This window comes from Thermosynechococcus sp. B3 (genome assembly GCF_030323045.1).
In the GTDB taxonomy this organism is placed as follows: domain Bacteria; phylum Cyanobacteriota; class Cyanobacteriia; order Thermosynechococcales; family Thermosynechococcaceae; genus Thermosynechococcus.
Genome location: NZ_CP097584.1, coordinates 2,377,786 through 2,434,094, shown reverse-complemented (window position 1 = coordinate 2,434,094; position 56,309 = coordinate 2,377,786). Strand labels below are relative to the sequence as shown.

General features: G+C 54.1%; 60 protein-coding genes and 2 tRNA genes (1 of these 62 running past the window's edge). 25 read left to right on the top strand and 37 right to left on the bottom strand.

The features are described from left to right. Both M0646_RS12045 and M0646_RS12040 read right to left on the bottom strand, forming a co-directional pair. Window positions 1–879, bottom strand: the 5' portion of a protein-coding gene (locus M0646_RS12045) for a methyl-accepting chemotaxis protein (protein WP_286649691.1). It extends 273 nt beyond the left edge of the window; 879 of the gene's 1,152 nt are visible here — the first part of the coding sequence; the start codon lies at window positions 877–879; its stop codon lies beyond the left edge, outside the window. 249 nt (window positions 880–1,128) lie between these two features. Continuing rightward, window positions 1,129–2,628, bottom strand: a complete 1,500-nt coding sequence (locus M0646_RS12040; protein WP_286649690.1) for a cryptochrome/photolyase family protein — start codon at window positions 2,626–2,628, stop codon at window positions 1,129–1,131. Window positions 2,629–2,738: 110 nt separating this feature from the next. Between M0646_RS12040 and trpC the strand changes: the two genes are divergently transcribed. Both trpC and M0646_RS12030 read left to right on the top strand, forming a co-directional pair. Beyond that, on the top strand, window positions 2,739–3,662 hold the full coding sequence (gene trpC, locus M0646_RS12035; RefSeq protein WP_286650002.1) for an indole-3-glycerol phosphate synthase TrpC: 924 nt from the start codon (window positions 2,739–2,741) through the stop codon (window positions 3,660–3,662). Window positions 3,663–3,664: 2 nt separating this feature from the next. Next, on the top strand, window positions 3,665–4,378 hold the full coding sequence (locus tag M0646_RS12030; RefSeq protein WP_286649689.1) for an HAD family phosphatase: 714 nt from the start codon (window positions 3,665–3,667) through the stop codon (window positions 4,376–4,378). Here M0646_RS12030 and M0646_RS12025 read toward each other — a convergent pair. The 3 genes from M0646_RS12025 to M0646_RS12015 are packed head-to-tail and all read right to left on the bottom strand — an operon-like array spanning window position 4,375 to window position 7,238. Then, window positions 4,375–5,775 (bottom strand): NAD(P)(+) transhydrogenase (Re/Si-specific) subunit beta, encoded by a 1,401-nt coding sequence (locus M0646_RS12025; RefSeq protein ID WP_286649688.1) that lies wholly within the window; start codon window positions 5,773–5,775, stop codon window positions 4,375–4,377. The genes M0646_RS12030 and M0646_RS12025 overlap by 4 nt on opposite strands. 5 nt (window positions 5,776–5,780) lie before the next feature. Further along, complete coding sequence (locus M0646_RS12020; RefSeq protein WP_190278097.1) at window positions 5,781–6,059, bottom strand: NAD(P) transhydrogenase subunit alpha; 279 nt, start codon at window positions 6,057–6,059, stop codon at window positions 5,781–5,783. A gap of 24 nt (window positions 6,060–6,083) precedes the next feature. Then, entirely contained in the window at window positions 6,084–7,238 is a 1,155-nt protein-coding gene (locus M0646_RS12015; protein WP_286649687.1) for a Re/Si-specific NAD(P)(+) transhydrogenase subunit alpha, read from the bottom strand. 324 nt (window positions 7,239–7,562) lie between these two features. Between M0646_RS12015 and M0646_RS12010 the strand changes: the two genes are divergently transcribed. Both M0646_RS12010 and M0646_RS12005 read left to right on the top strand, forming a co-directional pair. Further along, on the top strand, window positions 7,563–7,994 hold the full coding sequence (locus M0646_RS12010; protein WP_149821161.1) for a universal stress protein: 432 nt from the start codon (window positions 7,563–7,565) through the stop codon (window positions 7,992–7,994). A 3-nt stretch (window positions 7,995–7,997) separates the two neighbouring features. Next, the gene (locus M0646_RS12005; RefSeq protein WP_286625861.1) at window positions 7,998–10,478 is read left to right on the top strand and encodes an HAD-IC family P-type ATPase; all 2,481 of its coding nucleotides are present in this window, start codon (window positions 7,998–8,000) and stop codon (window positions 10,476–10,478) included. Here the strand turns inward: M0646_RS12005 and M0646_RS12000 are convergent. Both M0646_RS12000 and gpmI read right to left on the bottom strand, forming a co-directional pair. Further along, window positions 10,475–12,286 (bottom strand): ABC transporter ATP-binding protein, encoded by a 1,812-nt coding sequence (locus M0646_RS12000; protein ID WP_286649686.1) that lies wholly within the window; start codon window positions 12,284–12,286, stop codon window positions 10,475–10,477. The genes M0646_RS12005 and M0646_RS12000 overlap by 4 nt on opposite strands. Window positions 12,287–12,362: 76 nt before the next feature. Next, window positions 12,363–13,958 carry a 2,3-bisphosphoglycerate-independent phosphoglycerate mutase gene (gpmI, locus tag M0646_RS11995; protein WP_286649685.1) on the bottom strand — a complete coding sequence of 532 codons (1,596 nt, stop codon included), beginning with the start codon at window positions 13,956–13,958 and terminating at the stop codon, window positions 12,363–12,365. 282 nt (window positions 13,959–14,240) lie between these two features. Here gpmI and chlP point away from each other — a divergent pair, with 282 nt between their 5' ends. Beyond that, entirely contained in the window at window positions 14,241–15,449 is a 1,209-nt protein-coding gene (gene chlP, locus M0646_RS11990; protein WP_149821152.1) for a geranylgeranyl reductase, read from the top strand. Between the two features lie 25 nt (window positions 15,450–15,474). On the opposite strand, the gene M0646_RS11985 is transcribed toward chlP, so the two are convergent. From M0646_RS11985 to rpsD, 3 genes are read right to left on the bottom strand one after another with little or no spacing between them, the layout of a single operon-like run. Beyond that, entirely contained in the window at window positions 15,475–15,744 is a 270-nt protein-coding gene (locus tag M0646_RS11985; RefSeq protein WP_149821150.1) for a YciI family protein, read from the bottom strand. A 9-nt stretch (window positions 15,745–15,753) separates the two neighbouring features. Beyond that, on the bottom strand, window positions 15,754–16,848 hold the full coding sequence (gene prfA / locus M0646_RS11980; protein ID WP_149821148.1) for a peptide chain release factor 1: 1,095 nt from the start codon (window positions 16,846–16,848) through the stop codon (window positions 15,754–15,756). Between the two features lie 18 nt (window positions 16,849–16,866). Then, entirely contained in the window at window positions 16,867–17,475 is a 609-nt protein-coding gene (gene rpsD, locus M0646_RS11975; protein WP_181495092.1) for a 30S ribosomal protein S4, read from the bottom strand. Window positions 17,476–17,660: 185 nt separating this feature from the next. On the opposite strand from rpsD, the gene M0646_RS11970 reads away from it, so the two are divergent. The 9 genes from M0646_RS11970 to pgl all read left to right on the top strand — a co-directional run bounded on the left by M0646_RS11970 (window position 17,661) and on the right by pgl (window position 24,246). After that, complete coding sequence (locus tag M0646_RS11970; RefSeq protein WP_149821145.1) at window positions 17,661–17,837, top strand: transposase family protein; 177 nt, start codon at window positions 17,661–17,663, stop codon at window positions 17,835–17,837. Window positions 17,838–18,007: 170 nt separating this feature from the next. Further along, window positions 18,008–18,676, top strand: a complete 669-nt coding sequence (locus M0646_RS11965; RefSeq protein WP_149821143.1) for an amino acid ABC transporter permease — start codon at window positions 18,008–18,010, stop codon at window positions 18,674–18,676. Window positions 18,677–18,705: 29 nt separating this feature from the next. Then, window positions 18,706–19,677, top strand: coding sequence for an L-histidine N(alpha)-methyltransferase (egtD, locus tag M0646_RS11960; protein ID WP_149821141.1), 972 nt, complete (start codon window positions 18,706–18,708; stop codon window positions 19,675–19,677). A 92-nt stretch (window positions 19,678–19,769) separates the two neighbouring features. Then, the gene (locus M0646_RS11955; RefSeq protein ID WP_149821139.1) at window positions 19,770–20,366 is read left to right on the top strand and encodes an ATP-dependent Clp protease proteolytic subunit; all 597 of its coding nucleotides are present in this window, start codon (window positions 19,770–19,772) and stop codon (window positions 20,364–20,366) included. Between the two features lie 46 nt (window positions 20,367–20,412). Continuing rightward, the gene (locus tag M0646_RS11950) at window positions 20,413–20,823 is read left to right on the top strand and encodes a hypothetical protein (protein ID WP_190278096.1); all 411 of its coding nucleotides are present in this window, start codon (window positions 20,413–20,415) and stop codon (window positions 20,821–20,823) included. Window positions 20,824–20,835: 12 nt separating this feature from the next. Next, window positions 20,836–21,309 carry a Tic20 family protein gene (locus tag M0646_RS11945; RefSeq protein ID WP_286625855.1) on the top strand — a complete coding sequence of 158 codons (474 nt, stop codon included), beginning with the start codon at window positions 20,836–20,838 and terminating at the stop codon, window positions 21,307–21,309. 64 nt (window positions 21,310–21,373) lie between these two features. Beyond that, entirely contained in the window at window positions 21,374–21,490 is a 117-nt protein-coding gene (locus M0646_RS11940) for a photosystem II reaction center protein I (RefSeq protein WP_286625854.1), read from the top strand. A 68-nt stretch (window positions 21,491–21,558) separates the two neighbouring features. After that, window positions 21,559–23,508, top strand: a complete 1,950-nt coding sequence (locus M0646_RS11935) for a DUF3769 domain-containing protein (RefSeq protein ID WP_286625853.1) — start codon at window positions 21,559–21,561, stop codon at window positions 23,506–23,508. Between the two features lie 12 nt (window positions 23,509–23,520). Next, a complete protein-coding gene (gene pgl / locus M0646_RS11930) occupies window positions 23,521–24,246 on the top strand; it encodes a 6-phosphogluconolactonase (RefSeq protein ID WP_149821133.1) in 726 nt (241 codons plus the stop codon). Here the strand turns inward: pgl and mutY are convergent. Then, the gene (mutY, locus tag M0646_RS11925) at window positions 24,243–25,349 is read right to left on the bottom strand and encodes an A/G-specific adenine glycosylase (protein ID WP_149821131.1); all 1,107 of its coding nucleotides are present in this window, start codon (window positions 25,347–25,349) and stop codon (window positions 24,243–24,245) included. The genes pgl and mutY overlap by 4 nt on opposite strands. A gap of 3 nt (window positions 25,350–25,352) precedes the next feature. Beyond that, on the bottom strand, window positions 25,353–25,667 hold the full coding sequence (locus M0646_RS11920; protein ID WP_226971964.1) for a DUF760 domain-containing protein: 315 nt from the start codon (window positions 25,665–25,667) through the stop codon (window positions 25,353–25,355). Window positions 25,668–25,864: 197 nt separating this feature from the next. Here M0646_RS11920 and deoC point away from each other — a divergent pair, with 197 nt between their 5' ends. Continuing rightward, the gene (deoC, locus tag M0646_RS11915) at window positions 25,865–26,518 is read left to right on the top strand and encodes a deoxyribose-phosphate aldolase (RefSeq protein ID WP_149821126.1); all 654 of its coding nucleotides are present in this window, start codon (window positions 25,865–25,867) and stop codon (window positions 26,516–26,518) included. Here deoC and M0646_RS11910 read toward each other — a convergent pair whose 3' ends face one another. Further along, entirely contained in the window at window positions 26,519–27,811 is a 1,293-nt protein-coding gene (locus M0646_RS11910) for a TldD/PmbA family protein (RefSeq protein ID WP_286627194.1), read from the bottom strand. 191 nt (window positions 27,812–28,002) lie between these two features. Between M0646_RS11910 and M0646_RS11905 the strand changes: the two genes are divergently transcribed. Together M0646_RS11905 and M0646_RS11900 are read left to right on the top strand one after the other, a co-directional pair. Then, window positions 28,003–28,332: a hypothetical protein gene (locus M0646_RS11905; RefSeq protein ID WP_149821125.1), complete on the top strand. Its 330-nt coding sequence runs from the start codon at window positions 28,003–28,005 to the stop codon at window positions 28,330–28,332. Window positions 28,333–28,346: 14 nt separating this feature from the next. Beyond that, window positions 28,347–28,982, top strand: a complete 636-nt coding sequence (locus M0646_RS11900) for a ribonuclease H-like domain-containing protein (RefSeq protein WP_286625852.1) — start codon at window positions 28,347–28,349, stop codon at window positions 28,980–28,982. On the opposite strand, the gene M0646_RS11895 is transcribed toward M0646_RS11900, so the two are convergent. The 3 genes from M0646_RS11895 to M0646_RS11885 are packed head-to-tail and all read right to left on the bottom strand — an operon-like array spanning window position 28,947 to window position 32,189. Beyond that, window positions 28,947–29,717 carry a PD-(D/E)XK nuclease family protein gene (locus M0646_RS11895; protein ID WP_286625851.1) on the bottom strand — a complete coding sequence of 257 codons (771 nt, stop codon included), beginning with the start codon at window positions 29,715–29,717 and terminating at the stop codon, window positions 28,947–28,949. The two genes, M0646_RS11900 and M0646_RS11895, sit on opposite strands and share 36 nt — an antisense overlap. Before the next feature lie 12 nt (window positions 29,718–29,729). Beyond that, entirely contained in the window at window positions 29,730–31,793 is a 2,064-nt protein-coding gene (locus tag M0646_RS11890) for a zinc metalloprotease HtpX (protein ID WP_286649684.1), read from the bottom strand. 18 nt (window positions 31,794–31,811) lie between these two features. Beyond that, window positions 31,812–32,189 (bottom strand): DUF2237 family protein, encoded by a 378-nt coding sequence (locus tag M0646_RS11885; RefSeq protein WP_206200783.1) that lies wholly within the window; start codon window positions 32,187–32,189, stop codon window positions 31,812–31,814. A 135-nt stretch (window positions 32,190–32,324) separates the two neighbouring features. Between M0646_RS11885 and clpS the strand changes: the two genes are divergently transcribed. From clpS to M0646_RS11870, 3 genes are all read left to right on the top strand, one after another. Further along, a complete protein-coding gene (gene clpS, locus M0646_RS11880; protein WP_149821115.1) occupies window positions 32,325–32,609 on the top strand; it encodes an ATP-dependent Clp protease adapter ClpS in 285 nt (94 codons plus the stop codon). Window positions 32,610–32,718: 109 nt separating this feature from the next. Beyond that, a complete protein-coding gene (locus M0646_RS11875) occupies window positions 32,719–34,434 on the top strand; it encodes a diflavin flavoprotein (protein WP_286649683.1) in 1,716 nt (571 codons plus the stop codon). Between the two features lie 43 nt (window positions 34,435–34,477). After that, window positions 34,478–34,559: transfer RNA gene (locus M0646_RS11870), tRNA-Leu, on the top strand. 91 nt (window positions 34,560–34,650) lie between these two features. Here M0646_RS11870 and M0646_RS11865 read toward each other — a convergent pair. The 6 genes from M0646_RS11865 to M0646_RS11840 form a co-directional block, all read right to left on the bottom strand. Continuing rightward, window positions 34,651–34,724 (bottom strand) — tRNA-Val (locus tag M0646_RS11865). A gap of 29 nt (window positions 34,725–34,753) precedes the next feature. Further along, window positions 34,754–35,242, bottom strand: coding sequence for a Ycf51 family protein (locus M0646_RS11860; protein ID WP_286649682.1), 489 nt, complete (start codon window positions 35,240–35,242; stop codon window positions 34,754–34,756). Continuing rightward, window positions 35,242–35,727 carry a Fe-S cluster assembly sulfur transfer protein SufU gene (sufU, locus tag M0646_RS11855; protein WP_286649681.1) on the bottom strand — a complete coding sequence of 162 codons (486 nt, stop codon included), beginning with the start codon at window positions 35,725–35,727 and terminating at the stop codon, window positions 35,242–35,244. Before sufU ends, M0646_RS11860 begins: the two co-directional genes overlap by 1 nt. A 50-nt stretch (window positions 35,728–35,777) precedes the next feature. After that, window positions 35,778–36,188: an MAPEG family protein gene (locus M0646_RS11850; RefSeq protein WP_286649680.1), complete on the bottom strand. Its 411-nt coding sequence runs from the start codon at window positions 36,186–36,188 to the stop codon at window positions 35,778–35,780. Window positions 36,189–36,191: 3 nt separating this feature from the next. Next, window positions 36,192–37,064, bottom strand: a complete 873-nt coding sequence (locus M0646_RS11845) for a 6-carboxytetrahydropterin synthase (RefSeq protein ID WP_286625846.1) — start codon at window positions 37,062–37,064, stop codon at window positions 36,192–36,194. Between the two features lie 93 nt (window positions 37,065–37,157). After that, a complete protein-coding gene (locus tag M0646_RS11840) occupies window positions 37,158–38,213 on the bottom strand; it encodes a phytoene/squalene synthase family protein (protein ID WP_286649679.1) in 1,056 nt (351 codons plus the stop codon). Window positions 38,214–38,630: 417 nt separating this feature from the next. Between M0646_RS11840 and M0646_RS11835 the strand changes: the two genes are divergently transcribed. Beyond that, window positions 38,631–39,281, top strand: a complete 651-nt coding sequence (locus M0646_RS11835) for a hypothetical protein (RefSeq protein ID WP_149821101.1) — start codon at window positions 38,631–38,633, stop codon at window positions 39,279–39,281. Between the two features lie 28 nt (window positions 39,282–39,309). Further along, window positions 39,310–40,722, top strand: coding sequence for a serine/threonine-protein kinase (locus M0646_RS11830; RefSeq protein ID WP_149821099.1), 1,413 nt, complete (start codon window positions 39,310–39,312; stop codon window positions 40,720–40,722). On the opposite strand, the gene M0646_RS11825 is transcribed toward M0646_RS11830, so the two are convergent. Together M0646_RS11825 and secG are read right to left on the bottom strand one after the other, a co-directional pair. Beyond that, complete coding sequence (locus M0646_RS11825) at window positions 40,688–41,185, bottom strand: GNAT family N-acetyltransferase (RefSeq protein ID WP_149821096.1); 498 nt, start codon at window positions 41,183–41,185, stop codon at window positions 40,688–40,690. The two genes, M0646_RS11830 and M0646_RS11825, sit on opposite strands and share 35 nt — an antisense overlap. Before the next feature lie 11 nt (window positions 41,186–41,196). Beyond that, entirely contained in the window at window positions 41,197–41,430 is a 234-nt protein-coding gene (secG, locus tag M0646_RS11820; protein WP_149821094.1) for a preprotein translocase subunit SecG, read from the bottom strand. 109 nt (window positions 41,431–41,539) lie between these two features. Between secG and M0646_RS11815 the strand changes: the two genes are divergently transcribed. From M0646_RS11815 to radA, 3 genes are read left to right on the top strand one after another with little or no spacing between them, the layout of a single operon-like run. Beyond that, on the top strand, window positions 41,540–41,860 hold the full coding sequence (locus M0646_RS11815) for a phasin family protein (RefSeq protein WP_149821092.1): 321 nt from the start codon (window positions 41,540–41,542) through the stop codon (window positions 41,858–41,860). Next, window positions 41,854–42,342 (top strand): FKBP-type peptidyl-prolyl cis-trans isomerase, encoded by a 489-nt coding sequence (locus tag M0646_RS11810; RefSeq protein ID WP_286649678.1) that lies wholly within the window; start codon window positions 41,854–41,856, stop codon window positions 42,340–42,342. Before M0646_RS11815 ends, M0646_RS11810 begins: the two co-directional genes overlap by 7 nt. A gap of 18 nt (window positions 42,343–42,360) precedes the next feature. Beyond that, complete coding sequence (gene radA / locus M0646_RS11805) at window positions 42,361–43,752, top strand: DNA repair protein RadA (protein ID WP_286649677.1); 1,392 nt, start codon at window positions 42,361–42,363, stop codon at window positions 43,750–43,752. Between the two features lie 3 nt (window positions 43,753–43,755). Here the strand turns inward: radA and cobU are convergent, their stop codons facing one another. The 13 genes from cobU to cutA form a co-directional block, all read right to left on the bottom strand. Then, window positions 43,756–44,322 (bottom strand): bifunctional adenosylcobinamide kinase/adenosylcobinamide-phosphate guanylyltransferase, encoded by a 567-nt coding sequence (cobU, locus tag M0646_RS11800; RefSeq protein WP_149821086.1) that lies wholly within the window; start codon window positions 44,320–44,322, stop codon window positions 43,756–43,758. Window positions 44,323–44,338: 16 nt separating this feature from the next. Next, the gene (locus M0646_RS11795) at window positions 44,339–45,190 is read right to left on the bottom strand and encodes an ABC transporter permease (protein ID WP_190278093.1); all 852 of its coding nucleotides are present in this window, start codon (window positions 45,188–45,190) and stop codon (window positions 44,339–44,341) included. Window positions 45,191–45,194: 4 nt separating this feature from the next. Beyond that, the gene (gene argF / locus M0646_RS11790; RefSeq protein ID WP_286649676.1) at window positions 45,195–46,109 is read right to left on the bottom strand and encodes an ornithine carbamoyltransferase; all 915 of its coding nucleotides are present in this window, start codon (window positions 46,107–46,109) and stop codon (window positions 45,195–45,197) included. Window positions 46,110–46,250: 141 nt separating this feature from the next. Beyond that, window positions 46,251–46,886: a glycerol-3-phosphate 1-O-acyltransferase PlsY gene (plsY, locus tag M0646_RS11785; RefSeq protein WP_286649675.1), complete on the bottom strand. Its 636-nt coding sequence runs from the start codon at window positions 46,884–46,886 to the stop codon at window positions 46,251–46,253. Between the two features lie 10 nt (window positions 46,887–46,896). Next, window positions 46,897–47,865, bottom strand: coding sequence for a DUF3086 domain-containing protein (locus M0646_RS11780; protein WP_149821078.1), 969 nt, complete (start codon window positions 47,863–47,865; stop codon window positions 46,897–46,899). Beyond that, window positions 47,855–48,259: a DUF3119 family protein gene (locus M0646_RS11775; protein WP_149821076.1), complete on the bottom strand. Its 405-nt coding sequence runs from the start codon at window positions 48,257–48,259 to the stop codon at window positions 47,855–47,857. Before M0646_RS11775 ends, M0646_RS11780 begins: the two co-directional genes overlap by 11 nt. 9 nt (window positions 48,260–48,268) lie before the next feature. Further along, window positions 48,269–49,612: a hypothetical protein gene (locus M0646_RS11770; protein WP_286625836.1), complete on the bottom strand. Its 1,344-nt coding sequence runs from the start codon at window positions 49,610–49,612 to the stop codon at window positions 48,269–48,271. Between the two features lie 70 nt (window positions 49,613–49,682). Further along, window positions 49,683–50,399, bottom strand: coding sequence for a biotin--[acetyl-CoA-carboxylase] ligase (locus M0646_RS11765; RefSeq protein WP_286625835.1), 717 nt, complete (start codon window positions 50,397–50,399; stop codon window positions 49,683–49,685). A 9-nt stretch (window positions 50,400–50,408) separates the two neighbouring features. Continuing rightward, window positions 50,409–51,935, bottom strand: coding sequence for an NYN domain-containing protein (locus M0646_RS11760; RefSeq protein ID WP_286625833.1), 1,527 nt, complete (start codon window positions 51,933–51,935; stop codon window positions 50,409–50,411). Between the two features lie 75 nt (window positions 51,936–52,010). Next, complete coding sequence (locus M0646_RS11755; RefSeq protein WP_286625832.1) at window positions 52,011–53,480, bottom strand: glycosyl hydrolase family 57; 1,470 nt, start codon at window positions 53,478–53,480, stop codon at window positions 52,011–52,013. A gap of 3 nt (window positions 53,481–53,483) precedes the next feature. Further along, window positions 53,484–54,665, bottom strand: coding sequence for an FtsX-like permease family protein (locus tag M0646_RS11750; protein WP_286649674.1), 1,182 nt, complete (start codon window positions 54,663–54,665; stop codon window positions 53,484–53,486). A 70-nt stretch (window positions 54,666–54,735) separates the two neighbouring features. After that, window positions 54,736–55,902, bottom strand: a complete 1,167-nt coding sequence (locus tag M0646_RS11745; protein WP_286625830.1) for a DarT ssDNA thymidine ADP-ribosyltransferase family protein — start codon at window positions 55,900–55,902, stop codon at window positions 54,736–54,738. 2 nt (window positions 55,903–55,904) lie between these two features. Continuing rightward, window positions 55,905–56,258 carry a divalent-cation tolerance protein CutA gene (gene cutA / locus M0646_RS11740; protein WP_286649673.1) on the bottom strand — a complete coding sequence of 118 codons (354 nt, stop codon included), beginning with the start codon at window positions 56,256–56,258 and terminating at the stop codon, window positions 55,905–55,907. Window positions 56,259–56,309: the final 51 nt, after the last annotated feature.

Below are 56,309 nucleotides of genomic sequence, written 5' to 3'. Positions count from 1 at the left end.
CTGGCCACTGCGACTGGCAATCAGCCCCGCCTGCACCGCAAGGTGTTTCACCTGACGGGTAATCTCAGCAATTTGATGGGTGGCTTGGTCGATAATTTCCACGTCCTGTTTCAGCCGTTCGCTGAGGCGATAAACCTCCGCTGTGTGACGGCTAATTTGGTTAACCCCGGTGAATGTTTGCTGAAAGGCTTTGCGCCCCCGCTGGGAAAGAACTTGGCTAATGGAGACGAACCGTTGATTGAGTTGGGCAATCCGCTCCGCTTGCTCACGCACAGAGCGCTCCTGCTGCTCTAGGGCTTCGTTCATTTGTTGGGTGCGGGTTAGCTCGCTTTCAAGGCGCTTGGCATAGTCTTGGTTCCGCTCTTTTTCCACCTTTAACTTCTCAAGGAGTTGCTGGGTGTGGAGGTGCTGCTGCTGAATGAAGAGATTTTTCTTGCTCAGCACTTGCGCTTGGGCAATCAGGATCACCCGCATATCCACCAACACCAGTTGCTTGCCCTTACGCACGACCACGGGTTCGTAGACAAAGGCGGGGGGGCGACTCAAGGCCTGTTCCACGGCTTCTTCGACGGGAGTGCGTGCCATCAAGACAAGGGGCGGTACTTGGGGGGCGGCAATTTCTGGCAGCAATTTAATCGGGCGCGGCAAGTAGAGATCGCGACCAAACTGCTTACTCATGCGCTCAAAAAACTTGACCTTGGAGATCATGCCGATGACGCGATTGCCTGCCACCACTAGGACCCCCGGTAGCTCAGGGTAACGTTGAAATTCGTCAGCCACTTCTTCAGAGATGGTTTCAGGGGAAACCTGATAGGAAAAATAGGGTAAGTCAGCCAACGTAGCGGCTGCGGACAGTTGGATATTGACTGTCTCATTCATTTGATTGTCCCCCGGAATGAGTATTGAATTTTTTAGGGTGAAAACTGTACTTTTGCTTTACCTCAGTTAAATTATCTCGACTTGAGAGTAGGAGGAATTTATTTTTTGGTTATCTTTTGGTTAAGTTTTATTCGCACTAGGGTCTAAAAGGTTTGAAATTTCCAAGGAATGTATAGAGTTACCAGCTTTTAAGATTTAAGAAATCCTAGTAATCTGGGATACAGTTTTTATTTTCTTAATCGATGAATTTTATGAATTTTCGGCATACCACTGTTCTACCTGCTGTTGAATTGCGGCTGTTTCTGCGGGACTAAATTTATCGAGATTTTTCAGAATCACGCTCATGCGTCCTTGGCGACTCAAGATTTTGCGGTGTCGGGCTAGAAAGTGCCAATAAAAAAAGTTAAAGGGACAGGCGCGATCGCCCACCCGTTGCTTGGGATCGTAGGCGCACCCTTGGCAATAATTACTCATGCGTTGAATGTAGTTAGCAGACGCCGCATAGGGCTTGGAGGCCAACAGCCCGCCATCGGCAAATAAGCCCATTCCCAAAACATTGGTTTGCATCACCCAATCGTAGGCATCAATAAAGACACTGTGGAACCAGTTTTCCACTTGTTGGGGAGACAAGCCAGTAATCAGGGCAAAGTTGGCGAGGATCATCAGCCGTTGAATGTGGTGGGCATAGCCTGTGCGCTCAATTTGCTGCAGAACATGGCGCAGACAATTCATCGAGGTGCGATCGCTCTGCCAAAGGAACGTCGGTAAGGATTGAGTGTGCTGAAAGAAATTATGCTGGCAGTAGTCAGCACCAAGGTAGTGATAGAGACCATACATATACTCGCGCCAGCCGAGAATTTGGCGAATAAAGCCCTCCACACTGTTGAGGGGCAGCGGCCGTTCCCTATAGGCGACTAAGACAGCATCGATCACTTCTTGGGGGTGCAATAGCCCTAGGTTCAAATAGGGGGACAGCAAACTGTGCCACAGGCTCTCTTCTCCTGCCACCATGGCATCTTGGTAGGGGCCAAACTGGGGCAAGCGGTATTCAATAAAGTTTTCCAAGACCTGCAGCGCTTGGGCGCGGGTGACTCCCCAGTCAAAGGGTTCGATGTGGCCGTAGGTGTCAAAGTTCCCTTGGCGCACTGTCTCAATGACTTCTTGGCTGATCTGATCGGGAGAAAAGCGCAGCGGTGGTGGCGGTTTGAGGCGAGTAGGCGGCGGTTGGCGATTTTCGGCATCGTAGTTCCACTTGCCACCCACGGGGGATTTGCCGTCCATGAGAATTTGAAACCGTTGGCGACCGGCGCGGTAGAAATACTCCAAGACCAGCGTTTTGCGACCTTTCGCCCAGTCCTGAAATTCTGCTTCTGACCAGAGAAAGTGATTGTTGGGCAAGAACTTAATGGTACAGGGGAGATCGAGGGTAGCGATCAGATCCCGAAAGGGGCGATCGCTGGGTTGCATGATCCGCAGTTCGTGGATATGGTGGGCTGCAATCCACTGTCGCAGTGGGGTAGCAAAGTTGGGGGCGATCGCATAGGTCACCGGCCAACCGCCTGCTTCCAGTTCTTGGGCAAAATGCCGCATGGCCGACCAGACCAGCACGAGTTTTTGAGCATGGTAGCGGCGTTGTTTCACCCATTGGCGGGACTCAATGAGGATGACGGGCACAGGGGTTGGACAGCTTTGCAGGGCTGATTGCCCTTGCCACAGTTGATCGCCTAAAACCCAAACGCCAATGGCCATCTGAACTCAGATTGTGAATATTGTGAATAAGGACTAAAGGAGAATGGTTTAGTACAACCAATGTGATTTATCTTAGTGTTCAACTGTTGCAACTCCATACGACACTCATCATGCAAATTCGCCGGCGTCCCCCTAATCCTGCTGTAACCGTTCGCAACCTCCACTACCAAGTACCGGTGGCCGATGAGGCTCCCCGCAATATCCTTGAGAAAATCGTGTGGCACAAGGAACAGGAGGTAGAGCAACTGCGGGAAGTGCTCCCCCTGCCGGACTTGCAACGTCAGGTACTCGATGCACCCCCGGTGCGCTCCTTTTTAGGGGCACTGCAAAAACCCGTCACCCAGCCAGCACTGATTGCTGAGGTCAAGAAGGCCTCTCCCAGTAAGGGCATTATTCGCCCCAACTTTAATCCGGTGGCGATCGCCCAAGCCTATGTTGCCGCTGGCGCGACTTGCCTTTCCGTCCTGACGGACAGGGAGTTTTTCCAAGGCAGTTTTGAGTACCTCGCCCAAATTCGCCAAGTGGTGGACGTGCCACTGCTGTGCAAGGACTTTATCATTTACCCCTACCAAATGTTCTTGGCGCGGTTGCGGGGCGCTGATGCGGTTCTCTTAATCGCTGCCATTCTCTCGGATCGCGATCTGCGTTATTTCCTGCGCATTGCCCATGGCTTGGGGCTAACCGCATTAGTGGAGGTGCACACCGCCGAGGAGATGGAACGGGTACTTGAGCTGGAGGACGTACAGTTGGTGGGCATCAACAATCGCAACTTGACGGACTTTAGTGTTGATCTAGCCACCACTGAACAGCTTTTGGCCACCTATGGGGCGCAACTGCGCGATCGCCACATCCTTGTGGTCAGTGAATCGGGCATTCATCAGCGTGCCGATGTTGAGCGGGTGACACAAGCCGGTGCCCAGGCCATTTTAGTCGGAGAATCCCTCATGCGACCCCCAGTAGAGATGGCGCACTGCAGCGAGGCGGAGCAACTCCAAGCACGGATTCAGCAGTTATTCCCAGAGTTAGCACGCTAGGTATGCCCCTGAAGGCAGTTTTGTTTGATTTCAATGGTGTCATCCTCGACGATGAGGCGATCCATGCTGCCCTCATTGAGGAGATTCTGCTGCAAGAAAATCTGCGACCCCAGCGGGGCGAGTACGACCTATTTTGCCTAGGCCGCAGCGATCGCGCCTGTTTGGATAATCTCCTCAGCCGCCGCGGCCGGGCAGTGACCCCCGCCTATCTGGATAAACTGGTGGCACAAAAGGCAGTCGCCTACCGCGCACGCTTGGCCAATATGGAGCCTTTTCCCTTCTTTGCGGGGGCGATCGCCCTGCTGGAGAAACTCCATGCTGCGCAGTTGAAAATTGCCATTGTCACCGGTGCCCTGCAATCCGATGTGGACTTGGCTCTTGAGCGGGGAAACTTGACTGGCATCGTGGACTGCATTATCAGTGCCGAAAGTGTGGAACGCGGCAAACCCTATCCCGACCCCTATCTCCGTGCCATTGCAGCCTTGCAAGCCCTAGGGGGCGATCTCACAGCCGCTGATTGTCTGGCGATCGAGGACACCTTGGTGGGGGTGCAATCCGCCCGCGAGGCCGGTGTCAAAGTCTTGGGGGTCGCGCACACCTATCCCTTCCACATGCTCCAGCGTCGCTGCCATTGGGTGCTCGATCGCCTTGATCAGTTTGACCTTGAGGAAATTGCCCCGGTGTTTGATCGCAGCGTGGCCGCCACCCCCTCCTAGAGGTGTTTCACCTCAGCAATGAGTTGATTGAGCACTTCCTTGGCATTGCCAAACAGCATTAGAGTTCTGTCCTTGTAGAACAACTCATTGTCAATACCGGCAAAGCCCGGATTGAGGCTGCGCTTGATCACAATCGTGTGTCGTGCCCGATCCACATCGAGAATGGGCATCCCATAGACGGGGCTACCGGGGTTGGTGCGAGCGGCTGGATTCACGACATCATTGGCACCAATGACCAGTGCCACATCCACATGCTCAAACTCTGGATTAATGTCCTCCATGTCCTTGAGTTGGGGGTAGGGGACATTGGCTTCGGCAAGCAGCACATTCATGTGACCGGGCATGCGACCTGCCACCGGGTGGATCGCGTATTTGACATCGACACCCAGCCGCTCCAGTTGATCCGCTAGTTCTTTGACACTGTGCTGTGCTTGAGCCACCGCCATTCCATAACCGGGGACAATGACCACCGACTTGGCATAACCTAGAATCATCGCACTTTCTTCGGGGTCAATGGTGCGCACTGACTTCGCGGTGGCATGAACACTACCCTCAGCACTGCCTGTGGTCGAGCTACCAAAGCCCCCAAAGAGCACATTGGCCAAGGAGCGATTCATGGCCTTGCACATGATTTGCGTCAGGATCAGCCCCGAAGCCCCCACCAAGGCACCAGCAATAATCAGCATACTGTTGCCCACAATAAAACCGGCAGCACTGGCAGCCAAGCCCGAAAGGGAGTTCAAAAGGGAAATCACGACCGGCATATCGGCACCGCCAATGGGCAGAACAAAGAGCACCCCCAAAATGCTGGCGATCGCCACCAAGCCCCAGAAAATCGGCATCTGACTTGGATCCAACCACACCCAGCCACTGGCCACCAAGAAAGCCACCAGCAAGCCGAGGTTAATCGCCTGCTGCATCGGGAAAATGATCGGGGTTCCCGAAATCAATCCCTGAAGTTTACCAAAAGCAACAAGGCTACCAGTAAGGGTGACGCCACCAATCAGCACCCCCAAAATAATCGTGATCAGCGTACTGGGGGTCAGCGGTTCACCCACGGCCACAATGCGGCAAAATTCACCAATGCCCACCAAGGCAGAGGCCGCCCCTCCTAAGCCATTGAGTAACCCCACCATCTGGGGCATGGCCGTCATTGCCACTTTGTAGGCAGCGATCGCGCCAATGACACTGCCGAGGCCCATGGCCGCTAGGATGCCCGTATAGCTAATAATCTGGCGATCGAGGAGCGTGACCACAATCGCAATCAACATCCCCAAGGCGGCAAGGCGATTTCCTTGACGGGCCGTGGCCGGAGACCCCAGTTTTTTCAAACCGAGGATAAAGAGCGCCGCAGCGCCCAGATAGCTCAATTCTTCAATGCGTGTTAGCCAATCCATGGTTCCTACCGCTTAAACATCTGCAACATGCGATCCGTGACCAAAAAACCGCCCACCACATTAATCGTGGCGAGCACTGTCGCAATAAATCCCAAGACCACCGTTAAAGTGGTGTGCCCACTCCCCGCCATCAGTAGGGCACCAATTACGGCAATCCCCGAAATGGCATTGGCACCAGACATCAAGGGAGTATGCAGCGTGGGCGGGACTTTGTTAATCACCTCAAAGCCAATGAAACTGGCCAGCACAAAAATCATCAGACCGACAAGAATGGGATCTGTCATAGAACGAATCCTCTAGGGACATCTCTAAACCGTTGTTGCCAAGGTTGGGGCAGGATGCAGCAGTTGCAGTACCCGTGGGTTGCGAACCTGCCCTTCATGGGTGATACAGGCGGCATCCACAATGTCATCCCCAAAGTTCAAAACCAATTCCCCTTGGGGGGTGAGGTACTTCAGGAGCGTTGAAATGTTTTTGGCATACATTTGGCTGGCATGCACCGCCATTGTCGAGGGCAGATTAATCGGGCCAATAATAGTGACCCGCTGATGACAAATAGAGCGCCCCGGTTCTGTGCAGGCACAGTTGCCCCCCTGCTCAGCGGCTAAATCCACAATCACCGAACCCGGTTTCATGCTGGCCACCATCCGTTCTGTCACCAAAAGAGGGGCAGGCTTGCCGGGAATTTGAGCAGTGGTAATGACCACATCGGCACTCTGGACATGGGCAGCGATCGCCTCTTGGGTTTTGTGCTTCGCCGCCTCAGAAACCTCTTTGGCATAGCCGCCGGCGGCAACGGTCTCCTCCTCAAGGTTGACTTCGACAAATTTGGCACCGAGGCTTTGTACTTCCTCCTTGACCGCTGGGCGAATATCAAAGGCTTCAACCACAGCTCCCAAACGCCGCGCGGTGGCGATCGCCTGCAAGCCCGCCACCCCTGCTCCAATCACAAACACCTTAGCGGGGGGAATCGTACCCGCTGCCGTCGTCAACATCGGGAAAAAGCGCGGCAAATGGGAAGCGGCCAATAACACCGCCGCATACCCTGCCACCGCTGCTTGGGAAGACAAAGCATCCATACTCTGGGCACGACTGGTGCGGGGAATGCACTCGAGGGCAAAGGCAGTAATATGCCGCTCTGCCAAGTGTTGCATCTGCCATGGATTGCCCAAGGGATTGAGAAAACTAATTAAGGTGGTGCCGGGTCGAATCCACTCCACCTCGCGATCGCGCAGCGGCGCCACCTTGAGCACCACATCCACATTGCCCCAGACCTCTTCAATGGAGTAACCAATTTCCGCACCCGCTGCACGGTAGTCATCATCGCTGAAGTGAGCCATATCTCCTGCACCGGACTCCACACAAAGGTGATACCCCTGCTGCACCAGCTTGGCAACGACTTCGGGAATCAGGGCAACCCGTTGTTCACCCACTTCGCGTTCCTTAACGACCCCAACTTTCATAGGCACTCTTGGATAGGGTTTGTAGTCTTGACAGAACAATTCCTTGGTGTACTCATCCGGGCATTTTTATAACCGCCCGACACCGTCACAACACATTCACCTGCTGTCCTGTACTGATCCTCACGCTACTGCGATCCCCTCGGAAATGGGCGCAAATGTCAGCGTTTTGTGGGAATTCTCCACAAGTCTTATGATCCCCAGGGAGGGTTGTAACAAATGTTGACACTATGTTTGTTCTTTGTCCCTGCCTTGAGTGACCTTAGGAGCCATCAATCCCAGCACCCTTATGGCAGACTAAGAGATTGCAAGTACAGAGTCACAGGCATGTTCAAAACAATTTTAGTGGCCCTCGATACCAGTGAGCTATCGGCACGGGTGATGGCGGCGGTGGCACAGTTAAATCTTGACCCGGATGCCCAAGTGATTCTCAGTCATGTGATCTCACCGACAGAGGCGGGTTTTGGCGTCAGTGCCGATCGCCCCTCGTTGCATCCGCAAATGGGCACCTACCGTAGTATTGAGCAGCACTTACAACAGTTCCAAAGCCACCTCCCCTGTGACTCGGAAATTGAAATTGTTACCGGTGACCCCGTCGAGGAAATTTTACGCTTGGCCAATATCTATGGGGCAGACCTAATTGTGCTGGGGAGTCGCGGCCTCACGGGGGTTGAGCGGGTTGTGCAAGGCTCAGTAAGTGGCGCCGTTGTGGCGGATGCCCCCTGTTCGGTGTTTGTGGTTAAGTCAGCGGAAACTTAGGGTATGACAGCACCATTGACGGGTCTGACAGCGGCGGAAGTGGCGGAGCGGCAAGCCAGAGGTCGCATTAACCGTCAAGCGAGTGAAAGCAATCGCACCTATGGCGACATTTTGCGGGAAAACCTCTTCACGTTTATCAATGGGGTTTTTGCTTTTATTAGCGTCATTTTGCTCTTTTTAGGTCGTCCGGGGGATGTGGCCGCCATCATCGTGGTGGTGTTTCTCAATGCCATCATTAGCATCCTGCAGGAAATTCGCGCCAAACGGCAGTTGGATGAAATTAGCCTCCTCACCCGTCCCCGTGTCAAGGTGCTGCGCGATCGCCAAGAGGCCATTATTGATCCTGCAGAAGTCGTAGAAGGGGATATTCTCCTTTTGGAGCCGGGGGATCAAATCGTTGCCGATGGCACCGTCGTTGGTGATGGACAGATCCAAGTGGATGAGTCCTTGCTCACAGGGGAGTCGGATCTCATCTCCAAGCAAGCGGGCGATCGCCTGTACTCCGGGAGCTTTTGTGTGCGCGGTGCCGCTGCCTATGTCGCCGAACAGGTGGGGGAAGCCAGTACCGCCCATCAACTGACTGCTGCCGCCAAAACCCACCACCACAAACTCACTCCCCTGCAACGGGAAATTAACCTGATTATCCGCGTCATTCTGGCGCTGGCGGTTTTCCTATGGCTATTGGTGCTGCTCTCGCTATTGGTACGCCTGACCACCCTACAAATGAGTGTGCAAACGGCGGCAGTGGTGGCGGGTCTTGTCCCCGTGGGCTTGTATCTGACAATTACGCTCACCTATGCCTTGGGGGCACTGCGTATCTCCCGTGCCAATGTCTTGGTGCAGCAGGTAAATGCCATTGAATCACTCAGTGGCGTCGATATTCTCTGCCTTGATAAAACGGGCACACTGACGGCCAATGCCCTTGAACTCCATAGCTGGTACGCCCTCACTGATACAGAGGAAAAGACAAAAGCGGCTCTCGCCACGTTTACCGCCAGTGTTAGTGCTCCGAACCGCACCATTGTTGCCCTCACGGAGGCCTTTGACGGCAGGCCCCAGCCCCTACGCCTCGAAATTCCCTTTTCCTCCGCCTACAAGTGGAGTGCCGCAGCGTGGCATGACTCAGAAGCATTTATTTTGGGGGCACCGGATGTCCTCTTCAAGGCTGAAGACCTCTCCCCTGAGGTGACTGAATTACTCCAGCGGGGACGGCAGCAGGGATTGCGGGTGCTTCTCTTTGCCCGTAGTTGCAGTGATCCTCAATGGGATGAGCGGCAGGAGACTCCCCTCTTGCCCCCAGATCTTGAACCCTTAGCAGTGATTTGGGTGGGCGATCGCCTGCGACCCCAATCCCGCGATGTTTTGCAACGCTTTCAACAGGCTGGAATTCAAATCAAAATTATTTCCGGTGACCATGCGGAAACGGTGGTTGCCCTCGGTAAACAAGTCGGCCTCGATGCGGGGGCGATCGCCATCTCCGGCACAGAACTCGCCGCCATGGATGATCCTAGCTTTGATCAAATGGCCGAGAAAGCCACGGTTTTTGGTCGCATTACCCCCGAGCAAAAGGCGAAACTCGTGACTCGACTGCGCGCCCTCGGGCATCAGGTGGCCATGATTGGCGATGGTGTCAATGATGTGCTGTCCCTGAAGCAGGCCAATGTGGGCATCGCCATGGAAAGTGGCAGTGCCATTACCCGAAATGTGGCTGATATTGTATTGCTTGCGGATTCCTTTGCCGCCTTACCAGCAGCCTTTCGTGAGGGACAGCGCATCTACAACGGCATTCAAGATGTCACGAAGCTCTTTCTGGTGCGGGTGTTTAGCTTTAGTTTGCTTTGTCTAGTCACGGTCATGGCAGGGCGCGCCTTTCCGCTGCTGATTAAGCACAATAGCCTGCTAACCCTGTGGGGAGTGGGTCTGCCGACCTTGGCGGTGGCTTTTTGGGCAGTGCCGGGGCCGCGTCCCCATCGATCGCTGATTCGTTCATTGCTGCACTTTGTCATCCCCGCCACCCTAAGCCTCGCACTGTTGGCCATTTTCATGTACTTGGGGGTGTTGGCACGGGAACTGACGCCCCTTGTGGCATTGCTCCAAGGACGCTTTGATCCAACGCTGTTGAATGGCCGCGAGGTGCTCTTAGAACTAGGGCAGAGTGTGGCGATCGCCCGCACGGCCTTGGTGACGACCCTGATGCTGGCCTCCCTTTGTTTAGTCCTGTTTCTCAAACCTCCCCATCCCACATGGGTTGGCGGTGCGCCTTTAGTGGGCAACTGGCGTTATGTTGCTGTGGTTTTAGCCCTGCTGGCTGCCTTCCTGACAATTAGTTTTTCGCCGACCCTACGGGCAGTGGCTGAGTTGGAACCCCTTTCGTGGTCGCTGTGGGCATTGATTGTACTGATTGTTTTGCTATGGGTGATTTTCCTGCGCAGCTTTTGGCGCTATCGACTCTTGGATCGCTTCCTTGGTGTGGATCTCAGTTAGGCACGAGGGGCGCGATCGCGCTGAATCGAGTAGAGATGGGCATACAATCCCCCTTGGGCGAGGAGTGTCTCATGGTCTCCCTGCTCACGGATTGTCCCTTGATCCAAGACCACAATTTGATTGGCATCCCGAACCGTACTGAGGCGGTGGGCAATCACAATCATTGTGCGAGTACCCGTAATGGAGCGCAGGGCCAGTTGAATTTCCCGCTCCGATTCATAGTCGAGACTTGAGGTGGCCTCATCAAAAATCAGGACATCGGGATCTGCTAAGAGGGCACGGGCAATCCCTAGGCGCTGCCGCTGTCCCCCCGAAAGCCGCAAGCCCCGTTCACCGACAATGGTGCGATAGCCCAAGGGCAACTGCTGCACAAATTCATCCACCCGCGCAATAGCACAGGCCTCATAGACGGCGTCGGCACTGACCTCGGGGTTGGCATAGGTGAGGTTATCCCAGAGGGTGCCATTAAAGACATCCACTTCTTGGTGGACAATGGCCAGCCGGCGGCGATAGGCGCGGACATCGAGGGTTTGAATATCTTGGCCATCAATGAGAATTTGCCCCTGATCCGGCTGGAAGTAGCGAAAGAGAAGCTTGATCAGGGTGGATTTCCCGGAACCCGATCGCCCCACCAAGGCCACCGTTTGGCAGGGTTCAATGAGTAAGTTAATATCCCGCAGAATGGGACGCCCCGGCGTGTAGCTAAACCAAACGTGCTGAAAATCCACTTTGCCCGAAAACTTCAGGCTAGGAATCTCCTGTTGCTCCAGATCAATGGCATCGCGACCGGGGGGCAATTCCATAAATTCATGGAAGCGCAAAATGGAGGCATAGCGGCGCGCAAACACCTCCGACACCTGCGAGAGGGGGGTAATTTCGGCATAGGCCATACTGGCAAGGGTGTAAATCGTAATAAAGTGACCAATGGAGACCCGGCCGGCGATCGTGGCCGCTAGGGAAAACCCCAACAAACTGAAAAGACAGAACTGGACTACGGTTCCCTGCCAAGTAATCAGGTGCATATAGCCGCGATGGATGCGGTCAATGACCATCTTGAACTCGCGATCGAGACGCTGCTGTTGACGAGCAAGTTCACGGGCTTCAGTGGCAAAGGCTTTGACGGTTTTGATATTGGTAATGATTTCTGAGGTGCGGCTTTCTGTGCTTTCGATGTGGCTGTCGAGGATTTCTTCTTTTTGAATAATGCGCCGTAGGGTGTGCAGGGTCAGCACCAAGATCACTGTAAAGGAGAGCAACAGTCCAAGGGCGATCGGCCAATCAAGCCACCAGACAATCACGCCAATCCCCAGCACCCGTACCAGTTTGGGAATCAGTTGGCCGGCAATCTCAGGATAGCTCCACGTATGGTTGGAAATCCCTTTGCTAACACGGTTGGCAATGCGACCCGGGTTATTTTCCTCAAAGAATTCTAGGGGCAGCGTCAGGATTTTCTCGACGGCTTTGCGAGTGTGGTCGCGGCGGGCAGCCAAGGCAATCCACCAGTGGAACCATACCCCCAGCCACGGTTGAATTGGGGCACGCACCACAGTGGCCAAAAAGACAATACTGCCGAGAACGGTGAGATTGACGCCAAAGGGATTGTTCCAGCCCGTCCATGTTTGGAGCGTATGGGCGATCGCCACCACTGGCGGATCGAGGGGTTGTTGCGAGAGCAGGTTGAGAATTTGACCAATGGCATAGGGCACGAGCAAATCCACCAGTTCGCAGAGACTAGCTGCGGTAATACTGGCGATCGCCATCCCCCGATAGGCGCGGTAGTAACCCAGAATGGAGCGAAACGTGGCCATAAAAACAGGACAAGCACTGTTCCTATTTTAAGATTTCTTAAAATTTTCTGCCGTCGCTCTTGGGTTGAGAATGCCCTTAGACCTTCACAGAGACTGGGGTGCGATTGAGGCGCGTTTCATAGGGGGCACTGGCAATCAGCGATCGCCCGGTCATCTCAGGGGGTTGAGGCAGCCCCAAAATTTCCAGAATTGTTGGCGCAATATCCGCCAGACACCCATCCTCTCGCAGGCTCACATCTGTAGCATGGCCGGGGATTTTGCGTTTCTCCCCTTCCACCAAGATGAAGGGAACGGGGTTGGTGGTGTGAGCCGTCCAAGGGTTACCGTCCTCGTCAATCATGTACTCAGCGTTGCCATGATCAGCGGTAATCAGCAGCGTGCCCCCCACCTTTGTTGTTGCTTCCACCAATACGCCTACACAGCGATCCACAGTTTCAATGGCTTGAATGGTAGCTTCCATCTGCCCCGTGTGCCCCACCATATCGGGGTTAGCAAAGTTCACCACAATTAGGGCATATTCCTGTTTCTCAATGGCCTCCTTAACCGCTTCTGTTACGGCAAGGGCAGACATGGCTGGCGCTTGATCGTAGGTGGCCACCATTGGACTGGGGATAAGAATGCGATCTTCGCCGGGGAAGGGTTCCTCAAGGCCGCCATTGAAGAAATAGGTGACGTGGGCATATTTTTCCGTTTCCGCTGCCCGCAGTTGCTTCAGGCCATGCTCGGCAATCACTTCCCCAAGGATATGATTGAGGTTTTGGGGCGGGAAGGCGACACCACAGTTAAAGTTAGCATCGTATTGGGTGAAGGTCACGTATTCCAAGGGCGTAATTAGCGTCCGTTCAAAGCCGCTAAAATCAGGGTCAATAAAGGCTTGGGTGAGTTGGCGGGCGCGATCGGGACGGAAATTAAAGAACACCACACCATCGCCGGGTTCAACGGCTCCTTCAGCAATGCGCGTGGGGACAATAAATTCATCGCCAATATCTTGGGCATAGGACTTACTGGCCACATCCACCGCCCGCAGGGGTTGAATATTCTCATTGCTGGTCATGACGCGGTAGGCCGCCTCGGTGCGATCCCAACGGCGATCGCGATCCATGGCATAGTAGCGACCACTCACCGTCACAATTCGTCCGCAGCCAATGGTTTTCAGGCGTTGCTCCAATTCCTCAAGGACACCTGCGGCATCGCGGGGGGGTGTATCGCGACCATCGGTAATGGCATGAATACAGGCCGGTAACTCATGGCGCTTGGCCAGTTCCACCAAGCCGTAGAGGTGATCAATGTGGGAATGCACCCCGCCTGCAGAACACAGACCGATAAAATGCAGCTTGCCCTTGCGCTCCTGCACAGTTTGGCAGAGCTTCACAAGGACGGGATTGCTAAAGAGGCTACCATCTTCAACGGCATCGGAAATGCGCACCAACTCTTGGGGAACAATGCGCCCAGCACCGATATTTAAGTGCCCCACCTCGGAGTTACCCATTTGACCCTTGGGGAGTCCCACCGCCTTCCCAGAGGTGCAAATCAATGTGTGGGGGTAGGCTTGCCACAAACTGTCCATGACAGGCGTATTGGCGCTAGCGATCGCATTACCGTAGGTCTCTTCGCGATAGCCCCAGCCATCCAAAATCATCAAAACAACGGGCGCAACAGGAGACGATGCCATGTGAATGCCCTACCTTAAACTTCTCTGGGAAATGGTGTAAATTGTACAACCTCGCAAATGATACCATTCTCCACCGCGAGAGACAAATTGGGTAGCTTCTGCTACAGTCCGCACGCTGGATCAATTCTGAATCCATAGATAGATCTATCCTAACGGATCAACGATGGCCAAATGTTGAAAACTGTTACAGATGCGGCTTTTCGGGATTAAATCCTTGAAGACAAAAAATTGCCGTGATAGTATCCAAGCTGTTGTTTGTTAGCCAAAATTGGGAGTCGTCCGTTGTCACTTCGGGTAGCAGTGGTCGGTGGTGGTCCAGCGGGTTCCTCAGCCGCCGAAACCTTAGCCAAAGCCGGAATCCAGACCTATCTCTTTGAACGTAAATTAGACAATGCCAAGCCCTGTGGCGGTGCGATCCCCCTGTGCATGGTCAGTGAATTTGACTTGCCGCCGGAAATCATTGACCGCCGCGTGCGCAAAATGAAGATGATTTCCCCCTCCAATATCGAGGTGAACATTGGCCATACCCTCAAAGACCACGAGTATATCGGTATGTGTCGCCGCGAAGTCCTCGATAGCTTTATGCGCAATCGGGCAGCGGATTTGGGCGCCAACTTGATCAATGGCACCGTCTTTAAGCTGGAGCAGCCCGCCACCAGCGATCAGCCCTACACCCTCCACTATGTCCAAGAGGATGGCACAGCTCAGACCCTTGAAGTGGATGTGGTGATTGGTGCCGATGGGGCAAATTCCCGCATTGCCAAGGAAATTGATGCCGGCGATTACAACTACGCCATTGCCTATCAGGAGCGCATCCGCCTGCCTGAGGACAAAATGGCCTACTACAACGAGTTGGCAGAAATGTACGTGGGGGATGACGTGTCCCCAGACTTCTATGCATGGGTTTTCCCGAAATATGACCATGTGGCCGTGGGTACCGGCACCATGAAGGTCAACAAAGACCGCATTCGGGAGCTGCAGGCGGGAATCCGCGCCCGTGCTGCTGCCAAACTGGAAGGGGGGCAAATTATTAAAGTGGAAGCTCACCCCATTCCTGAGCATCCTCGGCCGCGGCGGGTGGTCGGTCGCGTGGCTCTGGTGGGAGATGCAGCCGGTACGGTCACGAAATCTTCAGGGGAAGGCATTTACTTTGCCGCCAAGTCAGCCCGCATGTGCGCTGAAACGATTGTTGAAACCTCCAACAGCGGTCGCCGTATCCCCACCGAAGCAGATCTCAAGCTGTACCTGAAGCGCTGGGACAAAGCCTACGGCATGACGTACCTAGTGTTAGATCTGTTGCAACGGGTCTTTTATCGCTCCGATGCCACCCGTGAGGCCTTTGTGGAGATGTGTAGCGATATTGATGTACAGAAGCTCACCTTCGATAGCTACCTCTACAAGACGGTGGTGCCGGCTAATCCCTTAGTGCAGTTGAAAATTACGGCAAAAACGATTGGTAGCCTGATGCGGGGCAATGCCCTTGCGCCCTAAGTGAGTTTCGGATCCGCCCTCGCCTCTAGAGGGCTTGGATCCACTCATGAATGCTGTACTCTGTCCACACCTGATGCTGCCAGTAGGGGTCGTTTTCAATCAATTGGCGCACGGTCTCTTCGCTATCCGCCTCGTAAATGGCAAAAAAGTAGCGCAGGTCTTTCGTAGGACCAATGGTGATGAGCACCCCTTGGGCTTTTTGAACCGCAAGGCCGTCGAGGTGTGCTTGGCGATGGGGGGAACGCCGTTCAAGGACATCTTCACAGTAGCGTCCCCAAGCCACAAATTTGGTCATTTGATCCTCCTAGGCTTGTTCGGCAGCCAGTTGTGCCAGTTGTTCCTGCTGATCACGGCTAATGCAGGCTTGGATAATTGGTTCTAGATCCCCTTCTAGGACACTGCTGAGGCTAAAGTTTTGTCCTAAACGGTGATCGGTGACGCGGTCATCTTTGTAGTTGTAGGTGCGAATTTTTTCGGAGCGATCGCCCGTACCCACTTGGGAGCGACGCATTGAGGTAATAGCTTCCTGCTGTTCCCGCAGCTTCATTTCGTAGAGTTTTGCCCGTAGGATTTGGAACGCGCGCTCTTTGTTTTTCAGTTGGCTACGCTCTTCGGTGCAGAAGATGCGAATACCCGTCGGCTTGTGGAAGAGGTCAACGGCTGTTTCTACTTTGTTGACGTTTTGGCCACCGGCACCCCCGGATCGCGCTGTGGTGAGTTCAATATCCTTGGGATCAATTTCTACTTCCACTTCATCCACTTCGGGCATTACCGCCACGGTGGCCGTAGAGGTGTGAACTCGCCCCCCCGCTTCGGTGACAGGCACCCGCTGCACGCGATGGACACCGGATTCAAACTTCAGCTTGCTATAGACGCGATCGCCCTTGATTTCGAGGATGGCTTCCTTGAAGCCCCCCATTTCCGCGAGGGATTCACTGACTAAGCTCACCTGCCAGCCTTGGCTTTTGGCGTAGCGGGAGTACATTCGCACTAAATCCCCTGCCCAAATTCCCGCTTCATCGCCCCCAGCACCCGCTCGAATTTCTAGCATGATGTTTTTATCATCATTGGGGTCACGGGGCAAAAGCAGAATTTTTAGGCGTTCCTCGAGCTCGGCAATGCGGCGGCTGAGATCCGCGACTTCTTCTTCAGCCATCTGGCGTAGCTCGGGTTCATTGACTGCTTCTTTCAGTAGTTGGCGGGCATCCACCAGTTGCTGATTGAGGGACTGCCATTCGTGATAGGCATTCACCGTCTCCTCCAAGGCAGCACGGGAGCGAGCCACCTTCTGAAATTCGGTTGGGTTGACCGCCACATCGGGATCCGCCAAGCGACGGGTCAGTTCCGTAAAGGTTTGCTCGACAGTGCGGAGTTTTTCCAGAAGATAGGCTTCTGCCATAGGAAGGGCGGCGATACTCTAGACTTTGCGGGAGTAGTACTCAACCACGAGGAGTTCATTGACTTGGAGAGCCACCCATTGCCGTTCGACAATACCGGTGACTCTGCCGGTGAGGGTGCTTTTATCCAGTTCCAAGTGGCTGGGAAGATTGGCAAGTCCGGGATTTTGCAGGTTGGTTTCCACCAAGCGGCGCGATCGCTCATTATCGCGAACCGTAATCACGTCCCCCGGACGGCACTGATAGCTGGGAATAGAAACGCTGCGACCATTGACCAGAATATGGCCATGATTCACCAGTTGGCGGGCGGCTGGAATCGTTGGTGCCATTCCAAGGCGGAAAACGGTGTTATCCAGCCGCATTTCCAGTAACTGTAGAAGGGTTTGCCCCGTGGAACCACTGACCCGACGGGCCTTACGCACATAGCGCACCAGTTGCCGCTCCGAAACCCCGTAGTTGAAGCGCAGTTTTTGCTTTTCGTCAAGGCGCAGGGCATATTCCGAGCGCTTTTTGCGGGCTTGGCCGTGTTGACCAGGGGGATAGCTCCGCTTGGGGGCTTTGCGGGTGAGACCAGCCAGTTCACCCAGACGACGGACAATTCTCAAACGAGGGCCACGATATCGAGCCATGCAACTATACCCAACCTACAGTGATGATGGTGTCCAACCAAAAATGGGCAAGAAATAGACTGATGTGCCGAGGGCAACTTAATCAGCTTGCCTAGTATATCAAGGGGCTGGGCGCGATCGCAACCCTAGGACGAGGATTTCTAGAGCAAACGCATAGTAGAAAAGTAAGCCAATCGTTTGTGGGAATGTCACCATGCCGACCCTCTGCCGGTCTGCTCGACCACGTCAAAACCCTACAAGACCCCCGCGCAGAACACTTGCTAGAGCATCAACTCCTTGACATCATTGGTCTGACCATCTGTGCCGTCCTCTGTGGTGCAGAGGTGTGGGTGGAGATTGAGGACTACATGACTGGACTGTAGTGTACGATAAAGACTTAATCTCGTCCCCATCGTAGCTGGCTTCCGCGTCGCGGTGGAAAATCGACAGGTGCGGGGAGTCCATGTCGCTCACCTTTTAGGTAGAGCGCGGGACTGATAGCTCCCTGAACCCCTCATTAAGTTAGAGCAACAGGTGTAACCCAATCTCTTCGATGGAACTGATCCAAGCTGCCCTGCCGGCCTTTTTGCGGGGAGCACTAAATACACTCATTTACTGTGGCATTTCCTTTCCGCTAGCGGTGTTGCTAGGCATTGTCCTCGCCGCCATGAGCACCTCCCCCTTTCTGTTTCTGCGCTGGCCAGCACTTGGCTTTATTGAGCTAATGCGCAATACCCCCATGATCACCCAACTGCTCCTGCTCTACTACGGCGTCGGTGCAGTATTAGCCCAGATGAATCTTGCGACTTGGGTGAATGCGTGGACAGCGGGGGTGACAGCCCTGGCGCTCAACTATGGCGCCTATGAAGCAGAGGTCTTTCGTGCGGGTCTGCAAGCGGTGGATGTGGGGCAACGGGAAGCGGCTCTCTCCCTAGGCATGAGTCAACAACAGGGATTTGTGCGCATCATTTTGCCCCAAGCCATTCAAATTGTGATCCCACCCCTCGTCAATGACTTTATCTACATGCTCAAGGATTCGGCCATTGTCAGTGTGATTGCCGGCGTGGACTTAACCTCAGTGATGCGGGTGTGGGTGATTCGCAACAGTAGCCAGCCATTTCCTCTGTATGCGCTGGCCTTAATTCTCTACCTGCTAATGAGTTTGCCGATCGCGTGGTGGGGACGGCGTTTGGAGCAGCGGCTAAAGGCTAAAATATCTTAAGGTCTGCACATTCTGGAGCCGCTTTCCCTGTGAGCGATCGCCTGCACCTGACCCACTTACCCAGTCTCGCCACAGAACGGGATGGCCAAGATGTTATCCGAGGTCTGACTCAGCAACCCAAGTCTCTTCCCTCCTACTACTTCTACGATGCTGCGGGATCACGCCTCTTTGAGCAAATCTGTGAGCTGCCGGAATACTACCCCACCCGTACAGAATTGGGCATTTTAGAGACCGCCGCCGGGGCGATCGCCCAACTCACGGGCGCCTGTGAACTGGTGGAACTTGGCAGTGGCAGCGATCGCAAGATTCGCCTTCTCCTATCGGCCTATGCCCACGTACAACCTCGGCTTTACTATCGTCCCATTGATGTCAGTGGCTCAATCCTCAAAACCAGTGCCATGGCTCTTCTTGCCGACTATCCGCAGCTCAGTATTCATGGTCTTGTCGGCACCTATCAAGTGGGCTTAGAGCACCTACCGCCCCCCTTGGCACCTCGGCGCTTGCTCTGCTTTCTCGGTAGCACCATTGGCAACCTCTCCCCCAGCGAATGCCAGACCCTTTTTCAACAGATTCATCAGGTTCTTAGGGACGGGGACTATTTCCTGCTGGGCGTGGATCTGATCAAAGACACGAGTATTTTGCTCCCTGCTTACAACGATGCCCAAGGGGTGACGGCTGCCTTTAACCGCAATCTCCTCCATCACCTCAACTGGCGCTTTCAAGGAAATTTTCAGCCCGCAGCCTTTGCCCATCGCGCCATCTATAACCCGATTGCCCAGCAAATTGAAATGTATCTCGATTCACAGCAGCGGCAAACCGTTACCTTGGCTGCCCTTGATTTTCAGTGCACTTTTACTGTGGGTGAACCGATTCTCACCGAAATTTCCCGCAAGTTTGATCTTGCTGCCCTCAAGGCGGCATTAACGGCTGCTGGATTTCGATGGATCAAGGCCTTTACCGACCCTCAGCAGTGGTTTGCCCTCTGCCTCTGCCAGGTTTAGAGCGAAGGTCTTTGGAATAGGTTAGAATCAGGGAGAAAAGCCGCCTTCGTGGCTCAGGTTGCGGCGTTGATAGCTCAGCGTGGAAGGATTCTATGCCCATCGGAGTACCCAAAGTCCCCTACCGGATGCCCGGTGAACCCTACACCCAGTGGATTGACATCTACAACCGTCTCTATCGCGAGCGGATTATTTTCCTTGGTAAAGAAGTCGATGATGAGATTGCCAACCAAATTGTGGCGGTGATGCTCTACCTTGACTCCGAAGATCCGGGCAAAGACATCATGCTCTACATCAACTCCCCCGGTGGCTCCGTCACCGCTGGCATGGCAATCTATGACACGATGCAACATATTAAATCCGATGTCGTCACCATTTGTGTGGGTCTGGCTGCCTCGATGGGGTCTTTCCTCCTTGCAGCCGGTACCAAAGGCAAACGGTTGGCACTACCCCACTCCCGCATCATGATTCACCAGCCCTCTGGTGGTACCCGTGGCCAAGCAACGGATATTGAGATCGAAGCTCGCGAAATTTTACGGGTACGGCGACAACTCAATGAGCTATACGCCTACCATACCGGCCAGCCCCTCGAAAAAATTGAGCGGGATATGGATCGTGACTTCTTTATGTCCGCCGAAGAGGCAAAAAACTACGGCTTGATTGATCGGGTGATTGAGGAGCGTCACAGCTAGTTTGCTGGCACATTGGCTGAGAGTTCAAATGAACATGAGGTTGAACATGTTGCAATTGCTCAAGTCGGCTATCGGCATTCCCCTTGTGATGGGTGGCATCCTTGTCCTAGGAGCAGGTCAACCAGTGCGTGCCCAAGGCGCCAGCCCGCTGCCTCCGGAAATGATGAAGACCATGGTTGAGCAGCTGAGTGATTCCTTGGCAAAATATGTGTCACGGGCAAGTTGTACAGATATCGCCCAGTTGCTCAAAATGCTACCCACCAATGGTACTAACCCAGCTCCCGATTCCGGTTCCATCATCGGTGCTGCTATCCTGTCAGTCAGAAATAATCCGGAGCTGCAAGGGATCATTGTCTCGCGAGTGGGGCCACCGCTGGTCAGTAAAGTTGTGGAATGCAACATGATTTCGGCGGATCTACTGCTGAAGGTCATGAGTCAATCCCCCTCCAACCCCTAAAAGGAGCAACCCATGACTTGGCGTGCCACGACCACTGCGTTAGATCGTATCTTTGCCAGCTTAGCGTATCTGCTGCCGCTCTTCTACGTCATGCCCTTTGGTGGCTTTTTGTTTGATTTGTTTCCACCACTGCAAGCACTGGTGTTAGTGGTTTTACCGGTAGCCTTGATCTACTCCATTCCCTTTGCTGGCCTAATTGTTTTTATGCTGTTGTACCTGCTGGTGGTGCGCAACAGTCGTATCAGCCTTTTTATTCGCTATAACACGATGCAGGCACTGTTGATGGGGATTGTGCTGTTTATTGTCCAACTACTGGTACAACTGCTGGTCCGCGTTGCTAGTTTTGACCTGCTGATTAAAGTGCTCTTCAACTTTGTCTTTATTGCCACGGTGATTGGCGTCATCTATGCGGTGGTGCAGTCTGTACGCGGCATCTATGCCGAAATTCCCACGCTGTCGGATGCCACAAAAAGCCAAGTGTTTTAGGGGATGCGAGGGAGTCCCTCATCCCGTATGATCAGAAGGTGACGCTACGAAAAACGACAACATCATGGAAACACTCAAAATTACCGTTTATATCATTGTGACCTTCTTTGTCCTGCTCTTTGTTTTCGGGTTCCTCTCGGGTGACCCAGCTCGTAACCCTAAGCGTAAGGATCTCGAGTAATCCTCGCCAAAGGGGGTGGGCATCGGGTAACGTAACTAGGCAGTGGTCGTGAGGAAGTTTGGCCGTTGTTGTTTTTACCCCTTTTTGCTAGTCTGCCCCCCCCGACACAACCCGCAGAAATTACTGAGGTCAGCGGCGCATCACAAGCGGAGCTACTTGGAACAACGGTAGCCCCTGATCTCAGCAGTACAAAGCCGATCAGCCCTAGGCTAACACCGGATTTTACAGCCCCCCTCCGTCTTGGGGAGGCCAATGCTGAAACGCCCGTTGTCCGTGATCAACCCTTAGAGGTGACGGCCGATCGCCAAGAGTTTGATCTGATGCGGCGATTATTTAATGCCATTGGCAATGTTTTCCTCCGATTCAAGGAAGCCGAACTCACCGCTGATCGTATTCAAACCGATATTGACGCCCAAATTCTGGTGGCGGAAGGTAATGTGACAATTACGCGCGGCGATCAAGTCCTGCAGGGCGATCGCTTGGAATATAACCTCAGACTCGATCAAGGCTCTCTCACGAATGCTCGCGGCGTCGTCAATACCGCTAGGGTGGATCAAGACCTGAGCCTGACCCGCTCTCCTAGCCCCCCACCCCTTAGCCCTCTCCCCGGTCTTGACGAACAGGGCACAGATCCCCAAGCCGAAGTGACAGAAACATTTGATCGGTTGCGCTTTGAGGCCGATCGCCTAGAGTTTGATGGCCGCCGCTGGTTTGCTACCAATCTACGGATTACCAATGACCCCTTTAGTCCACCAGAACTGGAGGCACGGGCTCAGGAAGCAACAGCAGAACCCCTCAGTGCCGATGAAACCCTGCTCAAGGTACGACGGGGTCGTGTGGTCTTTGATCAGCGGGTGGCCTTACCCATTGTGCTGCGGCGGTTTGTTGTAGGTCGTCCCTACGAAGTGTTGCCCTTTGAGTTTGGCTATGATGAACAAGATCGCGGCGGCGTATTTCTCGCCTATCGCTACAGAGCGATCAACACTCCCAATACCCAAATCACCTTCCTGCCATCCATTTATTTAGAACGGATCATCAACAATGACTTTGATGTTTTTGATGCTAAAAGCTACGGGGCGGCGATCGAGCTAGGCCATCGGTTCACGCCGCAGACTCGTGTGCGCGGTTACGGCTTCTTGAATACGCTCAACCCTAACGACTGGCCGAGTACGTCACGCGCAGGGGTAGACTTGTTCTACAATTTTGATGCCCGCAATCTCCTAACTGTTTCTGCCCTTTATCGCCAACGGGTTTTTAATCGTTCCCTTGGGGAGCAAGAAATTACCAGTAGCTTTGGCGGCACGTTCAGTGGTACAGGTATTCCCTTAACTCAGGGCCTAGCACTCAGTTATCTTCTGGGAGGTCAATACGTCACGGCAGCCAGTGATGATCCCTCCCTACCCCCTAAGCCAAGCCTAGGTCGTCTTCAAGCTGCCGCAAGTCTTAACTGGGTGATGCCCATTTGGCGGGGCACTCCCTTGCCGCCGACGCGAACCCAAGGCCTGCGCTATAGCCCCCGTCCTGTCCAACCCTTCTTGCAGTTCTATGGCCAGGTAGGCGGTGTAGCGAACTACTATACCAATGGCAGTACCCAACCCGCGTTAGTTGCAGGGGCAGGGTTTCGGGGTCAAGTGGGTCATTTTTCTCGTCATTGGTTTGACTACACCAGTTTTGATGTGGGATTTACACAGACATTGAGTGAGCCATCCTCCCCCTTTCTCTTTGATCGGATTACTGATTTTAGTGTGCTCAACGTGGGATTGTTGCAGCAGATTTACGGGCCGCTGCGAGCGGGTGCCCAAATGCAAATTAATGTGGACACAGGGAGAGTTTTTGATACAAACATTATTGTGGAATATAGCCGTCGCACCTATGGGGTGATGTTTCGCTATAACCTCGATCGCCAGTTGGCGACGATTCTTTTGCGCATTAATGGGTTTAACTGGCGCGGCAATGCTGATCCCTTTTCCAGTCCCGGACTGGGTACGGCGACCGATGGTGTGATTCGCTCCAATTAGGAGGATGCTTCTATGCCAACACCCAATGTACGTGTTTTTCCAGATTTGGCTGCCCTGACGGCGGCGGCAAAGCAGTTTGTGCTTGAGCAGGCCACTGGGGCGATCGCCCAACGGGGACAATTTACGCTTGCCCTTGCCGGCGGCAACACGCCTAAACCGTTGTATGAAAGCCTTGTCTGTGCGGATACCCCTTGGTCACGGTGGCACATTTTCTGGGGGGATGAACGCTATGTTCCCCTCGATCATCCCGACAGCAATGCGGGGATGGCCTTTCAGGCGTGGCTCAATCATGTACCGATTCCCAAAAATCAGATTCACCCAATGCCAACGGCGGATGCGGATCCGCAGACCGCTGCCGATCGCTATGAGCAAATCCTGCGCCAAACCTTTGGCATCCGTGAAGGAGAAGTTCCCAGCTTTGATCTGATTTTGCTCGGTATGGGACCCGATGGCCATACGGCCTCCCTGTTTCCCCACACAGCAGCGCTGACGGTGGGCGATCGCTTGATTACCGTGGGCAACAAGGATGGCCAGCCCCGCCTCACCTTCACAGTGCCCCTGATTAACCATACCCGTCAAATTCTCTTTCTCGTGACGGGTGCCAATAAACAAACTGCCCTACGTCATATTTTCTCTGGGACAACTGATCCCCATCTCTATCCAGCACGGCTGATTACTGGCAATGCCCTTTGGTTTTTGGATGCGGCGGCGGCTGAGGGTGTCGTTGCAAACGCCTAGGCTGTGGGTCTGCCCCGTTCGTGAATGGCCTGAATAATTGCAGTATTGGCTTTTGGAAAGGGAAACTGCTCCAATTCCTCAGGGGTCACCCAACGGATGGCATCGCACCCCAAGGGCTGAGGACTTCCTGAAAGATACTGGCAGTAATAGACATGGAGCGTCACCCGAAAATGGGTGTAGGCATGATCAATGTCAATCAAATGCTCACCAACACTAATCTCAATGCCCAATTCCTCACGAATTTCCCGCTGAATACACTCCTGAACCGTCTCATTGGGTTCAATTTTGCCCCCCGGAAACTCCCATAGTCCCCCCAATAGACCTGTTGGTGGCCGCCGATCGATGAGAATCTGACCTGCCGCATTCCAAATCACCGCGACACCAATCTTTTTATGGGGTAAGGGGGAACGGCTCATTTTGCGAGGAATCTCATGGGTTAACTGGTGGCGATGCGCCAAGCAATGATCTTGCCAAGGACAAGCATGACACAGGGGTTGGCGGGGTGTACAGATGGTTGCCCCCAGATCCATCAGGGCTTGATTAAAATCGCGGGGGGCTTGGGAACACAGCAGTTGCGCCGACCACTGCCAGAGTTGGGCTTCCGCTTGCTTGGGGGGGATCGTGAGTCCATAGAGACGGGCAAGCACCCGTTTGACATTGCCATCGAGAATCGGCTGGGGCTGATTAAAGGCAGCACTGAGGATCGCACCTGCGGTACTGCGACCAATTCCCGGTAACGCCACCACGGCCTCGTAGGTGCAGGGAAATTGCCCCCCATGATCGGCCATGATCTGTTGAGCCGCGCGGTGCAAATGGCGTGCCCGTGCATAGTAGCCCAATCCCTGCCACAGTTTCAAGACGGTTTCCAAATCGGCAATCGCTAAGTCGGCGATCGCGGGAAAGGTGGCTAGCCAACGCTGATAGTAGGGAATCACCGTGGCCACTTGGGTTTGCTGCAGCATGATTTCTGAGACCCAGATGGCATAGGGATCGCGCGTGTGCCGCCAAGGTAAATCCCGCCCCTGCTGCTGATACCACTGTAAAAGTGCAAAACGAAGGGCAGGTAGTGTATACCCGCCCCCACGGTCCTGTACCGTTGGCATGGGTTATTTGCTGTCTTCCCCTTGGGCAGCCGCTTGCAGCGATCGCTCGAATTCAAGACGTTGCTCGGCACCGCGCAAGAAGTAACCACTCATCATTGCCGAAGCCAAGAGACGCCCAAGGTGCTCCCGATTCGTGGTAATGGAAACCTCAAACCCCTCCGGTGGCAAGTAGCCCAGCAGGTTGCCAATGTGGCGTTCCATCACAATGGCCATTTCCGGCGACGCGGGACGGGACAGGCGAGCCACCACTTCTGCATCCAAACTTTGCAGATAGTTCCAGAGGGAATCAGCACTTTCTTGAAGATTGCGAGGGTTCATGGTTGGCTCCATAGAGTGTCCTCCCAAAAAGGTAGTCTGGCCAACAGGTCAGCGTGCCTGTGATAGCCTAGTTTTAATCTAGCAAGGGTGAATTTTAGGTGGGGGGTGGGAGAACCGATCTCCCAAGGTCTCATTTTCCGTCCCCGTTTTTATTATTATTTAGTTAATAAAAATAGGGTTGTTCTGGGTGAATTCCTATGACGGAACGTGATTTGTTTGACCTTGCACCCTACATTGATCATACCCAGCTTGACCCCTTGGCAACCCCAGCAGAGATTGAACGGTGTTGTGCCGAAGCCGAACAGTGGAAATTTGCCGCCGTCTGTGTCATGCCCGTGTGGGTGAAGACCGCAGTCCAGTTGCTCCATCGCACACCCGTGAAAGTGTGTACCGTCATTGGCTTTCCCAGTGGTGCCCACACCAGTGCCACGAAACTCTATGAGGCGCAGGAGGCGGTTGACAGTGGGGCAACTGAGTTGGATGTGGTCATTAACTTGGGTTGGCTCAAGGAGGGCAACACCGAGGCCGTCTATCGCGACATCGCCCAAATCTGCGCGGAAACGGGGGTAACCGTTAAGGCAATTTTGGAAACCACGGTGCTGACAGAGGAAGAAAAACAACTGGCAGTGGATATTTGCTTGGACGCGGGGGTGGCTTTCCTGAAAACCAGTACCGGCTGGCGCGGTGGTGCCACGGTTGCGGATGTGCGTTTGCTCAAGCGCTTGAGTCGCGATCGCGTCGGCATAAAGGCCTCTGGCGGCATTCGTACCCGGGAGCAAGCCCTTGAACTCATTGATGCCGGGGCTACCCGCTTGGGCACCTCCCGTAGTCTCGACTTGATGCAGGTTTAGCTATTCCCCTGTAATCGCAAGGGGACTCACCCACACGGACGGACAACAACCGTAGGGGGTCACTTCAACCTCAGTGCCCAGATGGAGGATATTTTTCAGCAGACTGCGAATGTCCCCGGCCACGGTGGCCGCTTCAATGCTGATGGCTTCGCCGTTACGCAGTAACCAACCGTCAAAGGGGAGGGAAAATGAGCCTTGAAGGGCTTTCACGCCCGCGTGGAGGGCATGGAGTTCATCAATCCAAACAAGGCCATCGGCGCGATCGCCCCCTTCACCCGCTGGGACATCGTAGAAGTGACCACTCACTGTCACCTTTGCCCCTAAGTTGGCATGCCCCGTGGGCTGGGTTTGAAAGCGACGCGCCGTACCGGCACTGTGGTAGAGACCCGTGAGAATCCCCTGCTCAATTAAAGGGGTGCGGCGGGTGGGGGTACCTTCGCCATCAAAGAGGGGTTGACCGACATTTTCAGGGTGGCGAGCGTCATCATAGATGCTGAGAAGGGGGCTGGCGATCGCCTGATGGAGGGACTCCGGCGTCGAAAGGCTTTGACGATCCAAAATGTTTTGGGCATTAAAGAGATTGCTAAAGGCATTGAGCAGGCTGAGGAAGGCGGCGGGTGAAAAAAGAATGGGGTACTGACCCGAAACAATGGGTTCATAGGCTAAGTGGCGAATGGTTTTGTCGGCCACTTCATCAATGCAGCCCGCAATGTCTAAGTGCTCAAGATCGGGACTGATGCGAATGGCACCCGCACTGCGGGGTTTGCGACCCGCCTCATCGGTTTTGCTGTAGAGATAGAGCGTGGTTGTGGTGGTGGTTTGCTGGCGATTGGCACCCTCACTGTTGAGATAAAACCGTTCTAACCGTCGCTGGCTCAGGCCATTGTAGGGCACACTGGCGATCGCTGGGTGGCGTTCCAAGAGGTCTCGTTCCGCAGCAATCAGTTGATCCAAGAGGGTTTTCGCCGGGGCAAGGGGCACATCAGCCGTCGTTAGCGTCGTCTCCCCAAGGGGCGCTGTGGCCAAGGGACTAAAGTCGGGAATGTCCTCGGTGACGCCAAAGGCACTGGCTTCTTTGGCCATTTCTAGGGCTGTTTCCAGACCGCGATCGTCCAATTGGGTGGTGCTGGCAACCCCTAGGCGACCCGTTGAGTTCCACACCCGCACGGTAATTCCCGATCGCTGGGAGGCCTTCACCTGTTTGGGTTCTCCCTGCTGCACTTGGACACTCACCTCATCCACATGGGAGCCACCAAGGTCAAATTTCTCAATACCAAGGCGGTGGGCGATCATCACGACCCGCTCGTGGAGGGTGGATGCAGGGGTCAAGGTTACCGTCATGGTGTTCGGTTCAATGTAATTAACAAATCTTAAAACCATTCTAGCCCTATCCTCGGCGTGGTGGGCGATCGCCTAGGTGGGTTAAAAATCACATCGTTTCTCGCTAAGATTTTTGGAGCAATGTTGATCGCGAGAAGGGAGCCATGGTGCAACCATCCTTGGGGCTTGATGGTGACGGCGAGTGGTTGGGGGGAAAATCGCCCCAGTGGTCTGAGCGCCGCGCCCGCCTTGAAGAATTAATTGTGACACTGCGGGTTGCCGATGAATTGGCGGCTGGTAAATACTTGATTACCAGTGGTGAATTGGCAGAATTGATGGATGTGCACGCCAGTGCCGTCACCAGTCGCGGTGAAGAATGGACATGGCGCAATTGGCAGATTTCGCGGGTGCGCCGTGAAAGCAACCAAATTCTCTGGCAATTGGAACGCATTGATGTCGCCAAAGAGCAGTCCTCAGAATTGCCCCCGACGTAGTTTGCGAGCGAATCATGGATCTGGAATTTCCCCTTGAGTGTTTTGAGTACGACTTGAGTGCTACAGCCTTAGCGCACTTTCTCAATGCCGATCAGTTGGCCGTGGATACGGAAACCATGGGCTTGAATATCCCCCGCGATCGCCTGTGTCTGGTGCAGGTGTGTGACCCCGAGGGGCAAGTGGCCGTTGTCAAGATTGGTCGTGGCCAAACCGAAGCCCCCCACCTTCAGCAACTCCTAGAGCACCCCCGCATTACCAAAATCTTTCACTACGCCCGCTTTGATTTGGCCACCTTGCGCTACCATTTGGGGATCCGTGTTCATCCCGTTTTCTGCACCAAAATTGCCAGTAAGATTGCCCGCACCTATTCCCCCCGCCACGGCCTTAAGGATTTGGTTCTGGATCTGCTGGGGGTAGAAATTGATAAATCCGCGCAAAGCTCCGACTGGGGGAATGCCATGGCACTGCGGGAGGATCAAATCCGTTATGCCGCTAATGATGTGCGCTATTTGATTCCTCTGCGGCAGCAGCTCACGGCCATGCTGAAACGGGAAGAACGCTTTGAGTTATTCCAAACGGCTCTGAGTTGTCTACCCGCGATTGTCGATCTGGATTTAGCGGGCTACACTCAAGTCTTTGAGCACGGCTAGGAATGGGTCAATGGTCGAAACAGAAGTTGGCTGGCCACGCTGACACCGCTCATTAAAGGCGCACGCATCGCAGTATTTCCGAATCTGGGCTGGGGGCACTTGGGGCAGCTCCTGTCCTTGCTCATAGGCTTGTAACCATTGGCGCAGTTGGCTAAGGCACTGCTCTAGGGTATGGTGGATTTGCTGGTGGATCGCCTCACTGTAGGGAAAGGTGTAGAAATTTGCCCCCTTTTCTCCTTGGGCAAACCAGTAGGTCATGGAAATCTCGCTGGGGGGGTAGGGACTGGTGGCTGCCAGGAGATAACAGTAAAGGCGAGTCTGCCAATGACGGGCTAAGGTGTCTGGGGCGGGCAGATGGGCATAGGTTTTCCAATCGAGGATCTGCGCTTGCCCTTGGCCAAAAATCACGTAGTCATACACGCCCACAAGGGTGAATTCCTGCCAGCCCAGACTGCGGACATGCTCTGCTTCCCCTTGGCCCTCGATCATCGGCGGTGGCATGGTTTGAAAGGCCGCAAACCACGGTTGTAATTCGGGCTGCGCCTCAAGAATTGGGCGGATATCGAGTCCTTGAAAGTGCTGTTGCATCAGGCGGTGGAAGTCGCGACCCTGCTTTTGGGCAGTGGTTTCCGTTAATTGTGTGGCCTCTGGCAGTATCAAGCTGTCAAGATAGCGGTACTGATATTGCCGTGCACAGGTTTGCAGGGTGCGCAGATGGGCTTGGGAAAGTTGCATAGTCTTAGATGTCTAGATCCAACCCAATAGTGTCATGAGGCCGTAGAGAATCCACAGCGTGGCAATGGCGATCGCCCAATAGGGGGCAGCCCAAGATTGCTTTTGCTGTAAATCCAGGGAGTGCCACTCACTCACCTCAACAAAGGGAACTGTCCCACGTCGAAACCAGCCGCGTACCACCAGCGATCGCCCCGCCAAGGTTTTCAGATAGGCTGGCTCAAGGATTGGCCAAATCGGCCCCCAAGCTCGATGGCAGCGCAGGGGAAACAAGCCCTGATCCGTCTCCAGCCACAGGTGCTGTCCTAGACCATTGCGCAAGCCGGTCACTGCCCGTAAATGCCCCTTTAGCTCGGCAACGGGACTATCGAGGGGCAAAAGACGATGGAGAAGCTGACCCAAGGTGTAGGTTTGGGGAGGCCGAGGCGGGTAGTAGGCATTCAGGCGTAAAAAGAGACCTAACCCAAGGCCAATGGGAATGAAGCCCCGTGCCAAGGTTAACCCATCCGCCAACCACCACAGAGGAAAGGCGATCGTCCCCGCCCGCAGTGCAAATTGACCAACGCCCGTGAGGATAATCGTCGTGATGACTCCCGCGATCGCCCCCCAGAAGGGAGCCAGTTGTAGCCAGGCCCGTTGACAGCGAAGGGAGGAAGTCGAGGGCAGGGAAAGCAGGGGTTCCAGTCGCCATTGCCGCGCATCGGTCATCAGGGCTTGCAGGCGTAGTCCAAGGGGACGATGGGAGGAGGTCAAGCGAAACCAATAGCGCAGGGGATGGGCGGTATCCCAGCGGAGCAGCATTGGCCAATCGAGGGGTTGATTGCCCCACAGGGCAGCTTGGGTTGGATTTAGGGGTAGGAGCAGGCGCAAGGATTCTAGGGGGGCACCGATTTCCCCTTGGGCACACACCGTCGTTGCTGTGGCTGCCATGAGGCGCAACCAAGCCATCACAAGGGTATTGGGATTACCGATCAAGGCTGCCCCTTGGCGATCGCTATAGTAGTGCCGCAATTGATTGCTCCAGAAGCAGAGCATCTCTAGTCCGCGGAAGAGAAGATAACTCCCCTGACCCACCATGGCACAGAGGAGATAGAGGGTACCCCTGATGATCCGCCGTTTCCAGTGCTTGCCATAGGGAGGGGCAAAGCGATCGCCCCAACGGCTGCACCAACAGTACAGGTCATAGGGCAGTTGCAATAGCAGTACAAGGGGGGTCACTAGGGTATTCAGCCCCAGCCGTAGTTGGGCAATTTCACTGGCCATTAAAGCCAGCAGTTCCTCGCCAGAGAGCGATCGCAATAGACCTTCGCTGACAATAATGCGGCGCTGCCAGCGTCCATAGCTAAAAATGATCGGTGCTGCCGTCATCAAGCAGCCTATTTGGGGACGGGGTTGCCACCACGACCACGACAAACGCCCCAAGAGCGTCACCGTTTCGGGGCTATACTCCTCAAGTTCGCCAAGACTCAGAGGGCGCAAACCATAGCCAGCTCGCAATCGCCATGACCACAGCCAACTGCCACCACTGAGTAACCCCAATCCCAAGCAACCCACTAAAAACCAAGCTATTACCCCTTCCCAGCCCCGCAGGAGTGTCAGTGGATCATTGGCGTAGTTAAGGAGGCTCGCAATCAAAACCTGTAGCGGTTTTTGGAGTAGCCACGCGATCAGCAGCAGCGTTGCCCCCTGACTCAGCCATAAATAGAGGCGAGGCACCGGTCGCAGTTGCATAGGCGGCCTTGAACTCGGCGCTGAAACACACTCAAGGTAGGAGGAAGTGGGTTCCTCATCCAAATAGCGTTCTAACTCTGGCAGATGTTTTTCTGCCCAAGCCCGAATGGAGGGGAGGGGCGATCGCGCTAGAAGTTGACACAGATCAATGGCCTCTTGCCACTGGCGGGTGTGGGCATAGGCTTTAATCAGGTGCAGATGAGCCTTGAGACCTTCGCGGCGTTGACCGTGGCTGGCAATGACGGCTTTGAAGGCAGCGATCGCCAGTTGATAATCTCCGCGATTAAAGGCCGCTAAACCCGCAATATAGCGAGGATCTAAGCGAAAATCGGATTCTGGATCGGGCATACTTGAGTATTCCCCAGATCACGGTTGCTGGTTACCACCAAGGGCGTGGGCTTTCAAATCCTCTAGGGAGACATACTCAAGGGCACTGACATGGGTTGCTTCCAGAATTACTGGGGGAGCTACGTCAGCCTCTAGGGCCTCCCGCCAACGGGAGGCACACAGACACCAGCGATCGCCCGGTTTCAGCCCCGGAAATTGATAGGCGGGCACTGGCGTCGAAAGATCATTGCCCCGCGAACGGGTAAAGGTGAGAAATTCGGCGGTCATTTGCGCACAGACCACATGGGCACCGACATCTCCTGCCCCCGTCCGACAAAAACCATCGCGATAGAATCCTGTGAGTGGATTTTGACAGCAGCACACCAGGGGTGTTCCCAACACATTCATTGCCGTCATCACCAATGCCCCTAAGTCATCAACCTAAGTCTAGCTATAGCATAGGAGGTTTCCCAATGTTCCTACAGCAAACCAACCAATCCTTCACAAATAAGTTAAACTAAGGGGCAGTGTAGCTACAAAAATGTTTGACCTATGCCTAGCGTTGTTCCCCAAGAGCGGCAACAGGTTACTCGCAAGCACTACCCCAACTACAAAGTCATTGTTCTCAACGATGACGTCAATACGTTTCAGCACGTGGCTGCCTGTTTGATGAAATACATTCCCAATATGACCAGCGATCGCGCGTGGGCATTAACGAATCAAGTTCATTACGAAGGCCAAGCCATTGTTTGGGTGGGACCCCAAGAACAGGCGGAACTGTACCATGAGCAACTTTTGCGGGCGGGGCTGACAATGGCACCCCTTGAACCCGCATAGGCATTGCCCTTTGTAAAGCCTGTTATCACCGCTATTAAAAACTTTGAATCCTGTTACCTTTCTTCATATGTCAGGATAAAAGGTAGTTTCAAAGATTGAGGAACTGCCTATGGCCGTCACTACGCCCAAACGTCCACCGCGCTTAACGCTTCAGGTGTTGGACATTGCCCCTGAGACGACGGCAATTCGCTGCCTAGATTGGGATCGCGATCGCTTTGATATTGAGTTTGCCCTTGAAAATGGCACCACCTACAATTCCTTTCTGATCAAAGGGGAACAGATTGCCCTCGTAGATACGTCCCATGCCAAGTTTGGTGATCGCTACCTCGAGCAACTCTGGCAACTAGTGAACCCCAGTGACTTGAACTATCTCATCGTCAGCCATACCGAACCCGACCACAGTGGCCTCGTCAAGGATGTATTGGCAAAAGCCCCCCATGTAACCGTGGTGGCCTCAAAGGTGGCATTGCAGTTTCTGGGGGATTTGATCCATCAGCCCTTTAGTCAGCGACAGGTGAAAAATGGCGATCGCCTTGACTTGGGGAAAGGGCATATTCTTGAATTTGTCATGGCACCCAATCTCCACTGGCCCGACACCATCCTCACCTATGATCACGGCACACAGACCCTATTTACCTGCGATGTCTTTGGTGCCCACTTCTGCAATGATGATCCTTTTGACAGCGAACCGGAACTACTAGAACCCGATTTCAAGTTTTACTACGATTGTCTGATGGGGCCTAATGCCCGCTCCGTTCTTTCGGCCTTCAAGCGCTTGGAACCCCTGCCCCCCGTGCAATTGGTGGCCACAGGCCATGGCCCACTGCTGCGCTATCATCTCCCGCAATGGCTAGATTCCTACCGCAACTGGAGTCAAGAACAGGCCAAAGCGGCAACGACGGTGGCTATTTTCTACGCCGCCAACTATGGTTATGCCAATGCTCTTGCCGAAGCGATCGAACGGGGGGCAGCCAAAACCGGTGTGGTGGTTGAAAAAATGGATCTGCTCACCGCTGAACCCCAAGATATTCGCGAACTCACCGAGATTGCTGCAGGAATCATTATTGGTACCCCACCCACCACTGCCGTGGCGAAAACGGCACTGAGTACCATTCGCGCTGCCGCCCATGCCAAGCAGGCGATTGGGGTCTTTGAAAGTGGTGTGGCCGATGCTGAACCGGCCTATCCCCTGCTCAACCAGTTTCGGGATGCGGGACTGACGCCTTCATTTCCTGTGATTCGGGTCACAGCAACTCCCACCGATGCCCTCTTTCAAGAGGCGGAAGAAGCGGGTACCGACATGGGTCAATGGCTGTTGCGCGATCGCACGGTCAAGCAGATGAAAGCCTTGGATACTGACCTCGATAAAGCCTTGGGTCGCCTGAGCGGTGGGCTATACATTATCACCGCCCAAAAAGGTGCCATTAACAGTGCCATGTTGGCCTCTTGGGTGGCGCAGGCCAGTACCGAACCTCTTGGGGTTTCCATTGCCGTGGCCAAGGATCGGGCCATTGAGTCCTTCCTACACGTGGGGGATGCCTTTGTCCTCAATGTTCTTGAAGAAGGGAACTACCAGCCCCTGATGCGCCATTTCCTGAAGCGCTTTCCACCGGGCGCCGATCGCTTTGCCCATGTGAAAACCTATCCAGCCAGTAATGGCAGTCCCATTTTGGCTGATGCCCTTGCTTACATGGAATGCACAGTAGTCAGCCGTCTTGATGCCCACGATCACTGGATTGTCTATAGTACTGTTGACAGTGGCCGCGTCTCAAAACCCGATGGCATGACTGCCGTTCACCATCGCAAAGTGGGGAACCATTACTAAACTTGGGCACTCCCTACCCAAAGTGCGCTAGACTAGGTTTGCTGCGGACGTGGCGGAATTGGCAGACGCGCTAGATTTAGGTTCTAGTACCGCAAGGTGTGTGGGTTCAAGTCCCTCCGTCCGCATCCTAGGGATTAGCAATTGAGTACAAAGTTTGCAATTCACTCTTAAGAAAGGGGTGGCAGCAAGCTTCCCCATAGTGCAGATTTAGAAAAATGGACACAACTGGACTCGAACCAGTGACCCCCACGATGTCAACGTGGTGCTCTAACCAACTGAGCTATGCGTCCTCGGAATTACTAATATACCATACATGCGCTTAGGTTTTGAGCAATTTGACCGTCACATTTGTATCCATGCGATCGCTCAAGGAGCGGGTGGCCACCCCCAAAATGACGGGTTCAGTCACCCCCGGTTCAGGATGTTCGATGGTTCGTGCAATCACCGTCAGGCGATCGCTCCCTCGGCCGAGCCGTCCCAAGGAAAATAAATCATTCGCTGCCTGTACCAGCGTTGCCTCAAGGGTACTGCTCTCAATGTCCGGGGGCACTGTGATCACGACTTGCGTTGCTCCGTTGTCATAGACGAGGGTGTATTTGCCAGCACCGGGCACTGGGGAGTGCACAATCGGTACAATACTCAAGGCAAAGAGTCCCACTGTCACAACACCGAGAAACCCCGTAATACCAACAAAGCGAAAGCGCACACCCCAGCGAAAAACAAATGTGAGTGCGGTTAAGCCAGCCATGACAAGGGTGGCAATGCCAGCCCAGCGGCTATAGGTGGCAAAATCGGCGGGGGTCAGCACTACTCTTCCTCCTCATTACTGACAAAACCATTCCCAGGGGCTTGATCCTGCTGCAACGCTGCCCGCAGGGTATGCCATGTCAATGTCGCACACTTAATCCGCACCGGAAACTGAGCCACCCCCTGCATGACATTGAGCTTGCGAAACTCCCGAGGGAACTCAAACTGCCCCTTCATCATCGCTTGGAACTGCTCCACCATTTGTAGGGCACGACTCACCGGTTGCCCCCGCAGGGCATCGGCCATCAAATCCGCTGAGGCCATGGCGATCGCACAGCCTTCCCCCTCAAACTGAATATCCTGAATGATTGTCTCCCCCTGCTCATTGGTGCCTAGGGCAACAGTTAAATCAATTGTGTCGCCACAGGAAGGGTTATGTCCCCGCTGCTGACGATCCACAGGCTGAGTGCGGCCACGGTGGCGAGGTTTCTTGTAGTGCTCTAGGATGACTTGCTGGTAGAGAGTGCGGAGATTATTAAGAGACATTTAGAATACTCTATGCTCAGTGCATTTTCTCAAGGATTTTATAAACTATATTAACGGCTAAGGGCGGTGAGACTTTGCCAAAAAAGCATCAAGGTGGCTGCTGTGCCGACACCAAACATCAGAGAGCGACCAAGGGGAAAGTTGGCAATATAGCAGATGCTGTACAAAAAGCGAGCCGCAACGAAACTGAGGCTGGCGATCGCCACCGTTGAATTATGCACCCCCGCAAAAAGGGTCAGCAACACTGCCGCCGCAAAGGGCATAAAGGTTTCAAAGCTATTTTCGTGTGCCCACACCGCCCGCTGCGCAAAGGGGGGCAGTTTCTCAAAGAGGGCACGGGGAGCCGCCATATCAAAGCCCGCCTGCAAGCGCCCCACCACAACAAAAATGTAGGGGAAATAGATCAGCAGCGTTGCTGTCAGTAAACTGGCGGCTAGTAGCCAAGGGATATTGCTCAACATCACCTAGACTCGCTCCAACACTGGCAGCACACCACTGAGCACCCCATCGCGAGGGGGCAATTCCTCACAGAGAATTTCGCAAGAGTTATTGGGACTTTCAATCAACTTCACCTTATGCAGCGTCGCCCCCAACTGGCGAATCGGCTCCTGCAACAACTGGGCAATGTAAATGGCGATATTCTCTGCCGTCGGCACCACCGTCGCAAAATAGGGAATATCTTTATTCAAAAACGTGTGATCCAAAGGTTCAATCACCTGTTCCTTGAGTACCTCCTCGAGCTTGATCAAATCAACAATCATGCCCGTCCGCGGATGAATCGCCCCCTTGACCGTAATCTCCACGTGGTAGTTGTGGCCATGGCCGTGGGGGCGAGCACACTTGCCATAGATGCGGCAGTTTTCTTCGTAGCTGAGATCCTCAAGGGCTAGACGATGCGCCGCACTAAAGTGAGCACCAACAGAAAGATAGGCTTCCATAGGGTCTCCCGTGTAGTCCGCCCAAAGGCGGGGGTGTTCAAACAGTTGAATGCGCACAAGGGGTAAATGGGGAGAGAGTCGATCCCAAATCACCCGTGCAATATGTTCAGTCGTGGGTAATGTGGCTTGAAACTCTGGCCACACCTCATTGAGATAGGAAAAATTCAGGGGTTCAATGACTTCACGGCGAATGATGTGCTTGACATCCGATAGGTTCAACACCATGCCAAAGTCATCAACAACGCCCCCCATTGAAACAAACAACTCATAGTTATGACCGTGGCCGGGAAAGCGACTATTGGCACCAAACCGAGCCAAATTCTCTGCTTCAGACCATTCTGGCAACCAGTAGCGATGACTGGCGGCAAACTCAGCACGGCGGTGAATAATACAATTCATGTCAAGTTATGAAGATTTGCAACAATTCAGCAATCTCCCCCTATCCTAACGGATTCTGGTTCCCCCAACCATTGGCTTTTTTGGCACATTTCCCTAAAGTCCGCCAAGGATGAAAGGCTTTTGCCGTACTTGGCCAATCAGCCAGCGCAGACTGTGGTTACTGAGAATCGATAAAGGCCCCATGACCATCAGGGATTTCACCTCTGCACGGCTAATTTTAACTAACCCTCCCGGTTGCAGCATCGCCGTCGAGTGAGTGAGTTCCCGTAGGGTGGCATAGGCAAAGAGCAGCGGCAGCACGCAAAAGAGGCGAATCGGAATTGCCGCCTTGGGCACGGATAGCAAGTAGGCTTGAGCTTCATCGAGATCATGCCAAGCAAGGGCAATCAATTCCTTAATGGCGGCATGATTTTGCTCAAGATGTTCAGCACTGAGGATGGAGTGGTGGCTACTGCCTTGGAGCAGCAGAGATTCATTGGGGATATAGATCGAGTTTTCGTGCTCCGCATCCCAAGCAATATCCTTGAGAATGTTCACCGTTTGCAGCGCTTCACCAAAGGCAGCGCAGCGCTTGAGGAGTACTTGGTATTCATCGGCACCAATGCTGGGGGAATGCTCGTACCACAAATCCGTCAGGAGATAGCCAACGGTACCCGCGACGTAATAACAGTACTCCTTATATTCATCGAGGGTTTGAATGCGAATGCCATTGGGATAGAGGTTAATAAATTTTTTCATCCCATGCACCATTTCGCTCACCCAGCGTTGGACGTGCTGTTGGGACGTGAGGGGCAAAGAACGGTAGAGGGCAAAGACGAGTCTCGTATTTTTCACCAGTTGGACATGGGCTGGCTCCCCCTGAACCCCCCGTGCCGTTTCACCATAGCTATTGGCTAGATCGGCACTGTCAAAACACTCCAGCAGGTGATCCAATAGAGCTGTTTTTGCGGGGACACTGGCAACCGGATCATCCTCAACGGTATCGGCAATGCGACAGATGAGATAGGCCACCAGAACCGCCCGACCCAAATTTCCGGGGAGGAAGCGAATACTGAGGGCAAATGTGCGCGAGACTTGGGGGAGTATCTCTTGGCAAAAGCGCTCAGCATCCTTGACGGAAACTGGGTTCTCCAGCACCATTTGAATCATATGGGGGTTCACTCCTACACGCATTGATCGATAGTTGAGTCAATCCTCGACCGTTCCTCAGGCCAACACTCTAGGGCAGTCAATTCACGATTCTCCAAAAGGGTCTCGCGATCGCAACCCAGCAGGGGATGACTTCCACAAACAAGGATTGAGCAAAATCTATAGCTATCATACTCATTTTTGTTTGTCTAGGTGGCCTGTGACAGTTGCCGAGATTGCCTGAGGTAGAATGGTGGATAGCTCACAATTTGCCAGAACAATAACATAGCTTCAACAATTAACAACGGTATCAGATTTGGCGGAAAATGCCTCTCGTCCACCATAGCGGACGCTTGAGTGTGACACTCTTTCCATTGGTCAGTTTCTAAATTGCCCGCGATCGGTCTATCCAAAAGTTAAGACGGTAATGATAAAACAATGACCTCATGCCTCGTCCTTGTGCCCCAAGGGGCAGAATATCAAGCGGTACAACGAGGGCTACAGGCGTCCAAGGGGGTGATTATTCCGATCCGAGCGGGGGCAGCCACAGTGACCACACCGGCATTGATCAGTGCCCTCAGGGAATCGCCTGCCATGGTTCTCATCTTGGGGGTCTGTGGCGGCTTACGTCCTGATGATCGCATCGGTGAAGTGGTGGTTTATGCCACGTGTCAGGATGAAACAGGGCAAACGTATTCTTTAGACCAGACGTTATCGGCGAAATTAGCGCCTGCTTGGCGACGGGTAAAAGGCATCACAACCGCAAGAACCCTTTCTCAGGCTCAGGAAAAACAGAGTCTTGCGGTTCGCTGGGGGGTGGAGGTGGTGGATATGGAAGGGGTGCCACTCCTCAAGGCTTTAGCGGGAATGCCGGTGGTGATGGTGCGGGTGATCAGTGATGGTGGCGATCGCGACCTCCCCGATTTGAGTCAAGCCTTTGATGCTCAAGGCAATTTGCGGCCGGGGCCACTGGCTATTGCAATGCTGCGCAACCCCCGTGGGGCGGCACATTTGATTCAAGGCAGCCTCAAAGCCCTCAAGGTGCTCACAAGAATTGCCCCAGAGATTGTGCAGCAACTCAATGGCTAAGATAGGGGTAGCCAGCTTGGAGAACGCTGTGGCGCAGCTCATTGGTGAAATTTTGGGCGATCGCTATGAACTCCTGCGCGAACTGGGGTCTCATCCGGGGCGACGCACCTATCTGGCGTTGGATCGGCGGCGCTATGAACAGGTGGTGCTGAAGCTGCTGCTTTTTGGTGGCGGCATGACATGGGACGACTTTAAGCTCTTTGAACGGGAAGCGGCTGTGCTGCAAACCTTGGATCATCCGGCCATTCCCCGCTATCTCGACTACTTTGAAATCAATACCCCTGATCTCAAGGGCTTTGCTTTGGTGCAAACCTACATTGAGGCAAAATCCCTCGCCACATGGCAAGCAGAAGGACGAGTGTTTAGTGAAGAGGATTTGCGGCTGTTGGCCGATCGCCTGCTGGATATTTTGATCTATCTCCATGGCCGTCAACCACCGGTGATTCACCGCGATATTAAGCCGACAAATATTCTCTTGGGCGATCGCTCCGGTCATGATCTTGGCAAGGTCTATCTTGTGGACTTTGGGGCGGTACAAACCGCGATCGCAGGCAGCACCCGAACCGTGGTGGGTACCTATGGCTATATGCCCCCGGAACAATTCGGCGGTAAAACCCTACCCGCCAGTGATCTCTACGCCTTGGGCATGACCCTCATCTACTTAGCAACCGGCACTCCCCCCGATGAGCTGCCGCAAAAGGAACTGCGGGTTCAATTTCAACCCTTGGTCTCCTTGAGTCCCCCTTTTATCCGCTGGCTCGAAAAAATGGTCGCGCCCGCCCTTGAGGAGCGATTTGACTCCGCGACTGCGGCTCGCCAAGCCCTAAAGCGACTGGACACATCACCCCACGAGGCCTCACTCATAACAAAAACGCCGCCCTACGGCTCCCGCCTACAGGTGAGAGAAACACCCCAAGGGCTACTGGTGCAAATTCCCCCGGTTGGATTTAATGTCAGTCTCCTCTTCCTGATTCCCTTTGCAGTGGCTTGGAATGGGTTTTTGGTCGTCTGGTACAGTCTAGCGATTAGTTCTGGCTTTTGGCTGATGGCTGTTTTTGCTACTGGTCATCTTGCTGTCGGTTTAGGCCTCATTGGCGGCATTCTTTACATGCTATTGGGATGGCAGGTGCTGATGGTCACCCGTAAGGATCTGCGCTTCTATGAACATATCCTTGGTTTCCGCTGGCGTCGTCCCAAAGTCCTGCCGCTTGAAGTGATTGAACAGATTGAATTTCAGCCCCACAGCACGTACCGCGATCGCGAGGGCGATCGCCAAGAGCTATCGAGCAAACTGGTGATTCGTGCCGGTAGCCAAGCGATCGAACTGACTGAAAATGCCCTTAGCGTGACCTCAAGGGATCTGGAATGGTTGGCCTACACCCTTGGCCGCTATCTGGGGCGACGGGTCACACAGGCTCGTCAGGATGTCCGAAGTGCTTGAGAACATCACCACTGAGGCGGCAGATACGCCAGTCAGGTAGCACAGTCGCACCGATGCGCTCATAGAATTGAATCGCGGGAGTATTCCAGTCCAAGACGCTCCACTCGATACGGCCATAGTCGCGATCGCTGGCTAGCCGGGCTAATGCCTTCAGAAGAGCAGTGCCCACCCCTTGACGCCGATAGGCGGGGAGGACAAACAAATCCTCTAGCCAAAGGCCGGGGCGGGTGAGGAATGTGGAGTAGGTGGTGAAAAACAGGGCATAGCCAATAACGTCTGTGGGGGTATGGGCAAGGAGTACCTCGGCATAGGGGCGATCGCCAAACAAATGCTGCCGCAGCGCTTCCTCTGTGCCCGTTACTGCGTGGCTGAGCTTTTCATAGGCCGCAAGCGCTTGGATCAGTTGGAAGATGATTGGAACATCCGCCGGGGTCGCTGCACGAATCGCAAAGGAGAAAGACACGCTAACCCAAACTAAATTGAGCGCAGCCAACCAGCACTCAGAGCAACGGTAAGCGCCATAAACAACACTGTCAAAGTCCACGTGGCACGGTTTAAGGTCGCTTCTGCACTTTTGGTGCTGGTAAAGAGCTGGGCTTGACCGCCAATACCACCGAGGCCATCCCCCTTGGGACTGTGGAGCAAGACCAATACAATCAGGCCAACTGCTGAAAATGCCCACAGACCAATGGCAATTTTTTCAATCATCCTCAACCTCGCTGGCGATGCGAATCTATACAACTTGACCTCTCCCTCATCTTACCGCAAGCCTAGGAGCCAATGGCACAATACAAGATAGGCGTTTTGAACGTGCCCCATGAACCAGCAAAATCTGCTTCAGCAATTGCTTTTAATTGGTGTCGGCACCACCTCCCTTGTGGCCGAGAAGTTGCGTCAAGTGAGCGACCAATGGGTGAAAGAGGGACGCCTCAATGCCGATCAGGCCAAGGCAATGGTGGATGAAGTCCTTGCCCACCTCAAAGAAGATGCCGCCTCCCTCGATGAAGCGGTGCAACGACAAACGCGCCAGTTTCTAGAGAGCTTGGGGGTGCCACAACAGTCAGAAATTGATGAACTGCGGGGACGCATTGATCGCCTAGAACGGGACGTTAGGGAGTTAAAAAATCGCTCATGGTAAGACAACGGGTGCATCGAGCCTACGGCTGGCTCCTCTGTGGTATTGTCCTAGTAGTGGTATGGTTGGTGGCCGCTCCGATCGCGATCGCCAGTGTGCCGCTGGAAGCGTCAACGGAGGCTGCGGGACTTATGGGGAATCCAAAGGTGGTGACCACTCCTTCAGGTTTGCAATACGAAGATATTGTTGTCGGCTCAGGGGCGCAGCCTCAAGTGGGCGATCGGGTAACGGTGCACTACACAGGAATGCTCACCGATGGCCGCATTTTTGATAGCTCCCGCGATCGCGGTCAGCCCTTCCAATTTCAAATTGGTGTCGGTCAAGTCATCAAAGGCTGGGATGAAGGAGTTGGCTCAATGCACGTCGGGGGGCAGCGGCGGCTGATTATTCCCCCGAACCTAGGCTATGGTGCACGCGGTGCCGGCGGGGTCATTCCCCCTAATGCGACGCTGATTTTTGACGTTGAACTTTTGAGTGTGCAATAGGATTGAACTCGGCAAGGGATGCCCAAGGCCAAGGTACTGTATATCTGCCGCGAGTGTGGTGCCGAGTCTCTGCAATACTTTGGTCGCTGTCCCAACTGTGGTCAGTGGAATACCCTTGATGAGCAGGTGGTTACCCCTGTAGAGACCGCTGCTCGACGCACAACCTCCCGAAAATCGACCGCTCCCCACCCCCTCAGCGCCAAGGCCTTAGGAGAGATTAGCGAACAGACCCAGAGCCGTTCTGCCTCTGGATTTGCTGAGTTGGATCGGGTTTTGGGAGGGGGGATTGTGGTTGGCTCCCTCGTGTTGGTGGCCGGCGAACCGGGAATTGGCAAGTCCACGCTTTTGTTGCAGATGGCAGCCACCTTGGGGCAACAGCAGCGGGTGCTCTATGTCTGTGCAGAGGAATCGGCGCAGCAGGTGAAATTGCGATCGCAACGCTTGGGCATTGCTGCCCCCCCTTCCCTTTATCTCTTGGCCGAGACGGATTTAGAGGTCATCCTGCAGGAACTTACCCATCTGCAACCCCATCTGGCGATTATTGATAGCATCCAAGCGGTGTATCTGCCCCAACTGACGGCTGCCCCCGGCTCGGTGTCTCAGGTCCGTGAGGGCACAGCCGCCTTGATGCGCTTAGCCAAGCGGGAGCAAATGAGTTTATTTATTGTGGGGCATGTCACAAAGGAAGGGGCGATCGCCGGTCCGAAGGTGCTGGAACATTTGGTGGATACCGTGCTCTACTTTGAGGGCGATCGCTTTGCCAGTCACCGCCTCGTACGCGCTGTCAAAAACCGCTTTGGTGCTAGTCAAGAAATTGGCGTTTTTGAAATGGGCGCGCAGGGCTTAGCCGAGGTCACGAATCCCTCCGCGCTGTTTTTGGGCGATCGCGAGCCAACCCCCGGTACCGCCACCATTGTGGCCTGTGAAGGCACCCGTCCGCTTGTGGTTGAGTTGCAAAGTTTGGTCAGCCCCACCAGTTATCCCTCTCCGCGCCGCACGGCCACGGGCATTGAGTACAATCGCTTTTTGCAAATTCTCGCCGTCCTAGAAAAACGCCTAGGGGTGCCCCTCTCGAAGCTAGATGCCTATGTGGCGTCCGCTGGCGGGCTGAATGTGGCGGAACCCGCTGCTGATCTCGGGGTGGCGGTGGCTGTTGTGGCTAGTTTTCGCGATCGCTGGGTACAACCCCAAACCGTGATCATTGGCGAAGTGGGCTTAGGGGGACAGGTGCGAGCGGTTTCCCAGTTAGAATTACGGCTGCGGGAGGCGCTGAAGTTGGGATTTCGCCGTGCCATTATTCCCCAAAGCCAAGCCTGTGCGATCGCGGGGCTAGAAATTTATCCTGTACATCGTGTCACCGATGCCATTGTGGCTGCCCTTGCCCCCATGACCACTGAGGAATCCCCCTGAGGGCTATCCTTGCGAGTCCAATTTATCCCTAAGATGTCTGAGACAAATACCCCATTGGTGCAGCGGCAGTGCAAAGCCAGTTGTGACAAGATACACTTCCGCCATCAACGGACTCAATTGCTGACACAGTTCCCCTAGGCGATCGCGAAAACAGCGGCCACTGGCATAGGCAGGAACAACTCCCCAGCCCACCTCTTCAGCAACAAAAATGAGTTGAGCGGCACACCCTTGCACACTCGCTAGGAATTCAGTAACGGTTGCTTGCCATTGATCTTGAGATTGATCTAGGCAATTGGCCACCCATGTTCCCAAGGAATCCACAAGGGCACAATGATCAGGCGGCAGGTCACGCAGCAGGGCAGCCAGTTCGAGGGGGCACTCCCGCAATTGCCACTCAGCGGGGCGGCGAGCACGGTGCTGTTCAATCCGCTGCAACCATTCTGTATCCTCTGGGGGGGCGATCGCCGTCGCAATATAAATCACCGGTTGTTCGCTTTGGGTAGCAACGGCTTCTGCCCATTCACTCTTGCCACTGCGACTCGGACCGGTCACCAAGACATGATCAGGCATGATTAGGCACTGTTGGTTAACTCAACTGTCGGGGATCAAGACGTTCTCCCAAGCCCTCACCAAGGAGCGACAGACCCACGACCAGCAATGTCATGGCTAGCCCCGGAAAGAGCGTCGTCCACCAGATGCCCACCGACAACCCATCCAAGGCCTGTCGCAGATCCTGCCCCCACTCTGGTACCTGCGGCGGTAACCCTAAGCCCAAGAACCCCAGCCCTGCCAAGGTCAGGATGGCATCGGCAGCATTGAGGGTAAAGAGCACGGGGATACTGGGAAGCACATTCACCAAAAGATACCGCTGCAGAATGCGGGGGGTCGAGGCGCCAAGGGCGCGGGCAGCTTCAATAAAGACCTCATTTTTTAGGCTCACCGTGTGGTTGCGCACAACGCGATAGTACTGGGGAATATAGGCGACACTAAGGGCGATCGCCGCATTGAGCACCCCCTTGCCGACCACAAAGGCCACCGTTACCGCTAGGAGTAGCCCCGGCAACGTGTAAATCGTATCCATGAAAAAGAGCAACCCGCGATCGAGCCAGCCCCCGCGGTAGCCACTCAACAATCCCAAGGGCACCCCCACCACCAAGCTCAAAAGCGTTGCCACCAAGACCACCTGCAAAGCCGCTTGGGCACCAAAAATCGTGCGGGAAAAGACATCATAGCCCAAGCGATTCGTACCAAACCAGTGCTGCGGCGAAGGCGGCGCGTGAATCGGAAAGTCAAGAAATTCTTGGGGATTGGCAATCCAACCGAGGGCTTGGCCAAGGGGAGCAAGAACCGCCAGCAGCAAAAAAGCCCCACAAATGACCGCCCCCACCAGCAATAACCGATCCGAGAGGCTGAATTTCTGCCAACGGGAGTAGAGCATCACCCTATCCCAAGAGAGTGGCAAGTAGAGCCTTCTGGGTATGGAGACGATTTTCCGCCTGCTCCCAAACCCGAGACTGCGGCCCTTCAAGAACACTGGCCGTAATTTCCTCGTCGCGGTGAGCCGGCAGGCAATGGAGAACGATCGCCCGTGGATCCGCAAGGGCTAGCAGTTGATCATTAATTTGGTAGGGCTGAAAAATGGGCTGGCGATCGCCCGCTTCTGCTTCCTGTCCCATACTCGCCCAGACATCCGTGTAAAGCGCATGGGCACCCTTAGCCGCGGCCTGCGGATCCGTGAGAACGGTCACTTCACTCTTACCGCCACTCAATGCCTTGGCTTGCGTCACAATATCGGGCAAAGGGGCAAACGGCGGTGGCGAAGCCACCCGAATATTCACCCCCAAGAGGGCACAGCCCAGTAGTAAGGAATGCGCCACATTATTGCCATCGCCAATGTAGCAGAGGGTCAGTCCTGCCAATGTGCCAAAGGATTCCCGGAGCGTCAGCAAATCCGCCAAAATCTGACAGGGATGCTCGCGATCGGTGAGGGCATTAATCACGGGTATGCGGGCATAGTCGGCAAAAAGTTGCAGTTCTGCCTGACCATAGGTGCGAATCGCCACCGCATCCAAATAGCGATCCAATACCCGTGCTGTATCGGGCAACGGTTCACCACGCCCCACCTGCATGGATTGGGGATTCAGGTCAATGACTTGGCCGCCCAGTTGGTACATCGCCACCGTAAAGCTGACACGGGTACGGGTCGAAGCCTTCTGAAACAGCAGCCCCAAGACCTTAGGACACTGGGAAGCCACCTTGCCGATTTTCATCTGTGCTGCTAAATCCAGCAGATATTCCGCCTCTGCCCGTGAGAGGTCGGCGATGCTCAGCAAATCACGCCCCCGCAGTGTTTCCATCACAAATCTCCCCACCAAAACTGGTATCCACTCATGGTAGCAACCTCAGAGGTCTTCCAAATGTACAAATACAACCCTTTTCTAAAATATGGGGGGCATTAAGGAACGCCGAACCCGTCCAAAAGTCACCTTCTAAGAGGTCTATCCTTCCGAGGCGCCCAACCGTGGCTCTGTCCCTGCAAGGAGGCGCTGAATATTACTCTGGTGTCGCCAAATCACAAAGGCACCTGCAATCACGCTAAAGCCGACAAAGGGCCACGACTGTGTAAAGAACCAAAACCAGAAGGGCAAGGAGATAGCAGCAGTGATTGAACTCAGGGAGACAATGCGGCTGGCCGCCAAGACCACGAGAAACACCCCAAAGGTGGCCAAAGCCGTGGGGGCATTGAGGGCGAGGAGCACCCCTAAACTAGTGGCAACGGATTTGCCGCCGCGCCAGCCCAACCAAATCGGCTTACTGTGGGCTAGAACCGCAATGAAGGCGATCGCCAGCAGCACAAATTCCAACCAAGTGGTCGGTACTGTACTCCAAGATTGCCCCAGAACCCATCGCGCCAAAAGAACTGCCCCTAGTCCCTTGCCCACATCGACTAAAAACGTCACTAGTCCGGGGCCTTTGCCCACTACCCGCAGCACATTGGTCGCCCCCGTTGAGCCAGAGCCATGCTCACGAATATCAATCCCCCGCAGCGCTTTGGTCAAGAGGTAGCCCGTGGGAATCGAGCCGAGCAGGTAGCTAGCGAGCGCCAGCAGTCCAAGGATGAGTGCAGTGGTCACAGGAGCCTCCCTACTCAAAGAAATCAGAACTACGGCTAGGACGCAACTGGGGTTCAGGGGCAAAGCCCAAGAGCAAGGGATATTGCAGTAGTGAAAGGCTGACTTGGGGTTGGGAATCATCAATAAGAATTAGAGGGATGTAGTCCTCCTGCTCGAGGCGATCGGCACGAAAGGCCAAGGCATCCGCAGATTCAAAGAGCGCCACCCCCTGATCGGGACCAAAATCTTGGCGACTAATGCCCAAGCAATCCTGCAAGCCGCGTCGCCAGTCCCCCAGCCGCTCAGGGGAATCAGCTAAGACCAAAACCCGCAACATATCGCCATAGAAGTCCCGCAGGATTGAAATGATTGCCGAGGCAACAAGGATATTTTGCAACCGACTGGGGAGCGATCGCAGGGCACCCCGTCCCCCAAGATCAAAGAACCAACTTTCTACCCGCTCAGCATGAACTTGCTCAAACGTGCGTCGCAACTGCCAAGGAGGGCCATAGTAGTTGGGGCTACTCCGATATTGCTCTAGCAAACGGCGAATCCGATCCGCTTCCTCCTGAAATCCCTCATCGAGAACTAACTTGGGCGGCGTTGTCGCTGTTGCTGCTGGGGCAGGGGCAGTTTCCACGACAGCGGGCGTCGGGGGCAGCAATTCCATTTCCTCAACGGTGGCCGCCAACTCCTGCATGCTCTTGACGAGAAATTCCTTGAACCCCTGCACTCGAATCGCGAGTTCTTGGGAGGCACCCACAAAGTTGCGGCGGAGCTCCTGTTCAATGCGTTCCTTGCGCCGTTCTAGTTGCTCAATCGTGAGTTGCAGACTTTGTTGCCGCTCTTCAAGGGACTTGAGGCGATCGTGGACGAGACGATGAAACTCAGCATCAAGGGCTTGAATTTCAGCTTTGAGGGCATCCCGTTGAGCTTTGAGGGCAGTTAGTTCCTCTGGGGTAGGTTCAGAGGCATCAGTCACCGTAGGGTCATCCGTCATTGCGAACCGTGGAAATAAAGGCTGTGCGTGGGCAGCGTTCTTGGAGGCATTGTACTAAAGTTTTGACGTCAGACAGAATCGGCAGAAAGTGGATATTCTTGACCTCCCGAAAATAAAAGAGGACGGGGAAGGCCGGCCAAAAGACCTCCCAGTGCTGCCATTGCTGATAGGGAAAGTGACGAATCTGTTGGCTGCCCCGATAGACATCGAGAGCGGTTGCCGTAAACTCCAAGCGCAGCGTCGCCGCCTGCACAGCCAAAAATATCGCAAAGAGCGAAAGGGGCAAGCCCAGCCACCAGCGCAGCCACCACAGGGGCAGACTTAACAGCAGAACCCCTAGAGGAACAGCAAATGAGGGTTGAAGACGTACTGTGGCCAGTGAGGTTCCTTGCATGGTTTTACTCTACTCCTGAGGGGTCGTCGGTTCTTCTAATTGTGGCAAATCCTCTGGAGTGGGAGGAGTTTCCTGTTCAGTGACCTCAGGTGCAGTGGTCTCTAGAGTCGGTTGCTCCAAAGGTGGGGACGGCTTGGATGGAACTCGCGGGCTAACGAGAACAGAACGAGTCGGGCTTTCTGCTTTCTTAAAGGGATTCAGGCGCTGCCAGAAGGGCTTTTGCGGCGTGGGGGGCGGTGTCTCTTCGGCTGCTTTGACGGTGGGTTCTGGGGTTGGCTCTGGTGCAACGGGCGTTTCCTCTACAGGTTCAACGGTGCGTGTTGGTGCCTCTACTGCCGACGTTGGTGTAGGTTCCTCAGCAACGGGGGTCTGAGCGGCAGATTCTTCAACAACAGCTGTTGGCTCTGGGGTCGGCTCGGAGGGAGCGGCGGATTCCTCAACGACAGGTGTTGGCTCTGGGGTCGGTTCAGGGGGGAGGTTGCTGGGGAGATCCGGACTGAGGCTACTTTGAAGATTTTTGGCGGCCAGTTCTCCCCGCAGCAGGCGCGAGAGGACATCCTTGCCATTGGGTTGATAGGTCACGAGGCGGGTAATGGGATTGTAGGGAGAGGGGATGCGCTGACCCTTGCCATCCAGAAGTTCGAGCCGTACCCAGTTATCCCCCGGCTGGAGTCCAGTGAGATAGTAGGCCTGCCAGCGATCGACCGTGAAGGATTGACCATTGATCGTGCAGCGCACCTGCCAGACTTTCTCATTGTTTAATTGTTGATCCAACGGCAGGTTGCTGAGATAAAAATCAAGGAGCACTGGTTCAGCACCATAGGTGTCGCTGGGCTGATTGTAGGTGATCAGGGGAAGACTAGCAGATCGAGTGTCCTCATCTGCGGTATAGAGATGAAAGGCCGTTTGAGCATAGGCAAGGGGATTTTTCAGACTTTCACCCCAAGGGTACACAACAAAAGCACGGAGAAGGTGCGTTCCCGGCTCAAGGTTCGTAAATTCAATGGGGGTGTTCAGGTCATAGACACTGCGGCTGGGCAGATCATCGAGCACCACCTCCACATGGGGGCCTAACCCTGTGCGCTGATCTTGAAACAGGCGCAGCCCTTGGACACTTAGCTTGACGGTGACGTTGCGGCTTTGGAGGGTTTGGTTGGCTTCGGGGGTGAGAATTTTCAGCCGAGGTTCATAGCGATCGAACCAATCCTTCATATCCTCAATGGCTACAGGAGCCGCCACCTCTGCTAGCGAGCCACTGGATTTTGCCGCTGCGATGCCCCCCACTGACCACAGGAGAACGATGCTGAGAACGAAAGCGATCGCCCGTTGCCAACAGACCTGCCAACCCTTCATGCCCACCTCAGATGGTTGTAGTACCAAGGACAATTTTCGCAGATGGGCTACCCATTTCAGCAAGCCAGATCTAGGGAGCACGATCGCCGCTGTAGAGGACATGGCCACTGCTAAATTCTCGCAACTCCCCATTGTTCAGGCGTACTTGCAACGTCCCGCGATCGCTAATGCCCACACCGATGCCCTGCCACCTTTGTGCTCCTTGAACAAGAGTCAGCGATCGCCCCCGTAAAAAATCCCGCTGCGCCGTGATCTGCACCCCTTGGGACTGTTGCCAACACCACAAAAGCTCAGCGCGAATCGCCGCTAGCAGTTCCAGATCCGTAGGCACCGCTTCGGGAGAATGAAGCAGCGTGTGGAGGCTAATGGCTTGGGGAAGACCCATTGCGGCAACATCAACACAGCGGTTAAGTCCCACCCCCACCACCAGCCAAGGGGAACGGCGTTCACAGAGAATTCCCGCCAGTTTCTTGCCCTGAACCATCACATCATTCGGCCACTTCAATTGCAGATGGCGTTCCACCGTTGGTCGCAGCCCACTCAACGCCCGCATCACGGCTATCCCTGCTTGGACACTGGGAGCCACGATCGCCGCCGACTGCGGCAGGATAAAGGAGGCCGTCAACACTCCCTTTGGGGACTGCCAAGTGCGGTTGTACTGACCTCGCCCCCGTGTTTGTGCCTGAGTGTAGATGACTTGACCACCATAGAGTTGATCGGCGTGGTGCAATGCCCATGTATTCGTGCTCTCACAGGTTTCTAGCCACACCAACCAAGGAAATTCCATGGCGATCGCTTACTGGTGCACAGAAACAGATGGCTCAATGAGTGCCCGCAACAGTTCTGGTTTCGGATGCGCCCCTACCCGTTCAAAAAACACCCGAAGGGTCTGATCTAGCCACTGCGCCAGTGCGGCATAGCTTGCGGGAAGGGTTGTGATTTTCGCAGCAACAAAATAGCGATCGCCACTGTGGGGAGCTGGCACAAGAATATTGGCCGCTTGGCAGTTATTCAAGGCAATTTCAATTTGACTGCCACCAATCTCCGCTGGGGCGGTTTGCTCAATCATGGTGGCCAGTTCTTCTAGGGTGGCAGCGCAATCGCGATGGTCAAGGAGCCACGCTAAAACATAGGCTAAGGCTGGGGGTTGGGCGATCGCCACCCGTTCGTGACTGAGCAAAGCGCGATAGGTTGCCAGACTATGGAGGGGACGCTTTTCAAAATTGGCCATCACCACAGCACTGGGGGGAAGATGCTCCCGTAGGCCAAGACGCAGTTGATTGGCACTGCCCTGCCGATGAAAGACGCAGAAGATCGTGTTTTTGCAGACGTAGCGCAAGTATTCCGAGAACTTGACCATCCCCAACTGCAAAATGTCAAAGTTGGGCAGCAGGGCTTGTACCGCCCCTTGGACTTTACTAATGGGTAGCCCTTCCTGCCGCAGGAGCTTGCCACACTCCGAATCACGGCGGTACCAATCGAGAATCTGCCGCGTTTTGGCGATCGCCCCCTCGGCATGGCGAGCCAAACTGACACTCAAGTCCGCACACAAACGACGATTATCGGGATCTAAGGGAATGGCGGAGGGTGGGATGCTGGGCGGCGGCGCTTCAATGGGGGGAGCGGGACTGGCGACAGGTGGGCGGGGTTTTACGGTTGGATCAGGGATGTGGACAAAGGCATCACAAATGGCCTGAAAACTCTTGCCAGCCGCATCTTCGTAGGCGCAGCCAATGACTGTTTTGCCGTACTGCCGTAACTTCTTGGCAAGGGAGCCAAAGCCACCATCGCCGGAGACAATCACAAACGTATCAAAGCGGTCATCCTGAAAAATCAAATCCACCACATCAATCGCCAATTGAATATCAGCAGCATTTTTGCGATTTTCGTAGGAAAAACCAAAGACCTGTACAGGCTCAATGCCCAATTGGTGCATTTCCCGGCGCAGTGGCCCAAGGCGAGCATCACTCCAGTTGGCATAGGCACGTTGCAGCAGCACCCGCTCGATGGGGTAGGCTTGGCGAATATGGGCTTGGATGGCAGCGAGGGAGATTTTGGCCACATCTGCGGCTTTGATGTTGTAGCCTTTGATCAGGTTTTCAATGTCGTAGAAAATAGCGGTACGACGCGGGCCATTTCCAGAAGTGCGGGTTTCAAGGTGTTGCAGTCTTTCCTCTAAACGTTGGAGGAGGTCTTCGATCTGGGGGGTTAGGGAATGACGTTGACGATCTTGCACCCAAGTGCCCACCCATGCCCCCGCAGAACTGACCGCCACCACAGGAAGCGGTTCACGGGTAAGGGCGACGGCGAGGGAACCCGCCACAATCGCTCCTAAAGGAGGTATGCACCAGTTCTGCCATGCCATAACTTATTTTACGAATTCTTGGCAAACTCCCTCTCAAACACTAGTTTCTTGCAACAGTGCCATCCCGCGATCGCAAATCGTTTTTGCATAGTCTGTCCAGCGGCCACTGCCCCAGTAGCGAAAACAACTGGTTTGCGATGTCAGCACATAGAGGAGCGCTTCGCGGTAGGCAGGGCTTTGGGTCACTTGCGGGTCAGCCGCCACCAAAGGATCATAGATGCGGTGAAACTCGGCACTCAGGCGTTCCATCGGTTGCAGAACGGTCTCATAGCCCTTGACCCAACTGAGGTGATTCGTCCAAGAGGCACCCGCCATGGAGAAGTGGGGATTGGTTTGTTCAAGGTGGGCGATCGCTGCCGCAACCCTTTCTGGCGTCATCGGGCTATCCCCTAAGGTCTGCCAGAGTAGATGTTGGTGTACCGCCTGACAGCGAGGAAAGCGATCGCTAGTCACTCCCTGAGCCGCCAAGAGGGCAAGGTACTCACTGCCATTGAGACCCACCACCCCCGCCTCTGGATTCGCTTTTATCTCATGCCACACCGGCATAAAATCGCGGGGATATTCATTCATCATCACACCACCGTTTTCACCATCGGCAATTTGACTCACACAGGGGGGACCAAGGGGAGCCTGCCAGTGAGTGGCCAGATGCTTAGCTTCGTGATAAGGCTGCATTTGCGCCACAAGTTTCGTATCCGAGCCTTGGGTTTTAATCAGCACCGTTATTTCCGCCACCTCTCCTTGGGAGTTGCGCGCCACAAGGACATTCGGTACATACTTGGCAGCGTAGGGTAGCGGCGACCCATCCAACTGTTCAACACTGTGCTCCTGTACCAGCAACCAACTGTATCCACAGCGTTTGAGGCAGGTCACCAAGGTAAAGAGCGTATCCGGATGGTTGGGCAAATGCATTTCTGGCAGTGAAAAGCCCTGTACCCGTTGCAGCGCCTCAACCCCAAAGAGGGCCACAAATTGATGCTGCCAAGCGCGAATATGCAACTCAATGTCAGCGATTGGAGTGGAGGGAATCACCGCATGTCCCCAGCAGGTGCCCAGCCATTCCACATAGGGAGCATAGGCATCCACGGTAATCCGCCGTAGGGCGTCCAGCACCTCTTCCTGTCCCATCTGCTCCAGCCCCCAGAGGAGGTTGCCGGAGTAATCGAGCATAATCCGCGGTTGACAGCCCTCAGCCACCAACTGGGGAATCCAGTCCCCCATGCGTCGATAACACCAGAGAAATTGGGTTGCGTTGTGATTGTCCCCCTCGTGGGGATGCATCAGCATATACTGCAAGTGACTGATGAGGCTGCCGCCCTCCCCCGCTGGAATGGTCGGCTGGTGCATATGGAGGGCACAGGCAAAGGCCGCGCGAATAGAGGGGAGCATTTGGGGGGGCAAGGGGGGGCAACGGGGCACTTCACTCAACGCCTGTTCCCAACCACTGAGGACAGGTTCTCCTTGAGGCGGACAGGTTGACCAAGGGAGGGTAGGGCGGGGCATGATTCAAGCTCGAAAAACTTGGGCGGGATCAAGGCGCATCACTTTTTGAATCGCCAATAGGGAAGCACTGACACACATGGCGACGGTGGCACTAAAAACGGCGAGGGCAAGTTGGGGAGTAATGATAATTTGGATGGCACGGGCTTGCATGGTCCACATCCCCAGTCCCCAGCACAGGCCTAAACCGGGCAGATAACCCAGTACGGCCATCCACAGGGCTTGCTCAATAATAATGCGATACAAGTACCCGTCAGAAGCCCCCATTGCTTTGAGGGTGCCATACTCCTGTAGGCGATCGCTCACCGAGGAATAGAGAATCTGACTGACAATCACTATCCCTACAACGATGCCCACCCCTGCTCCTAGCCCCAAAATGAACCCCACACTGGTACTGGCCAACCAATAGCGCCGCGTCATTTCACTCAGGGCGGCACGACTGAGCACTTGATAGTTGGGAAAGGCTGCCCGCAAGCGCTCCTTCACTTTTGCTAGATCCTCTGCCGGGTTGGCTTTTACCATAACATAGGTGATGCGGGTACTGGGGGACACCAACGGCAGAAATTCGGGAACCGGCTCACTGGTATCAAACCGCGGGAAGTTCAAGTAAAGGTTCGCCGTTTCTAACGAGGTAAAGACATAGGGGCTAGAGACAATGGATTTGACACCGCGCGTCCAGCCAGTGACCGTCGCTGGGTAGTTATTCACGCGACCTTGCTCCCCTAGAGCCGTAAGGGAAAGGGCATTGAGGTCAATGCGATCCACGATGACACTGTAGGGTTCCTCTAGCTCCGTCAGGGTTGCACCAGCAACTGTCGTCAAGGGCAGCAAGGTGCCTGTCGGTTCAATACCCACCACCTGCACTGGATCGATCGCCTCTGTCTCTGAACGGCGCCACATACCTGATTGGATCAGGAGTGGTTCTGCGGCTGCAACCCCTGCAACTGCCTGGGCATCGAGGACAACTTGATACTCAATAGGCAACGTTAAGCCAAAATAGCGCAACTCACTGGAGGCAATCCAGAAATCCGCTTGGCTTTTGTTCACCAAGAGAGTGGCCGATCGCCCAAATCCCTCAAGGAGTCCCGTTTGAATGGTGACGAGACTGACGGCAAACGTGATGCCTAGTTGAGCCACGAGAAAGCGACTAAAGTCTTCTAAGAGATTTTTGCGGGCAAGGGAAACCATTTTTCTATCTTAAGTTTGCGATGGGGACATGTCTAGACTGTGCTAGGCAGTTGGGGAAAAAACGGCCACCTTAGGCGGCTAGTAAAAAATCCCTAGTTAAAAACTCTGCTGGTACCTCTTGTTCCTGGGGCAAGTAAATAGCCACTTGAATCTGCATTTGTGAAAGATAACGACACATCAGTGGTCCTATTTCCCTCCAGTCTAGACCCCCCAAGCCACAGCCAAGGGCGGGAACAGCAAGAGATTGAATGCCTTCTGCTTGATAGCTATCCACTAACCATTGCAAACCTCGCTCAATTCCTGTAATGTCAGACGATCGTTTCCAGTGAGTTTTAGTCGGAAAGAGTAAAAACCATTTATTGGCATTCAAGTTGGGTAAGCTCAAAGGTTCATCCGCTAGATCGCTGTCTAGAGAAGCTTCACGTTTATACAAATATGGTTTCCCCATTGTAAGTTGCTTTTTCTTGCAGACATCTTGATAGACGACGTACATATCCGGAAATTGATATTTTGCCCGTGAGGCTAATCCCTTACCCATTACACCGACGGTATTAACACTAATTGTTAAGGTTTGCATTTGGGAGAAGAACATATCTCCATCCACCCAAGATAGATGAGTCGTAATTGCAGCACGTCGTCGGGGTTGGAAAAACATGTGGGGTTCAACTACGACTTCAACAGAACTGAACTGTTGTCGAAGGCGCTCTACCATCTCCTGACTTGCAACATAAACAGAATGAATCTCAGTGGGGGGAACCACTTTTGGAACCAAGCATTCCGCCATAATTTTTCGCTTTGTACCATCTTCAGTTTTCCACCAGTCATTATTGAGAATGCTCCAATAATCGCGATGGATGATTTGTAGTCCAGTTTTAGCATCGCGGATTTCAGTAACGAAGTGGGCTGCATTCCCTAAAGCAATGAAGGTTCCTTTGATATCTAGGATACGGGGTTTAATTCCTAAAATGACAACATTGTTTTTATTGATTTCACTTAATACTTTATAAAGCATGGGATTTCGGGGTTGAAAATAGAGGTTGGCATATTGCCATAGACTCTGACCATTTGGTGCGAGGCGGTGTTGCCGATGCGCAACGATGTCTGCGTTATAGATAGGTGTCGGGGAAAGACCGCGTTCTACGACTTGCTCATGTGCAAGAATTCCGTGTTGGAATATAGAGGAGAGGTTGTTCACATGGGTAATGTAATATAAGCTTTTGATTTTGGGTTCAGGCATTCTTAACCTCTAGAGATTTTTTGAGTTTGTTCTTTGACCCAACTCAAGTAAGCAGGAGAACCGGCAATAATTGGCAGGGCAATGATTTCTGGAACTTCATAACTGTGTAATGCCAGCAGGCGATCGCGCACCTGCTCAAATAAAGTGATGCGAGTTTTAATGAGCAATTGCCATTCTGGATCGCGATGTACGGTTTCTTGCCAGCGGTATATTGATTGAATAGGCAGAATTTGCACACAGGCAGCGAGGTGCTCAGCCACGAGTTGATCGGCCAAGGAGAGTGCCTCAGCTTCTGTGGCCGTGGTAACCATCACCACACAATACTCCATTGCCGCTTCCAAGCCTGCTGTCCTCACGTCACGCTTGATGATGTCGATCATATCCTGAACAAATCTTGAATAAAATCG

Coding starts and splice junctions, on each gene's coding strand:
- M0646_RS12040 (WP_286649690.1), bottom strand. CDS start 2,628: ATGGCCATTGGCGTTTGGGTTTTAGGCGATCAACTGTGGCAAGGGCAA.
- trpC (WP_286650002.1), top strand. CDS start 2,739: ATGCAAATTCGCCGGCGTCCCCCTAATCCTGCTGTAACCGTTCGCAAC.
- M0646_RS12030 (WP_286649689.1), top strand. CDS start 3,665: ATGCCCCTGAAGGCAGTTTTGTTTGATTTCAATGGTGTCATCCTCGAC.
- M0646_RS12025 (WP_286649688.1), bottom strand. CDS start 5,775: ATGGATTGGCTAACACGCATTGAAGAATTGAGCTATCTGGGCGCTGCG.
- M0646_RS12020 (WP_190278097.1), bottom strand. CDS start 6,059: ATGACAGATCCCATTCTTGTCGGTCTGATGATTTTTGTGCTGGCCAGT.
- M0646_RS12015 (WP_286649687.1), bottom strand. CDS start 7,238: ATGAAAGTTGGGGTCGTTAAGGAACGCGAAGTGGGTGAACAACGGGTT.
- M0646_RS12010 (WP_149821161.1), top strand. CDS start 7,563: ATGTTCAAAACAATTTTAGTGGCCCTCGATACCAGTGAGCTATCGGCA.
- M0646_RS12005 (WP_286625861.1), top strand. CDS start 7,998: ATGACAGCACCATTGACGGGTCTGACAGCGGCGGAAGTGGCGGAGCGG.
- M0646_RS12000 (WP_286649686.1), bottom strand. CDS start 12,286: ATGGCCACGTTTCGCTCCATTCTGGGTTACTACCGCGCCTATCGGGGG.
- gpmI (WP_286649685.1), bottom strand. CDS start 13,958: ATGGCATCGTCTCCTGTTGCGCCCGTTGTTTTGATGATTTTGGATGGC.
- M0646_RS11985 (WP_149821150.1), bottom strand. CDS start 15,744: ATGACCAAATTTGTGGCTTGGGGACGCTACTGTGAAGATGTCCTTGAA.
- prfA (WP_149821148.1), bottom strand. CDS start 16,848: ATGGCAGAAGCCTATCTTCTGGAAAAACTCCGCACTGTCGAGCAAACC.
- rpsD (WP_181495092.1), bottom strand. CDS start 17,475: ATGGCTCGATATCGTGGCCCTCGTTTGAGAATTGTCCGTCGTCTGGGT.
- M0646_RS11970 (WP_149821145.1), top strand. CDS start 17,661: ATGTCACCATGCCGACCCTCTGCCGGTCTGCTCGACCACGTCAAAACC.
- M0646_RS11965 (WP_149821143.1), top strand. CDS start 18,008: ATGGAACTGATCCAAGCTGCCCTGCCGGCCTTTTTGCGGGGAGCACTA.
- M0646_RS11955 (WP_149821139.1), top strand. CDS start 19,770: ATGCCCATCGGAGTACCCAAAGTCCCCTACCGGATGCCCGGTGAACCC.
- M0646_RS11950 (WP_190278096.1), top strand. CDS start 20,413: ATGTTGCAATTGCTCAAGTCGGCTATCGGCATTCCCCTTGTGATGGGT.
- M0646_RS11945 (WP_286625855.1), top strand. CDS start 20,836: ATGACTTGGCGTGCCACGACCACTGCGTTAGATCGTATCTTTGCCAGC.
- M0646_RS11940 (WP_286625854.1), top strand. CDS start 21,374: ATGGAAACACTCAAAATTACCGTTTATATCATTGTGACCTTCTTTGTC.
- pgl (WP_149821133.1), top strand. CDS start 23,521: ATGCCAACACCCAATGTACGTGTTTTTCCAGATTTGGCTGCCCTGACG.
- mutY (WP_149821131.1), bottom strand. CDS start 25,349: ATGCCAACGGTACAGGACCGTGGGGGCGGGTATACACTACCTGCCCTT.
- M0646_RS11920 (WP_226971964.1), bottom strand. CDS start 25,667: ATGAACCCTCGCAATCTTCAAGAAAGTGCTGATTCCCTCTGGAACTAT.
- deoC (WP_149821126.1), top strand. CDS start 25,865: ATGACGGAACGTGATTTGTTTGACCTTGCACCCTACATTGATCATACC.
- M0646_RS11910 (WP_286627194.1), bottom strand. CDS start 27,811: ATGATCGCCCACCGCCTTGGTATTGAGAAATTTGACCTTGGTGGCTCC.
- M0646_RS11905 (WP_149821125.1), top strand. CDS start 28,003: ATGGTGCAACCATCCTTGGGGCTTGATGGTGACGGCGAGTGGTTGGGG.
- M0646_RS11900 (WP_286625852.1), top strand. CDS start 28,347: ATGGATCTGGAATTTCCCCTTGAGTGTTTTGAGTACGACTTGAGTGCT.
- M0646_RS11895 (WP_286625851.1), bottom strand. CDS start 29,717: ATGCAACTTTCCCAAGCCCATCTGCGCACCCTGCAAACCTGTGCACGG.
- M0646_RS11890 (WP_286649684.1), bottom strand. CDS start 31,793: ATGCCCGATCCAGAATCCGATTTTCGCTTAGATCCTCGCTATATTGCG.
- M0646_RS11885 (WP_206200783.1), bottom strand. CDS start 32,189: ATGACGGCAATGAATGTGTTGGGAACACCCCTGGTGTGCTGCTGTCAA.
- clpS (WP_149821115.1), top strand. CDS start 32,325: ATGCCTAGCGTTGTTCCCCAAGAGCGGCAACAGGTTACTCGCAAGCAC.
- M0646_RS11875 (WP_286649683.1), top strand. CDS start 32,719: ATGGCCGTCACTACGCCCAAACGTCCACCGCGCTTAACGCTTCAGGTG.
- sufU (WP_286649681.1), bottom strand. CDS start 35,727: ATGTCTCTTAATAATCTCCGCACTCTCTACCAGCAAGTCATCCTAGAG.
- M0646_RS11850 (WP_286649680.1), bottom strand. CDS start 36,188: ATGTTGAGCAATATCCCTTGGCTACTAGCCGCCAGTTTACTGACAGCA.
- M0646_RS11845 (WP_286625846.1), bottom strand. CDS start 37,064: ATGAATTGTATTATTCACCGCCGTGCTGAGTTTGCCGCCAGTCATCGC.
- M0646_RS11840 (WP_286649679.1), bottom strand. CDS start 38,213: ATGATTCAAATGGTGCTGGAGAACCCAGTTTCCGTCAAGGATGCTGAG.
- M0646_RS11835 (WP_149821101.1), top strand. CDS start 38,631: ATGACCTCATGCCTCGTCCTTGTGCCCCAAGGGGCAGAATATCAAGCG.
- secG (WP_149821094.1), bottom strand. CDS start 41,430: ATGATTGAAAAAATTGCCATTGGTCTGTGGGCATTTTCAGCAGTTGGC.
- M0646_RS11815 (WP_149821092.1), top strand. CDS start 41,540: ATGAACCAGCAAAATCTGCTTCAGCAATTGCTTTTAATTGGTGTCGGC.
- M0646_RS11810 (WP_286649678.1), top strand. CDS start 41,854: ATGGTAAGACAACGGGTGCATCGAGCCTACGGCTGGCTCCTCTGTGGT.
- radA (WP_286649677.1), top strand. CDS start 42,361: ATGCCCAAGGCCAAGGTACTGTATATCTGCCGCGAGTGTGGTGCCGAG.
- cobU (WP_149821086.1), bottom strand. CDS start 44,322: ATGCCTGATCATGTCTTGGTGACCGGTCCGAGTCGCAGTGGCAAGAGT.
- M0646_RS11795 (WP_190278093.1), bottom strand. CDS start 45,190: ATGCTCTACTCCCGTTGGCAGAAATTCAGCCTCTCGGATCGGTTATTG.
- argF (WP_286649676.1), bottom strand. CDS start 46,109: ATGGAAACACTGCGGGGGCGTGATTTGCTGAGCATCGCCGACCTCTCA.
- M0646_RS11780 (WP_149821078.1), bottom strand. CDS start 47,865: ATGACGGATGACCCTACGGTGACTGATGCCTCTGAACCTACCCCAGAG.
- M0646_RS11775 (WP_149821076.1), bottom strand. CDS start 48,259: ATGCAAGGAACCTCACTGGCCACAGTACGTCTTCAACCCTCATTTGCT.
- M0646_RS11770 (WP_286625836.1), bottom strand. CDS start 49,612: ATGAAGGGTTGGCAGGTCTGTTGGCAACGGGCGATCGCTTTCGTTCTC.
- M0646_RS11765 (WP_286625835.1), bottom strand. CDS start 50,399: ATGGAATTTCCTTGGTTGGTGTGGCTAGAAACCTGTGAGAGCACGAAT.
- M0646_RS11755 (WP_286625832.1), bottom strand. CDS start 53,480: ATGCCCCGCCCTACCCTCCCTTGGTCAACCTGTCCGCCTCAAGGAGAA.
- M0646_RS11750 (WP_286649674.1), bottom strand. CDS start 54,665: ATGGTTTCCCTTGCCCGCAAAAATCTCTTAGAAGACTTTAGTCGCTTT.
- M0646_RS11745 (WP_286625830.1), bottom strand. CDS start 55,902: ATGCCTGAACCCAAAATCAAAAGCTTATATTACATTACCCATGTGAAC.